Origin of the sequence: Streptomyces sp. DI166 (assembly GCF_900091315.1) — a bacterium.
Classification (GTDB): Bacteria; Actinomycetota; Actinomycetes; order Streptomycetales; family Streptomycetaceae; genus Streptomyces; species Streptomyces fuscus.
The window spans coordinates 1-57,671 of the sequence record NZ_FLSP01000022.1 but is presented as its reverse complement, the minus strand read 5'-3'; the positions used below and the strand labels follow the sequence as shown (position 1 = coordinate 57,671).

Annotated in this window: 35 protein-coding genes; 18 read left to right on the top strand and 17 right to left on the bottom strand. The window is 72.0% G+C overall.

What is annotated here, in order from left to right:
- Nucleotides 1-25: 25 nt before the first annotated feature.
- Entirely contained in the window at nucleotides 26-646 is a 621-nt protein-coding gene (locus GA0115233_RS13705) for a dihydrofolate reductase family protein (RefSeq protein ID WP_093720463.1), read from the bottom strand.
- 360 nt (nucleotides 647-1,006) lie between these two features.
- On the opposite strand from GA0115233_RS13705, the gene GA0115233_RS13700 reads away from it, so the two are divergent.
- The 3 genes from GA0115233_RS13700 to GA0115233_RS13690 all read left to right on the top strand — a co-directional run bounded on the left by GA0115233_RS13700 (nucleotide 1,007) and on the right by GA0115233_RS13690 (nucleotide 3,788).
- Nucleotides 1,007-2,551 (top strand): pectate lyase family protein, encoded by a 1,545-nt coding sequence (locus tag GA0115233_RS13700; RefSeq protein WP_093720462.1) that lies wholly within the window; start codon nucleotides 1,007-1,009, stop codon nucleotides 2,549-2,551.
- 68 nt (nucleotides 2,552-2,619) lie between these two features.
- Complete coding sequence (locus GA0115233_RS13695) at nucleotides 2,620-3,144, top strand: SMI1/KNR4 family protein (protein WP_093720461.1); 525 nt, start codon at nucleotides 2,620-2,622, stop codon at nucleotides 3,142-3,144.
- Nucleotides 3,145-3,161: 17 nt separating this feature from the next.
- The gene (locus GA0115233_RS13690) at nucleotides 3,162-3,788 is read left to right on the top strand and encodes a hypothetical protein (protein WP_255310170.1); all 627 of its coding nucleotides are present in this window, start codon (nucleotides 3,162-3,164) and stop codon (nucleotides 3,786-3,788) included.
- Nucleotides 3,789-3,807: 19 nt separating this feature from the next.
- Here GA0115233_RS13690 and GA0115233_RS13685 read toward each other — a convergent pair whose 3' ends face one another.
- Nucleotides 3,808-5,676: an ATP-binding protein gene (locus tag GA0115233_RS13685; protein ID WP_093720460.1), complete on the bottom strand. Its 1,869-nt coding sequence runs from the start codon at nucleotides 5,674-5,676 to the stop codon at nucleotides 3,808-3,810.
- 169 nt (nucleotides 5,677-5,845) lie between these two features.
- Between GA0115233_RS13685 and GA0115233_RS13680 the strand changes: the two genes are divergently transcribed.
- The 7 genes from GA0115233_RS13680 to GA0115233_RS13650 all read left to right on the top strand — a co-directional run bounded on the left by GA0115233_RS13680 (nucleotide 5,846) and on the right by GA0115233_RS13650 (nucleotide 12,991).
- A complete protein-coding gene (locus GA0115233_RS13680; protein ID WP_093720459.1) occupies nucleotides 5,846-6,196 on the top strand; it encodes a zinc ribbon domain-containing protein YjdM in 351 nt (116 codons plus the stop codon).
- 167 nt (nucleotides 6,197-6,363) lie between these two features.
- Nucleotides 6,364-8,055 carry a SulP family inorganic anion transporter gene (locus tag GA0115233_RS13675; RefSeq protein WP_093720480.1) on the top strand — a complete coding sequence of 564 codons (1,692 nt, stop codon included), beginning with the start codon at nucleotides 6,364-6,366 and terminating at the stop codon, nucleotides 8,053-8,055.
- Between the two features lie 3 nt (nucleotides 8,056-8,058).
- Nucleotides 8,059-8,481, top strand: coding sequence for an ATP-binding protein (locus tag GA0115233_RS13670; protein WP_093720458.1), 423 nt, complete (start codon nucleotides 8,059-8,061; stop codon nucleotides 8,479-8,481).
- Nucleotides 8,482-8,604: 123 nt separating this feature from the next.
- Nucleotides 8,605-8,949: an ArsR/SmtB family transcription factor gene (locus GA0115233_RS13665; protein WP_093720457.1), complete on the top strand. Its 345-nt coding sequence runs from the start codon at nucleotides 8,605-8,607 to the stop codon at nucleotides 8,947-8,949.
- Between the two features lie 130 nt (nucleotides 8,950-9,079).
- Nucleotides 9,080-9,937, top strand: coding sequence for an ABC transporter ATP-binding protein (locus GA0115233_RS13660; RefSeq protein WP_093720456.1), 858 nt, complete (start codon nucleotides 9,080-9,082; stop codon nucleotides 9,935-9,937).
- On the top strand, nucleotides 9,934-10,920 hold the full coding sequence (locus GA0115233_RS13655) for an ABC transporter substrate-binding protein (RefSeq protein WP_093720455.1): 987 nt from the start codon (nucleotides 9,934-9,936) through the stop codon (nucleotides 10,918-10,920). The genes GA0115233_RS13660 and GA0115233_RS13655 overlap by 4 nt, the downstream gene beginning before the upstream one ends.
- Before the next feature lie 4 nt (nucleotides 10,921-10,924).
- The gene (locus GA0115233_RS13650; protein ID WP_093720454.1) at nucleotides 10,925-12,991 is read left to right on the top strand and encodes an iron ABC transporter permease; all 2,067 of its coding nucleotides are present in this window, start codon (nucleotides 10,925-10,927) and stop codon (nucleotides 12,989-12,991) included.
- A 48-nt stretch (nucleotides 12,992-13,039) separates the two neighbouring features.
- Here GA0115233_RS13650 and GA0115233_RS13645 read toward each other — a convergent pair whose 3' ends face one another.
- Together GA0115233_RS13645 and GA0115233_RS13640 are read right to left on the bottom strand one after the other, a co-directional pair.
- A complete protein-coding gene (locus tag GA0115233_RS13645; protein ID WP_093720453.1) occupies nucleotides 13,040-13,819 on the bottom strand; it encodes an ABC transporter permease in 780 nt (259 codons plus the stop codon).
- A 3-nt stretch (nucleotides 13,820-13,822) separates the two neighbouring features.
- On the bottom strand, nucleotides 13,823-15,148 hold the full coding sequence (locus GA0115233_RS13640; protein WP_093720452.1) for a lysine N(6)-hydroxylase/L-ornithine N(5)-oxygenase family protein: 1,326 nt from the start codon (nucleotides 15,146-15,148) through the stop codon (nucleotides 13,823-13,825).
- Nucleotides 15,149-15,270: 122 nt separating this feature from the next.
- Here GA0115233_RS13640 and GA0115233_RS13635 point away from each other — a divergent pair, with 122 nt between their 5' ends.
- Nucleotides 15,271-16,218, top strand: a complete 948-nt coding sequence (locus GA0115233_RS13635; protein ID WP_093720451.1) for a methionyl-tRNA formyltransferase — start codon at nucleotides 15,271-15,273, stop codon at nucleotides 16,216-16,218.
- A 42-nt stretch (nucleotides 16,219-16,260) separates the two neighbouring features.
- Here the strand turns inward: GA0115233_RS13635 and GA0115233_RS13630 are convergent, their stop codons facing one another.
- From GA0115233_RS13630 to GA0115233_RS13620, 3 genes are read right to left on the bottom strand one after another with little or no spacing between them, the layout of a single operon-like run.
- Nucleotides 16,261-17,109, bottom strand: a complete 849-nt coding sequence (locus tag GA0115233_RS13630; protein ID WP_093720450.1) for an ABC transporter ATP-binding protein — start codon at nucleotides 17,107-17,109, stop codon at nucleotides 16,261-16,263.
- Between the two features lie 4 nt (nucleotides 17,110-17,113).
- Entirely contained in the window at nucleotides 17,114-18,223 is a 1,110-nt protein-coding gene (locus GA0115233_RS13625; RefSeq protein ID WP_093720449.1) for a FecCD family ABC transporter permease, read from the bottom strand.
- A gap of 48 nt (nucleotides 18,224-18,271) precedes the next feature.
- Nucleotides 18,272-19,312, bottom strand: coding sequence for a FecCD family ABC transporter permease (locus tag GA0115233_RS13620; protein WP_093720448.1), 1,041 nt, complete (start codon nucleotides 19,310-19,312; stop codon nucleotides 18,272-18,274).
- 176 nt (nucleotides 19,313-19,488) lie between these two features.
- On the opposite strand from GA0115233_RS13620, the gene GA0115233_RS13615 reads away from it, so the two are divergent.
- Together GA0115233_RS13615 and GA0115233_RS13610 are read left to right on the top strand one after the other, a co-directional pair.
- Entirely contained in the window at nucleotides 19,489-38,232 is an 18,744-nt protein-coding gene (locus tag GA0115233_RS13615; protein WP_093720447.1) for a non-ribosomal peptide synthetase, read from the top strand.
- A 32-nt stretch (nucleotides 38,233-38,264) separates the two neighbouring features.
- A complete protein-coding gene (locus GA0115233_RS13610; RefSeq protein WP_093720446.1) occupies nucleotides 38,265-38,474 on the top strand; it encodes an MbtH family protein in 210 nt (69 codons plus the stop codon).
- 58 nt (nucleotides 38,475-38,532) lie between these two features.
- On the opposite strand, the gene GA0115233_RS13605 is transcribed toward GA0115233_RS13610, so the two are convergent.
- The 5 genes from GA0115233_RS13605 to GA0115233_RS13585 form a co-directional block, all read right to left on the bottom strand.
- A complete protein-coding gene (locus GA0115233_RS13605; RefSeq protein WP_093720445.1) occupies nucleotides 38,533-39,603 on the bottom strand; it encodes an iron-siderophore ABC transporter substrate-binding protein in 1,071 nt (356 codons plus the stop codon).
- Nucleotides 39,604-39,740: 137 nt separating this feature from the next.
- The gene (locus GA0115233_RS13600) at nucleotides 39,741-41,519 is read right to left on the bottom strand and encodes an ABC transporter ATP-binding protein (RefSeq protein ID WP_093720444.1); all 1,779 of its coding nucleotides are present in this window, start codon (nucleotides 41,517-41,519) and stop codon (nucleotides 39,741-39,743) included.
- A complete protein-coding gene (locus GA0115233_RS13595) occupies nucleotides 41,516-43,213 on the bottom strand; it encodes an ABC transporter ATP-binding protein (RefSeq protein ID WP_093720443.1) in 1,698 nt (565 codons plus the stop codon). Before GA0115233_RS13595 ends, GA0115233_RS13600 begins: the two co-directional genes overlap by 4 nt.
- A gap of 83 nt (nucleotides 43,214-43,296) precedes the next feature.
- The gene (locus GA0115233_RS13590) at nucleotides 43,297-43,914 is read right to left on the bottom strand and encodes a hypothetical protein (protein WP_141689507.1); all 618 of its coding nucleotides are present in this window, start codon (nucleotides 43,912-43,914) and stop codon (nucleotides 43,297-43,299) included.
- 78 nt (nucleotides 43,915-43,992) lie between these two features.
- Nucleotides 43,993-45,474: a tripartite tricarboxylate transporter permease gene (locus GA0115233_RS13585; RefSeq protein ID WP_093720441.1), complete on the bottom strand. Its 1,482-nt coding sequence runs from the start codon at nucleotides 45,472-45,474 to the stop codon at nucleotides 43,993-43,995.
- A 161-nt stretch (nucleotides 45,475-45,635) separates the two neighbouring features.
- On the opposite strand from GA0115233_RS13585, the gene GA0115233_RS13580 reads away from it, so the two are divergent.
- Complete coding sequence (locus GA0115233_RS13580; protein WP_093720440.1) at nucleotides 45,636-46,844, top strand: RNA-guided endonuclease InsQ/TnpB family protein; 1,209 nt, start codon at nucleotides 45,636-45,638, stop codon at nucleotides 46,842-46,844.
- 18 nt (nucleotides 46,845-46,862) lie between these two features.
- Here GA0115233_RS13580 and GA0115233_RS13575 read toward each other — a convergent pair whose 3' ends face one another.
- The 3 genes from GA0115233_RS13575 to GA0115233_RS13565 form a co-directional block, all read right to left on the bottom strand.
- Nucleotides 46,863-47,507, bottom strand: coding sequence for a tripartite tricarboxylate transporter TctB family protein (locus tag GA0115233_RS13575; RefSeq protein WP_255310168.1), 645 nt, complete (start codon nucleotides 47,505-47,507; stop codon nucleotides 46,863-46,865).
- Nucleotides 47,456-49,258, bottom strand: coding sequence for a group II intron reverse transcriptase/maturase (gene ltrA, locus GA0115233_RS13570; protein WP_255310167.1), 1,803 nt, complete (start codon nucleotides 49,256-49,258; stop codon nucleotides 47,456-47,458). Before ltrA ends, GA0115233_RS13575 begins: the two co-directional genes overlap by 52 nt.
- Nucleotides 49,259-49,920: 662 nt before the next feature.
- Nucleotides 49,921-50,910 carry a Bug family tripartite tricarboxylate transporter substrate binding protein gene (locus GA0115233_RS13565; protein WP_176711768.1) on the bottom strand — a complete coding sequence of 330 codons (990 nt, stop codon included), beginning with the start codon at nucleotides 50,908-50,910 and terminating at the stop codon, nucleotides 49,921-49,923.
- A gap of 227 nt (nucleotides 50,911-51,137) precedes the next feature.
- Between GA0115233_RS13565 and GA0115233_RS13560 the strand changes: the two genes are divergently transcribed.
- The 3 genes from GA0115233_RS13560 (at nucleotide 51,138) to GA0115233_RS13545 (ending at nucleotide 52,989) form a co-directional block, all read left to right on the top strand.
- Entirely contained in the window at nucleotides 51,138-51,860 is a 723-nt protein-coding gene (locus GA0115233_RS13560; RefSeq protein ID WP_093720437.1) for a response regulator, read from the top strand.
- Complete coding sequence (locus tag GA0115233_RS13555; protein ID WP_093720436.1) at nucleotides 51,857-52,339, top strand: hypothetical protein; 483 nt, start codon at nucleotides 51,857-51,859, stop codon at nucleotides 52,337-52,339. Before GA0115233_RS13560 ends, GA0115233_RS13555 begins: the two co-directional genes overlap by 4 nt.
- 377 nt (nucleotides 52,340-52,716) lie before the next feature.
- Nucleotides 52,717-52,989: a DUF6355 family natural product biosynthesis protein gene (locus tag GA0115233_RS13545; protein WP_176711765.1), complete on the top strand. Its 273-nt coding sequence runs from the start codon at nucleotides 52,717-52,719 to the stop codon at nucleotides 52,987-52,989.
- Nucleotides 52,990-53,052: 63 nt separating this feature from the next.
- Here GA0115233_RS13545 and GA0115233_RS13540 read toward each other — a convergent pair whose 3' ends face one another.
- Nucleotides 53,053-54,216, bottom strand: coding sequence for a hypothetical protein (locus GA0115233_RS13540; RefSeq protein WP_093720434.1), 1,164 nt, complete (start codon nucleotides 54,214-54,216; stop codon nucleotides 53,053-53,055).
- Between the two features lie 337 nt (nucleotides 54,217-54,553).
- Here GA0115233_RS13540 and GA0115233_RS13535 point away from each other — a divergent pair, with 337 nt between their 5' ends.
- Nucleotides 54,554-56,104 (top strand): MFS transporter, encoded by a 1,551-nt coding sequence (locus GA0115233_RS13535; RefSeq protein ID WP_176711764.1) that lies wholly within the window; start codon nucleotides 54,554-54,556, stop codon nucleotides 56,102-56,104.
- Nucleotides 56,105-56,378: 274 nt separating this feature from the next.
- On the opposite strand, the gene GA0115233_RS13530 is transcribed toward GA0115233_RS13535, so the two are convergent.
- A partial coding sequence (locus GA0115233_RS13530; RefSeq protein WP_093720432.1) for a hypothetical protein occupies nucleotides 56,379-57,671 on the bottom strand: 1,293 nt, incomplete at its 5' end.

Sequence of the window (57,671 nt, the reverse complement as noted above, 5' to 3'; positions counted from 1 at the left end):
CGTCGATGAACGAGGCGGGTCCCGTTCAGGAGTCGACACGATACGTCACGTGGGTGACCTGGGTCGCGGCGCGTGAGCTGACCTGGGTCAGCCGAAGGGGCGGTACGTCCTCGAAGAGGCGGGAACCCGCGCCGATGGTCAACGGCACGATGTGCAGACGGAGTTCCTCGATCAGGCCGGCCGCGAGGTACTGGTTGATCGTTGTCGCGCCGCCGTGGATCAGGACGTCGCCGTCGCCCGCCGCCGCCTTCGCCTGCTCCAGCGCGGAAGTGATTCCGTCGGTGACGAAGTGGAACGTCGTGCCGCCCTCCATCGGCTGGGGCTCGCGCGGGTGGTGGGTGAGGACGAACACCGGGACGTGGAAGGGGGGACTCTCGCCCCACCAGCCGTTCCAGGGGCGGTCCCACGGTCCGCGTACGGGGCCGAACATGTTGCGCCCCATGATGTAGGCCCCGGCGCCGCCCAACTGCTCGATCTCCGCCTGGTTCTCCTCGGACCGGTCGAACATCCAGCTGTGCAGCACGGCCCCGGAGCCGTCGCCTCCGTCGTCGCCGAAGGGGCGCTCCTCGCTCTGGTTGAGCCCGGCCGCGTACCCGTCCGCCGAGATCGTGATGTCGCTGATCACTCTGGTCGTTGGCGCCGTCATCGGTAACTACACTCCTCGTCCTCGTCCTGGTCCGTCCGGGCGCAGCGGCTCGGCGGGCGGCTTCCACGCAGGCGTCCCCCGACATACACAGCCTCGCACGCGAAGCTCCGCCCAGCCCTTCAACCTCGTAATCGTTCGAGAATGTGAACGAGATTCCGTCCATGGTCTTGTCAGTCGCTCGGCCCGCCCCTATCGTCTCCCGCCAGAAAGCGCTTTCCCGCTCGCCGGAGCCGCCCCGGGAATCCCCTTCCCGGCAGTCGGCCGGGTGCCCTCCGCGCGGATCACCGCGCCACGGAACCAGGCACCGTGCAACGCCCGCACCACGCATCGGACGTACCACGCACACGCCAGGAGACGACCATGAAAAGACCTCTCGCCCTACGCCTGTCCGCGGTCTCGGCCGCGCTCGCCCTCGGGGCTGCGGCGGGGATCGCCGCGCTGTCCATGCCCGCGGCATCCGCCGCGACCAGCGGAGCGACCGGCTACGCCACCCAGAACGGCGGCACCACCGGCGGCGCCGGCGGACAGACCGTCAAGGCCACCACCGGCACTCAGATCCACGCGGCGCTGTGCGGGCGGGCCAGCAGCAGTACGCCCGTCGTGATCCAGGTCGAGGGCACCATCAACCACGGCAACACCGCGAAGGTGTCGGGCGACAGCTGCAACACCGCCGCGGGCGTGATCGAGCTCAAGCAGATCAGCAACGTCACCATCGTCGGCGTCGGCGGCGGTGCCGTCTTCGATCAACTGGGCATCCACATCCGTGAATCCAGCAACATCATCATCCAGAACGTCACCGTGCGGAACGTGAAGAAGTCCGGCTCGCCCACCTCCAACGGCGGCGACGCCATCGGCATGGAGAGCGACGTCCGCAACGTCTGGGTCGACCACGTCACCCTGGAGGCGTCCGGCGGTGAGTCGGAGGGCTACGACGGTCTCTTCGACATGAAGGACAACACCCAGTACGTGACCCTGTCATACAGCATCCTGCGCAACTCCGGCCGCGGCGGACTGATCGGATCCAGCGAAAGCGACCTGTCCAACGGCTATGTGACGTTCCATCACAACCTGTACAGCAACATCGACTCCCGCGCGCCCCTGCTCCGCGGCGGCACGGCACACGCCTACAACAACCACTACAAGAGCCTGAACGAGTCCGGCATCAACTCCCGCGCCGGCGCCAAGGCCAAGGTGGACAACAACTACTTCGAGGACTCCAAGGACGTCCTCGGCACCTTCTACACCGACGAGCGCGGCTACTGGCAGGTCAGCGGCAACGTCTTCGACAACGTGACCTGGTCCTCCACCGGGTCGAAGAACTACCCCGCGGGTCCGAACCCGACCTCCAACACCACGGTCTCCATTCCGTACGCCTACACCCTCGACGCCGCCACCTGCGTGCCCGACGTCGTGAGCCGCACGGCGGGCGCCAACACCGGGCTGAAGGTGTCCGACGGCAACTGCACCCCGCAGACGCCGAGTCCGACCCCGACCACGCCCACTCCGACCCCCACCACCCCCACACCGACCGAGCCCAGCGGCACCAACCTCAGCATCGGCGCGGGCTCCGACGGCTCCAGTAAGGCCGACGGCACGAGCTACGGCAACGTCCGCGACGGAAACATGAGCACCTATTGGTCACCGAGCGGCTCCACCGGCTCCATCTCCATCAAGTGGGGCTCCGCCACCACGGTGAGCAGCGTCAACATCCGCGAGGCCGCCGGGTCCACCGGCGCCGTCGGCTCCTGGCGCCTGCTGAACGCCGACACCGGCGCCGTCCTCACCTCGGGCAGCGGCGCGGGAGCGATCTCCTTCGCGCAGACCTCCCTGAAGAAGATCACCTTCGAGATCACAAGCTCCAACGGCACCCCGAAGGTCGCCGAGTTCGAGACGTACGCCTCGTAAGTGCCCATAAGACACCACCCGCTGCTCCGCCGATCACCGGCGGAGCAGCGGGCCGTAGCCTTCCGGTCATGGCGAGCCTCGACGACATCACAGCCCTGCTGGGAGAACCCGGCTTCAACTGCTCCGACCCCGCTCCGTGGGAACGGCTGGAACACGAACTCAACGTCCGCTTTCCCGCCGACTTCCGAGAGATCCTCGACGCCTACGGCTCCGTCGTGATCAACAACCAGGTCTACCTGGACCACCCGGGACATCCGACCCGCGACCTCGGCGAGACGATCCGCGAGGCCATCCTGCTCTGGGACGAGGGCGACGGCGCGGACGAGATCGCACCCCACACGGTCGGGTCGCTGCCCGGGCAGCTGCTGCCGGTCGCGACCTGCTCCCAAGGAGAGACCGTGTTCCTGCGCGTGCCGGACAGCCCGTCCGCACCCTGGGCGGTGGGCGTGCACGAGTGGGACAGCTTCAGCTACACCCCTCACGACATGCCGTTCAGCGACTGGCTGCTGGCGTATCTCAGGAACGAGGACCCCACCATGTACGCGCACGACCCCGGTCCGGAGTGGCGGCCGTTCTTCGAAGCCACCGCCTGAGGTGGCATCTTGGCCCCGTGACGCATGTACATGGAGACGGACCGGGCAAAGAGGAACAGGCATGGCTCGCCACTCAGCGACCCTCGCGTATCCGTGACGTCCAGGCCGGGCGGCTGGCCTGGACCGAAGTCGATCTGCTCGACATCGAGAGCGGGTTCGGGAAGCCGCTGCGGGACGCACTGGAGGTCTTCGGGGTCCGGGTGAACTACCTGCCCGTCGGCCAGCCACGCCACCTGGTGGCGGCCCTGGGCAGCGGCAGGGCGGTCGCGCCGTACGTGATTCTCTCCTGTCACGGTGACGAGGGCCGCATCCTGATGGACGAACTCGCCGCGGAACTGGCCCGGTTCCAGCCCTTCAACGGTGCCCTCGGACCCGACCAGGTGCGCGCACACCTCCGCCTCCCGGACAGCACCGTGATCGTCAACGGCTGCGAGACGGGGAACCGCGCACTGGCCGACGCCTTCCTCGACGCCGGCGCCGACGCCTACATCGCCCCCGAGGGCGCCCCTTTCGGCTACGCCAGCGTGTTCGCGCCGATGTTCCTCTTCTACGAACTCACCCAACAGCGCTGTCTCGCCGAGGCGGTTGAGCGCTTGCGCGTGCACGACGACGAGTTGTCCATGTGGCAGCTCTATCAACGGTGATGCCTGGAGGGCACTCGGTTCAGCGGCGGCTCGTGCCGCTCGCGGTCTCGGTGGGTACCTCCGGTGTCGAGGCCCCGCGGGGTCGGGGAAGGGGCGGGAGGGGGCGGCGGTCCCGGGTGCCCGACTCGATGTCCGTGACCAGGGCGCGCAGTGCCTCGTGGCCGTGCGGCAGGGCGGGGGCGTGGTCGAGGGTGGCCAGCGTGCGGCGGGCGCGGCCGGCCGCACGGGTGTCGCGGCCCTGGTGGTGGTCGACGTAGGCCAGGGCGTAGCGGGCGAGAAGGGTGCCCCAGGCGTCATCGCGGATCTCCCGTCGGGACAGGGCGCGGCGGGCCGTGCGCCGGGCGGCGCCGGGGGCGAGGGCTGTCTGGGTCACGGCCCGGGTCGCCAGGGCGACGGCGGGGGAGGGGCCGTAGGCGGGGCGGGCGGGGAGGGTGCGCGCGGACTCGGCGAAGTGTTCGACGGCGCCGCGCGGGTCTCCTTCGTGCAGCGCGATCAGTCCCTGCACATGCGCGATCTGCCCGATCGTGGTGGTGTCGCCCGCCAGGACCGCCTGCGGCCAGGCCGGGCCCAGCAGGATGCGGGCGGCCTGCGGATCGCGGCGCGCGCTGAGCCAGGCCGCCAGCCAACGGCCGTGCCTGGAAGCCGGGTTGGCCTCCGGGCACAGGGGCAGCAGCCGCAGCAGGTAGTCGAGTCCCTGCTCGCCGCGGCCGTAGACCACCCACCAGAACCACAGGCCGAGGACCGTCTGCAGGGCCGTGACCCCCTGGTCGGGGCGGTGCACGGCCTGGTTCAGCACGGCGGTCAGCTCCTCCTGCTCCTCCTGGACCAGCGCCACCGCCTGGTCCTGGCGGCCGGAGGCCCACAAGTGCTGGGCTGTTGCGGCGAGTTGCCGCGCATGAGTGGCCCGGCGCTCCAGCGCGGTCTCGCACTCGCCGGCCGCCCGGAGCCGTTCGGCGCCGAAGTCCCGTGCGGCGCGGGTCATCCGGTAGCGGGGAGGGCGCGGTCCGCCGGGGTCGCGGACCGGTTCGAGGACGTTGATGGCCGCCAACCCGGCGAGCAGCGAGGGTACTCGGTGGGGCTCCACGCCCCCGCCGCCGCACAGGAAGGCGGCGGTGGACTCGTCGAACGCCCCGGCGAGGACGCTGGCCCTGCCCCACACGATCCGCGCCTCGCGCTCGCACAGCGCGTAGGAGGCGCCCACGGTGGCCCGCAGGGAACGGTGACGGCGCAGCGCGGGGCCCTCGCCGTGCAGCCAGCACTGGTGGACCTCCAGGACCGCGGCGAGGTCGCCCACTCGCTGGAACGCGAGTTGTTCCGCGGCCAGTTCGAGGGCGAGCGGGACCCCTTCGAGGGAGCGGCAGATCCGTTCCACCGCCCGCAGGTCGGAGCCCTCGGCGCGGAAGCCGTCCGACGCGGCGCGGGCGCGGCGCAGGAAGAGGTCCACCGCCGGGGGAACGTCCGGACCGGTGGCGGCGAGCGGCGACAGGCGCAGGACCCGTTCCTCGCCGAGGCCCAGGGCCTGCCGTGCGGTCACCAGCACCCGCAGTCCGGGCGCGGCGTCCAGCAGCCGCCGCACCCGGCCCACGGTCGCCCGGTGGACCGGGTCCACGTCGTCGAGCAGGAGCACACCCGTCGACGGCACCTCGGTGAGTGCCCTGGAGCAGTCGCCCTGCCCGTGCACATGGACCAGCGGCCACCGTGCGCCCACCGCCGTCGCCAGCCGGCTCTTGCCGACGCCCGCCCTACCGGTCACGGTCACCAGACGGTGCGCCGTCAGCAGCCGCGCCAGCTCGGCGGACTCCCGCGAGCGGCCCACCAGCTCACCGGCGTCGCCGGTACCGCACACACCGGGCCTCGCCGGGTCGCCGCCGCAACTCCACACGTTCATGAGGCCCCCCGGGGCGGCGACCCGGCGGTGCAGAACCGTCTCTCCTGTGGCGTCACGGCAACTTAAACGGGAGAACCGCGCCCAGGTGGCGATGCGGCCGACGGGAGTACACAACGCGGCTATCTTTCGCACGTACATACGACCCCGCGGTTGCGGTTACTCTGGGTTGATGATCGAGAATCTTCCGCCCTGTCCCCAGTGCTCCTGCGAGTACACCTACGAGATGAACGCCCTGGTCGTGTGCCCCGAGTGCGGCCACGAATGGGTGCCCGCCGAGGGCGAGGCCGACACTCCGGGTGAGCGCGTGGTCAAGGACTCCGTGGGCAATGTGCTGCAGGACGGCGACTCCGTGGTCGTCGTCAAGGCGCTCAAGGTCAAGGGCAGCCCCTCCGGCATCAAGGCCGGTACCAAGGTGCGCAACATCCGCCTCGTCGACGGCGTCGACGGACACGACATCGACTGCAAGATCGACGGCTTCGGCGCCATGCAGCTGAAGTCCAGCGTGGTCAAGAAGGCCTGATCCGTCCGACCGTCCGGTGGTCGGGGCGGCTGTGTGCTGCGGAATTGCAAAATTTCGCAATTGGTTAGATGCTGTGTTGGCTGTGCTCGCAGGTAGCCGCGGGCACAGCTTTTCGCGTACGCCCCGATGGCGGGGCCACCACAGCAGGGAACCGAGGGGTCGTGTCCGTGCCGCAGCGGATCAACACAATCTGGGCCCGGATCGCGGCACTCTTGCCCGGTCGCGAGGACCTGGCGTACGTGCGCCGGGATCCGCGCCGCGATCTGCTGGCCGGTCTGACCGTCGCGATCGTGGCGCTGCCGCTCGCGCTGGGCTTCGGAGTCTCCTCCGGACTCGGCGCGGAGGCGGGGCTGGCGACCGCGGTCGTCGCCGGAGCGCTCGCCGCCGTCTTCGGCGGGTCGAATCTGCAGGTTTCGGGCCCGACCGGCGCCATGACGGTCGTCCTGGTGCCGATCGTCGCCGAGCACGGGCCCTCCGGCGTCCTCACGGTCGGCCTGATGGCCGGCGTGATGCTCGTCGCACTCGCCGTTCTCCGCGCCGGACGCTGGATGCGGTACGTCCCCGCTCCCGTGGTCGAGGGCTTCACACTCGGCATCGCCTGCGTGATCGGCCTCCAGCAGCTCCCGAACGCCCTGGGCGTGCCCACCCCCGAGGGCGAGCGGGTCCTGCAGGTCAGCTGGGAGGCGTTCGAGGAGTTCGTCCAGCACCCGAACTGGACCGCGCTGGGGCTCTCCCTCGGCGTCGCGGCGCTCATGCTGGCCGGAGCGCGCTGGCGGCCGACCGTGCCGTTCTCCATCATCGCCGTCATCGTCGCCACGGTCGTCGCCCAGGTGGCCGACCTCGGCGACGCCGAGCCGATCGGCGACCTGCCCGCCGGGCTGCCCGCGCCCTCGCTGGGCTTCCTCGACCTCGGCTCGCTCGGCACCCTGCTCGCCCCGGCCGTGGCGGTCGCCGCGCTGGCCGCGCTGGAGTCGCTGCTGTCCGCGTCCGTCGCCGACGGCATGACCGTGGGCCAGGCCCACGACCCGGACCGGGAACTGTTCGGGCAGGGACTGGCCAACATCGCCTCCCCGCTGTTCGGCGGCGTGCCCGCGACCGGCGCCATAGCCCGTACCGCCGTCAACGTGCGCACCGGTGCCGGGTCCCGGCTCGCCGCCCTCACCCACGCCGCCGTCCTCGCGGTGATCGTCTTCGCCGCCGCGCCCCTGGTCGAGCGCATCCCGCTGGCGGCGCTGGCCGGTGTGCTGCTGGCGACCGCGGTCCGCATGGTCGAGGTCGGCTCCCTGCGGGCGATGGCCAGGGCCACCCGCTCCGACGCGCTCATCCTCGTCCTGACCGCCGTCGCCACCCTGGCCCTGGACCTCGTCTACGCGGTCGTCATCGGCCTGGCCGTGGCCGGCGCCCTCGCCCTGCGCGCCGTGGCCAAGCAGGCCCGCCTGGACCAGGTCGAGCTGGACCGCGGCGACCACAGCGCCGAGGAGCACGCCCTGCTCGCGGAGCACATCGTGGCGTACCGCTTCGACGGCCCGCTGTTCTTCGCCGGGGCGCACCGCTTCCTGCTGGAGCTGACCGAGGTCGCCGACGTCCGGGTGGTGATCCTGCGTATGTCCCGGGTGTCCACCATGGACGCCACCGGCGCCCTCGTCCTGAAGGACGCGGTGGAAAAGCTCCGGCGGCGCGGCATCCTCGTCCTGGCCTCCGGCATCCGGCCGGGCCAGCGGCAGGTCCTCGACTCCGTGGGCGCGCTGGACCTGCTGACGCACGGGGAGGCCGAGTACGCCGCCACGCCCGACGCGATCCGAGCGGCCCGCGCGCACCTGGAGTCGACCGGCGTGCTGCCCGCCCGCTCGGAGGCGTGATCCGTGACCACCGGGCTGGAAACCCTGCCGTGGCGGCACGTGCTCACCCTGCCCACCGAGCCGTCCGCCGTACGGATCGCCCGCCAGACCGCCGAGCTGGTGCTGATCGAGTGGGGGATCGGCGTACGCCACCCCACGGCGGACCCCGCGCTGCTGATCCTCAGCGAACTGGTGACCAACAGCGTCCGGCACGCCGCCGAGCTCTCCCCGACGCTGACGGTCGTCTACGCGGCCGGCCCGGACTGTCTGGTCCTCGCCGTCCACGACCGTCACCCGTACCGGCCCTCGCTGTGCGGACCCCTCCCCGAGGACGGCCGGGGTCTTGGTACCGTCCGGGAACTCGTCCGCACCCTGGGTGGAACCGCGGTGGTCCGCGCGGACCCGGACGGCCGCGGCAAGAGCGTGTGGATCACGCTGCCGCTGTGAGTCCGGCGACAGAACGGCCGACGAGGCGCCCTGGCTCCCCGGCTGACCTCAGGAATTGCTAAAGTTGGCAACTCCTGAGGTCACATCGCCGGTGCCACAGGCGAGGATCGGAGAGGTGGCACGGTGAGTACGCCGCTGTATCAACTGAAGGCCGAGTTCTTCAAGACGCTCGGCCATCCGGCCCGCATCCGGGTGCTGGAGTTGCTCAGCGAGCGCGAGCACGCCGTGTCCGAGATGCTGCCCCAGGTGGGCATCGAGCCCGCGCACCTGTCCCAGCAGCTGGCCGTGCTGCGCCGGGCGAACCTCGTGGTGACCCGCAAGGAGGGCTCCACGGTGTACTACTCCCTGACCAGCCCCCACGTCGCCGAACTGCTCCGCGTCGCCCGGTCCATCCTCTCCGGCGTCCTCGCGGGCCAGGCGGAACTCCTCGCCGACCTCCAGGCGGCCCAGGGCGAGCCGAAGCGGTAGCCGCAGGCGCCGTGTTCTTCGGGTTGTCCCGACGGGCGCGGAACCGTCGATTTCTGGCTGATCCCCGTCTTGTGATCGCGTTCGGTGCCCCCTTGTGGAATGTTAATTAGGTTAGGCTAACCTGTGCTGCGTGCGATCAGGTGAAGAGATCCCCGCGGCCTCCCATGTCCGCGGTCATGAACTGTCGGCCACCGGCGTCACCGTGGCCTACGACGGCACGGACGTCGTCCACGACGCCTCGGTGACCCTGCGGCCCGGTCAGGTGACCGTGCTCGTGGGGCCCAACGGCAGCGGCAAGTCGACGCTCCTGCGCACCATCGCGCGACTGCAGCGGCCCAGGACCGCCACGCTGGAGATCGACGACGCGGACGCCCTCGCGCTGAGTCCGCGTGAGTTCTCGCGCCTGGTGGCCCTGCTGACACAGGGTCGGCCCACACCCACCGGGCTGACCGTGCGCGACGTCGTCGAGTTCGGGCGCTACCCCTACCGGGGCCGCTGGGGCAGGGCGGACCCGGACGGACCGGCCGCCGTCGACCGCGCGCTCGCCCTCACCGGCGTCGCCGAACTCGCCGACCGGGGCGCCGAACACCTCTCCGGCGGCCAGCTCCAGCGCGTCTGGCTCGCGAGCTGCCTCGCCCAGGAGACCGGCGTCCTGCTCCTCGACGAACCCACCACCTACCTCGACCTGCGCTACCAGATCGAACTCCTCGATTTGGTACGCGACCTGGCGGACGACCACGGCATCGCGGTCGGCGCCGTCCTGCACGACCTGGACCAGGCGGCGGCCCTCGCCGACCGCATCGTGCTGCTGCACGAGGGCCGCATCGTCGCGGACGGCCTCCCCGAGGACGTACTCACCGCCCAGCGGCTGACCGACACCTACGGCATCCGCATCGAAGTCGACACCGACCCCCTCACGGGCCGGCTGCGCACCCGCGCGATCGGCCGGCACCACACGCGAAGCGAAAGGCTCAGCACACCCTCATGAGACGTCTCCTGACCACCGCGGCCACCGCCACCGCCGCGGCCCTCGCCCTGACCGCCTGCGGTACCACCGAGCCCGCCGCCGACAAGGACGACGCGAAGAAGACCACCGAGGCCATCATCCTCACCGACGCCTCCGGCAAGAAGGTCGAACTCGACGGGCCCGCCAAGAAGGTCGTCGGCACCGAGTGGCACGAGGTCGAACTGCTGGTGTCGCTGGGCGTCGACCCCGTCGGTGTCGCCGACGTCAAGGGCTACACCACCTGGGACCAGGCCGTCCCGCTGAAGAACGAGCCGAAGGACATCGGCACCCGCGGCGAGCCCAGCATGGACACCATCGCCGCCCTCAAGCCGGACCTCATCGTCGCCAGCACCGACCTGCCGCCCGCCGCCGTCAAGCAGCTGCGCGAGGTCGCCCCGGTCGTCGAGGTGCGCTCCGCCGACGCGGCCGACCCCATCGGGCAGATGAACGAGAACATCGACCTGCTCGCCCAGGCCACCGGCACCACCGCGCAGGCCGAGAAGCTGAAGAAGGGCTTCGAGACGAAGCTCGCCGAGGGCAAGAAGGCCCTCGCCGACGCCGGTCTCGACGGCGCCAAGTACGCCTTCGCCGACGGCTACGACATCTCCAACCAGGTCTCCATCCGCCCCTACACCAGCGGTTCGCTCATCGGCGCCGTCAACGAGCAGCTCGGCCTGAAGAACGACTGGAAGGTCAAGGGCGACGAGAGCTACGGCCTCGGCACCACCGACGTCGAGGGCCTGACCGAGCTCAGCGACGACGTGCACTTCGCCTACATCGGCAACGACGGCGACAAGAGCAGCACCCCCTTCACCGACGCCCTCGCCAAGGACAAGGTGTGGACGTCGCTGCCGTTCGTGAAGAAGGGCAACGTCCACCGACTGCCCGACGGCATCTGGATGTTCGGCGGTCCCGAGTCGATGAACCAGTACATCGACTCCGTCGTCGCCGCGCTGACGAAGTAGCGCCATGGCCGTCACCGCGACACCCTCCGTCACCCGTCCCCCGGTCACCACGTCCCGGACGGGCGCGGCCGCGGTGACGGCCGCACTGGTCCTCCTGGTCGCCGCCCTCGCGGTCGTCGACATCACCCAGGGCACCGCGGCCGTCGGCGCGGCCGAGGTGTGGAAGGCGTTCACCGGGCAGGCCGACCCCGCCGACGCCTCCGTCGTCATCGCCTCCCGGCTGCCGAGGATGACCGCCGGAATCCTGGTCGGCGCCATGCTCGGCATCGCGGGCGCCGCCCTCCAGGCGGTCAGCCGCAACGTCCTCGCGTCCCCCGACACCCTCGCCGTCAACGCCGGTTCGTACCTGGCCCTCGGCCTGGTCGCGGTCACCGGCGTCTCCCTGCCGCTGTTCGCCTCCTCCGCAGTCGCGCTCGTCGGCGCCCTCGCCGCCGCGACCGTCGTGCTCGGCCTGTCCGGGCTCGGCGCCGGAACCGTGCGCCTGGTGCTCGCGGGCACCGCGCTGATGCTGGGCCTGAACGCCGTCACCGAGGGACTGCTCCTGCTGTTCCCCGAGGAGACCCACGGGCTCTACCAGTGGAACCAGGGCAGCATCGGCCAGAACGGCTTCGACGGCGTGGTCCGCATGGCGCCCCTCGGTGTCATCGGGCTGGCCGGACTGCTGCTGGTCGCCCGCCGGGTCGACGCGCTGGCCCTCGGCGACGACGCGGCGCGCGGGCTCGGTGTCCCGGTGCGCGCCACCCGCGTCACGGCCGTCGTGCTGGCGGCCCTGCTGTCCGCGGCGTCCGTCACGCTGGCCGGGCCCATCGGCTTCGTCGGCCTGTGCGCGCCCGCCCTCGTACGGTTCCTCGCGCGCCGGGTACGGGCCTTCCACCGCACCCGGTCGAGCATCCCCCTCACCGGACTCACCGGCGCGGCCCTCGTCCTCGGCTCGGACGTGCTGCTCCGCGCCCTGGTCCCGGCGGACCAGGCGGTCGCCGTGCCCACGGGCGTCGTCACCAGCCTCGTCGGCGCCGTCTTCCTCGTCGTCATGGCGGTACGGCTCAAGGACAGCGCCGCCTCGGCCGCCCCCGACCGGCTGCGCATCCGCAGCCGCGCGGTGTTCCTCACCGTCACCGCGGTCCTGGTGGCCGCACTGATCGGCGTGGTCGTCGCCGCCGTACTCCTCGGCGACGCCAAGCTGTTGCTCGGGGACCTCGTCAACTGGGCGCAGGGCAGGTCCGGTAGGACCGTCTCCTTCGTCCTCGACACCCGGGTGCCCCGGGTCCTGGCCGCGCTGCTCGCCGGGGCCGCGCTCGCCCTGTCCGGCACGCTCATCCAGGCGGTCACCCGCAACCCGCTCGCCGAACCCGCCGTGCTCGGCGTCTCCGGCGGGGCCGCGCTGGGCGCCGTACTCCTGGTGACCACCACGCCGCTCGCCGGATCGTGGAGCCTCGCGGGCGCGGCCTTCGCGGGGGCCGCGGTCAGCTCCGTCGTCGTCTTCGGGCTCGCCGCGCGGGGCGGTTTCCAGCAGAACCGGTTGGTGCTGGTCGGCATCGGCGTCGCCACCGCAGCGACGGCGCTGATCAGTCTCCTGATCGTCCTCACGGACCCGTTCAACGCGGTCAAGGCCCTTACCTGGCTGTCCGGTTCGACGTACGGGCGGACCATGCCGGACGTCGTGCCGCTGGCGGTCGTCGTGGTGGTCGGCGTGGTCGTGGCGACGGCCCGGCGTGCGGAACTCGACCTCGTCTCCCTCGACGAGGACACCCCGCGCCTGCTCGGGCTGGACCTGGCCCGGGCGCGGCTCGGTTTCCTGGTCCTCGGCGTGGTCCTCAGCGCCACCGCCGTGGCCGCCGCGGGCACCATCGGCTTCGTCGGCCTGGTCGCCCCGCATGCGGCCCGGGCCCTGGTGGGCCGCCCGCACACCCGTGTCGTTCCGGTGGCCATGCTGCTCGGCGCGTCCCTGGTCTGCACGGCGGACCTGCTCGGGCGGACGGTCATCGCCCCCGCGCAGTTGGGCGCCGGGATGGTGACGGCGGTGATCGGGACGCCGTACTTCCTTTATCTGCTGGTGCGCAGCAGGCGGTAGGGATCGCAGGGGGCCTTGGCCGGTCGGCGCGGGCTGCCCGTCGCGTCGTCAGGTGTCGGTGCGGTGCAGTATGCGACGGGCCACCAGTTCCAGGGTGAGGGCCACCGACACCGCCTCCACCGCCAGCAGGGCGATCAGGACGAAGACCTGGACCGTGCCCGCCTGGACGGGGGAGGCACCGGCCAGCAGCATGCCCACGAAGGCGCCGGGGAGGGTGACCAGACCGACCGTGCGGGTCTGGTCCAGGGCCGGGAGGAGGGCGTCCGAGGCGGCGCCGCGGGCCACTTCGAGATGGGCGTCGCGGGGCGGGAGACCCAGGGACAGCGCTGCCTCGACCTCGCCGTAGCGGCCCGCGACCTCGTCCAGGGCGCGCCGCCCGGCCAGGACCGTCGCGGTCAGCGCGCCGCCGATGAGGATGCCGCTCACCGGGACGACGGCGATACCGGGCACGGTCAGCAGACCGGTCAGCACCAGGGCGGTGATGACCGGCGCCACCGGGACCGCGATCGGCAGCGCCGCCCACCACCAGGTTCCGTTGCCGGTGATCCGCCGTCCCGCCGTGCGGGTGGCGACGGCGAACATCAGCAGCAGGAACCCGATCAGGCCCGCGGTGCGGTGCACGGCCCAGCCGATCACCAGGGACACCGCGGCCAGTTGCAGGGCCGCGCGCACGCCTGCCGTCACGACCTCGCGGGCACGTCCGTACGACTCGTCCGGCGCGAGCCGGAACAGGGCGGTCACCGCGGTGGCCGCGAGCAGCAGGACGACGAGGGCGACGGCGAGCGTGGCGTTGACGGGCAGCAGGGTGTCGGCCGCCAGGGGGAGCACGGGCTACCGCGCTGCGGTGCTCGCGTTGCGGCTCAGGAGCGAGGCGCTGATCTCCCCGGCCCGTACGGCGGTTGTGGACAGCAGGGTCGAGGTGAGGCCGTGGGTGTGTTCCGTGCCGCCCTGGAGGTAGATGTCCGCCCGGACGTGGGCCGCGGTCTCCACGCGGTGGTCGCGGCCGATCCTCAGCTGGTCCTCCTCGTCGCGCAGACAGAGTTTGGCGATCTCTCCGAGGTTGTCGCCGATACCCCTGGGCTGGTAGCCGGTCGCGTAGACGACCAGGTCGCAGTCCAGTACCTCGTGTTCACCGGTCGGCAGGAATTCGACGGTCACCTTCACACCGTCCGCGTGCTCGGCGACCTCGCGCAGCCGGGAGACGTTCATCATCCGCAGCCGCTGCCTGCCCTGCACCTTCTCCTGGTACATCGTGCGCGACAGGGACTCGATCAGGTCGATGTCCACCACGGAGTAGTTGGTCCCGCGGTGGTAGTCGTGCAGCGAGCGCTTCACCTGCGGCGGGGCCTCGAAGAACAGGTCCACGGCCTCGGGGTCGAAGATGCGGTTGGCGAACGGGCTGTCATCGGCCGGTGTGTAGCCGTACTTGGCGAACACCGAGCAGATCTCGGCCTCGGGGAAGGTCCGGTGCAGATAGTCGACCGCCTCGGCGGCGCTCTGCCCGGCGCCGAGGACCACGGCGCGGCGGACGGGCTTGCCGGAACGTACGCGTTGCTCCACCCGGGTCAGCAACTCGCTGTTGTGCCAGGCCTGTTCGGACAGGACCGCGCCGGGCGGCAGATGGGGTTCGAGACCCGTCGCCACGCACAGCGTGCGGGTCCGGCGCACCGTCAGCCGCTCCGGGGCGGCCGGATCGCGGCTGGCGACGTCGAACCAGCGGACCTCGCCGTCCTCCGTGACCGGCTTCACGGAGACCACGTCGGCCCCGTACTCCACGAGGTGGTCCACCCGGGCCGCCGCCCACTCGAAGTAGTCGTGGAACTCGATACGCAGGGGGAACAGCGTCTTCTGATTGAGGAAGTCCACCAGCCGGCCGCGCTCGCGCAGATAGCACAGGAAGCTGAAGTCGCTGGTGGGGTCACGCATCGTCACCAGGTCCTTGAGAAAGGACACTTGCATGGTGGCATCGTCGATCAGCATGCCGCGATGCCAGCCGAACCGCGGCTGCCGCTCCAGGAACTGGACGCGGAATCCGTCTCCTTGGTGAGGGCCGGCGCCCTGCTCGTGCAGCGCGATCGCGAGGGCGAGGTGTGAGGGGCCGAAGCCGATACCCAGAACGTCGTGGATGGAGTCCGGTTCACTGTGCAGCGTGGTCACCGCGTCATCGCCTCCTGTAGGGGGGAGTTCACAGCGCCCTCAAATGAGGTCGACAGTCTCCCCCGAGCACCCACATGCTAGATAAGGTAAGCCTTACCTAGCAATGGCTGAGGAGGGCATACATGCGGGTCGTCATGTTCGGCTACCAGACCTGGGGACACCGGACGCTACAGGCTCTGCTGGACTCCGAGCACGAAGTGGTCCTGGTCGTCACCCATCCCAAGAGCGACCACGTCTACGAGAGGATCTGGTCCGACTCCGTCGCCGACCTCGCCGAACAGCACGGCGTACCTGTGCTGTTGCGCAACCGGCCCGGCGACGACGAACTGCTCCGGGCGCTCAAGGACGCGGCGCCGGACATCATCGTCGCGAACAACTGGCGCACCTGGCTGCCCGCCGAGATCTTCGACCTGCCGCCGCACGGCACGCTGAACATCCACGACTCGCTGCTGCCTTCCTACGCCGGCTTCTCACCGCTGATCTGGGCGCTCATCAACGGCGAGAAGCAGGTCGGGGTCACCGCCCACCGCATGGACGCCGACCTCGACATGGGCGACATCCTGCTCCAGCGCGCGGTGCCGGTCGGACCCACCGACACGGCAACGGACCTGTTCCACCGCACCGTTGACCTGATCGGGCCGGTGGTCCGCGAATCGCTGGACCTGATCGCCTCCGGGCGGACCGTGTGGATCCCGCAGGACCGCACCCGGTCCAGCTTCTTCCACAAGCGGTCCCTGGAGGACAGCCGGATCGACTGGAGCTGGCCCGCCGAGGACCTGGAACGGCTGGTGCGGGCCCAGTCCGACCCCTATCCGAACGCCTTCACGCATTACCGGGGCGAGCGGATACGGATCATCAAGTCCGCCGTCTCCCAAGGCCGTTACGGCGGCACCCCGGGCCGGATCTTCATCCGCGAGGGCGACGGCGTGGTCATCGTGGCCGGGGCCGGGGCACGTTCGGGGAAGCTGCCCGGACTGGTGGTGCAGCGCGTACGGACCGAGGACGGCTCGGAGTACGACGCCACGGACTACTTCCGCACGATGGGGGGTTACCTGACGGCGCGGCCGTAGCGGACACTCGCGGGACCGGCCCGGGCGCCGGTCCCGCCTGCCTCAGCCGGCCACCGGCGCCGCGTCCTCGATCCCCTCGTGGTGCCGTCCCATCGGGATCACCATCGGCGTTCCGCTGACCGGATCGGTGCTCACCACGCACCGCAGCCCGAAGACCTCCTCCACCGTTTCCGCCGTCACCACGTCGGCCGGCGCACCCTCCGCGACGATACGGCCCGCCTTCATCGCGACGATGTGATCGGCGTACCGGCAGGCCTGGTTGAGATCGTGCAGCACCATCACCACCGTGCGCCCCTGATGACGGTTGAGGTCGGTGACGAGGTCCAGGACGTCGATCTGGTGGGCCAGGTCGAGGTACGTCGTCGGCTCGTCCAGGAGCATCACCGGCGTGCCCTGCGCGACCGCCATCGCGATCCACGCCCGCTGCCGCTGCCCGCCGGACAGTTCGTCCACCGCGCGGTGCGCGAGATCGGTCATACCGGTGGCGCGCAGCGCCTCGTGCACGGCCTCCTCGTCGGCCGAGGACCACTGCCGCCACCAGGTCTGGTGCGGTGAACGGCCGCGCCCCACCAGGTCGATGACGGTCAGGCCCTCGGGCGCGACCGGGGTCTGCGGCAGGATGCCGAGGCGCTGGGCGAGGGTGCGGGTCGGGATGGCGTGGATGGACCGGCCGTCCAGGTGCACCGCGCCGGACCTGGGGTGCAGCAGCCGGGCGAGCGCGCGCAGCAGGGTGGACTTGCCGCAGGCGTTGGCGCCGACGATCACGGTGACCCGGCCGGTCGGCACCACCAGGTCGAGGTCCTCAACGACCACGCGGTCGTCGTACGCCAGCCGCAGGCGCTCGGCGCGCAGTTCGGGGCCGGTGGTGAGTGCGGTCTCGGTCTTCGACACGGTGTCAGCCTCCTGAACCGGCGCGGTTGGCGCGGACGAGCAGCCAGAGCAGAACGGGCGCGCCGAGCACACCCGTGACGATCCCGACCGGAAGCTCCGTGTCGGGGATCAGCTTGCGGGCGGCGAGATCGGACCCCAGCACCATCACGGCGCCGGTCAGGCCCGCGCCGACCGGGGGCGGGAAGGCCGTACCGGCCAGGCGCTGGGCGACCTGGGGCGCGGCGAGGGCGACGAACGCCACCGGGCCCGCGGTCGCGGCACCGAAGGCCACCAGGCCCACGGCGGTGAGGAGTACGGCGACACGGACCGTCTGCACCCGGGTGCCGAGGCCCCGGGCCACGTCGTCGCCCAGTTCCAGCGTCCGCATCAGCCGCCCGAGCAGCAGGGCCGGGGGCAGCAGCAGGACCAGCGCCCAGACGAGCGGGGTGAGCTGCTCCCAGGTACGGCCGTTGAGGTTGCCCACCAGCCAGCCCAGCGCGGCCTGCGCCTGGAAGCGCTGGCCCCGGGCCATCAGGTAGTCGGTGGCGCTGGTGCAGATCCAGGCGACGCCCACGCCGACCAGGACGATGCGGTAGCCGCTGGTGCCGCGCTTCCAGGCCAGGACGTACACGAGCAGCGCCGCCGTCAGCGCGCCCAGCAGACCGAGCGCCTGCGTGCTCAGCCCGCCGTCCCAGCCCAGCACGACCCCGGCCACCACGGCGGTACCGGCGCCCTGGGTGATGCCCATCATGTCGGGGCTGGCGAGCGGATTGCGGGTCATCGTCTGGAGCAGCGCGCCTGAGACACCGAAGGCGATGCCCACGAGGGCACCCGCGAGGGCGCGGGGCAGCCGCAGCTCGTGCACGATCAGCTCGGTGGCCGGGTCCGAGGCCCCCACCAGCGCCTTCATCACGTCCGTCAGCGGCAGGGCGATGTCGCCGACGGAGGTCTCCACGGCGAACAGCAGGAACGCGGCGGCGGCGAGCGCCAGGCAGACGGCCACGAGCCGCGGCCGTACCAGCCCGGACACCGGCGGCACCGTCAGCCGGAACGGCACCCGCCCCCCGGTGCGCCGGGGCATCGCCCGCCCCACGGCGTCCTTGCGCCCCGGACCGGACGCGAGATCAGTCGTCATGGGTCACAGCTCCGGAGGGTGTGGGGCGGGCGCGGTGGATCGTCATGCTCACAGGTCCGCGAGTCGGCGGCGGCGTACCAGCGCGATGAAGAACGGGCCGCCCAGGAAGGCGACCAGGATGCCCGCCTGGATCTCCGTGGGCTTGGCCAGGAGCCGGCCGGCGATGTCCGCGGCGAGGAGGAGGCAGGGGGCCAGGACGGCCGACAGCGGCAGCAGCCAGCGGTGGTCGGGGCCGATACCGGCGTACTGGGCCAGGACGCGGGCGATGTGCGGGACGACCAGGCCGACGAAGACGACCGGCCCGATCACGGCCACGGCGCCCCCCGTGAGCAGGGTGACGGCGACCACGCCCTGGACGCGGACCAGGCCGACCTTGAGTCCGAGCGAGCGGGCCACGTCGTCGCCGAGCGCGAGCCGGTTGAGGGCCGGGGCGCAGGCCAGCGCGAGGAGGGCGCCGACGCCGAGGAACGGCAGGACGCGTACCAGGACTTCCTGGTCCTGGTTGGCGAGGGAGCCCGCCGACCAGAAGCGGTAGCGGTTCAGGGCGTCCGGGTCGGTCAGCGCGACGGCACTGGTCAGCGAGAACAGCAGCGAGGTCACCGCGACCCCGGCCAGCGCCAGCTTCACCGGTGTGGTGCCCGAACGGCCCAGCCCGCCCAGCAGATAGACCAGCACGCTCGCGACCATGGCCCCGGCGAACGCGAACCAGATGTAGCCGTAGACCGAGGCGATCCCGAGGACCCCGACCGACAGCACCACCGCGAACGCCGCGCCCGCGCTCACCCCGAGGATGCCCGGGTCGGCCAGCGGATTGCGGGTGAGCGCCTGCATCAGCGCGCCCGACAGGCCGAGCGCGGCGCCGGTGGCGAGGCCGAGGGCGGTCCGGGGCAGCCGTACGGACCAGATGACGTTGTCCACGCGGCGGTTGGGCGGGTCGCCGAGGAGGGTGTGCCAGACCTGGTCAAGGGGCACGCCGAGCGCGCCGTAGGCCATCGACAGGCCGCACAGGGCCAGCAGCGCCGCGCCGGAGAGCGCGAGCAGGAGTACCGCGCGGGGGCCTTTCGCCGCCCGGACCGCCGAGGTCCCCACGTCAACTTCCTTCGGTCAGCCTTGCCTAACAAACAGGACCATAGGGGGAGTTGGGCCCCGGTCCCATCCCCTTGTCGAAATATGTGTGCACGCTTTGAATTAGGTAACCCTTACCTTACTATGGCGCCGATCCCCGGCCCAGGCCGGGAACGACCCGCTGGGGAGGGCGCGCTGCTGTGTGCGGTTCCGAAGAAGTCCTGGCCTACTGGCAGCGGATGCTGACACCGCTTCCGTTGGAGACATCACTTCCCGTCGACCGACCTCATCCGACCGAACCGGACCACGCGCGCGAGGTCCGCACCCGGTCCGGCCTCCCGCAGGCCACGGACGCCGAACTGCTCGCCGCCTTCGTGGCGTTGCTGCACCGCTACGGCCAGGCCACCGACATCACCGTCGGCCACGACGGACTGCCGGTGCGGGTCCGCATCGACCACGAACCCTCCTTCCAGGGGCTGTTGCGGCAGATCGAACAGACATGGGCCGACGCCGAGATCCACCGGCTGCCCATCGACATGCTGGTCGAGGAACTGCACCCCCGGCCCGCCCGCGGCGGCGGCCTCTTCTTCAACACGGTCCTCGCCACCCCCACCCGCCCCGCCGGTGAACTGCCCGGCCCCGTCGACCTGTTGCTGGAGGTCAGCGCGGGCGAGGCACGGGCGGCGTACGACCCCCGTATCCTCGACGCCGCCACCGTCGACCGCCTGCTCGGCCACTACCGCACCCTGCTGGCCGACGCGCTCGCCCGCCCCGGAACAGCCCTGGACCGGCTGGAACTGATGGGGGAGAGCGAGTACACCCAGGTCGTCCACGACTGGAACGCCACCGGGCACTCCGTGCCCCTCGCGACCTGGCCCGCGATGTTCGCCGAGCAGGTCCGCACCCGCCCGGACGCCGTCGCCCTGGTCTTCGAGGACGAGCAGCTCACCTACGCCGAGCTGGACGAGCGCGCCAACCGCCTCGCCCACGCCCTGCTCGCCCGTGGCGCGGGCCCCGAGCGCATCGTGGCCCTGGCCCTGCCCCGCTCGATCGACCTGATCGTCACCGAGGTCGCCGTCCTGAAGTCCGGCTCCGCCTACCTGCCCATCGACCACGACTACCCGGCCGACCGCATCGCCTACATGCTCGGCGACGCCACCCCGGTCTGCATGGTCACGACGGAGGAGACCGCCCGCGACCTCCCCGAGCAGGAAGGCATGACCGTCCTGGCGCTCGACGCGCCCGGCACGGCCGCCGAGTTGACCGCGCGTCCGGCCCACGACCCGGACGCCCCGATCACCGTCGACAACGCCGCCTACGTCATCTACACCTCCGGCTCCACCGGACGGCCCAAGGGTGTCGTGCTCGCCCACAGCGGTGTCGCCAAGCTGGTCGCCACGCAGAGCGAGCGCTTCGGCATCGGCCCGCACAGCCGGGTCCTCCAGTTCGCCTCGCCCAGCTTCGACGTCGCCTTCTGGGACCTGTGCCTCGGCCTGCTCTCCGGCGGCCGACTGGTCGTCGTACCGGCCGAACTGCGCGTCCCGGCCGCCCCGCTCGCCGACTACGCCCACGCGCACGGCATCACCTTCATGATCCTGCCGCCCGCCCTGCTCGCGGCGATGCCGGACGACGTCCACCTACCGCCCACCGCGACCCTGCTGGCGGGAACGGAACGCGTCTCGCCGGAACTCGTCGGCCGCTATGCCCGCGGCCGGATGATGTTCAACGCCTACGGCCCCACCGAGGCCACCACCAACTCCACGCTCGGCCTGTGCGACCCGGACATCCCGGCCGGCTCCATCGTGCCCATCGGCGTACCCGACCCCGGCACCCGCGCCTACGTCCTCGACGCCTACCTGCGCCCCGTCCCCGCCGGACTCACCGGCGAGCTGTACCTCGGCGGCGCCGGTCTCGCCCGCGGCTACCTCGGCCGCCCCGACCTGACCGCCGAACGGTTCGTCGCCGACCCCTTCGGCGCCCCCGGCGAACGCCTGTACCGCACCGGCGACCTGGTGCGCTGGCGCGCCGACGGACGCCTGGAGTTCCTGGGCCGCGCCGACGCCCAGATCAAGATCCGCGGCTTCCGTATCGAACCTGGCGAGATCGAGTCCGTACTGCGCGGCCACACGGCGGTCGACCAGGTCACCGTCGTCGCCCGCGAGGACCGCCCCGGCGACCGCCGCCTCGTCGGCTATGTCGTCCCCTCCCTCGACGGCTCCGCCGAACACGTCGAGGAGTGGAAGGAGGTCCACGAACTCCTCTACAGCGCCGCCGGTTCGGAGGGCGCCCAGGAGAACTTCGCGGGCTGGAACAGCATGTACGACGGGCTCCCGATCCCCGTCGAGGAGATGCGCGAGTGGCGGGAGAACACCGTCCGCCGCGTTCGCGAACTCGGACCGGCCAGGCGCGTACTGGAGATCGGCGTCGGCAGCGGACTGATCCTCTCCCGCATCGCCCCCGACTGCGAGGAGTACTGGGGCACCGACCTCTCCTCCGAGGCCGTCGCCGCCCTGCGCGCGCAGGTGGACCTCCCCGGAGTCCACCTGCGCGCCCAGCCCGCCCACGACACCACCGGGCTGCCCGAGGGTCACTTCGACACCGTCGTCATCAACTCCGTCGCCCAGTACTTCCCCGGCGCCGACTACCTCACCGAAGTCCTGCGCGCCGCCTCCCGGTTGCTCGCCACCGGCGGGCGGATCTTCGTCGGCGACGTCCGCAATCTGCGGCTGCTGCGCACCCTGCGCGCCGCCGTCGAGACGCGGCGCGCCACGACCGACGACAAGAGCGCCCTGCGTGCCGCCGTCGAACAGTCCGTGCGCTGGGAGGGCGAACTCCTCCTGGACCCCGACTACTTCGCCGCCCTCGACGGCTTCGACACCGAGATCCGGATCAAGCGGGGCGCGCACCACAACGAGCTGAGCCGCTACCGCTACGACGTCGTCCTGCGTCCGGGCCCGCGCGCGGCCGTCCCCGACGAGCGCGAGGTCCCCTGGGCGGGCGCGGACCACCTGGAGGCCCTGCTCGCCGAGCGCCCCGAGCGCCTGCGTGTCACCGGCATCCCCAACGCCCGCCTCGCCGACGACCTCGCCGACCTGCGCGCCCTGGAGGGCAGCAGCCGCGAGGCGGCCCCGGGCGCCGACCCCGAGGACCTGCACGCCCTGGCCGAACGCCACGGCTACCGCGCCGCGCTCACCTGGAACGGCACCGCCGACGACGGCGCCCTCGACGCGGTCCTCGCCCTCACCGACCCGGCACCCGGCCTCTACCGCGGCACCGGCGCCTACCCGCACGCCAACAGCCCCGCCCCCTTCCGCGACGTGCACGCCCTGATGCGCACCCTGCGCGCCCACGCCGCCGAGTATCTGCCCGACTACATGGTCCCGTCGGCCCTCGTGCCCCTGCACGCGCTGCCGGTCACCCCGAGCGGCAAGATCGACGCCCGCGCCCTGCCCGCCCCCGACTACGGCGCGATGAGCTCCGGACGCGCGCCCGAGACGCCGCGCGAGAAGCTGCTGTGCTCGCTCTTCGCCGAGGTGCTCGGACTGGACGAGGTCACCGCGGAGGACGACTTCCTCGCCCTCGGCGGCGACAGCATCACCGCCATCCAACTCCTCATCCGTGCCCGCGAGTCGGGACTGAGACTGACCACCCGTGACGTCTTCCGGCACCGCACCGCCGAGTCCCTGGCCCGCGCGGCCGTGGAGCGGGTCACGGAACACGGCGAGCCGGCACCGTTGGTGGAGGTCGACCCCGGCGAACTGCCCGAGATCCAGGGCGCCAACCCCCTAGACATCGAGGAACTGCTCCCGCTCACCCCGCTCCAGCAGGGTTTCTTCTTCCACTCCCTCACCAGCGGCAGCGGCGGCGACGTCTACGTCGTCCAGCAGGTCCTCGACCTCGCCGGAGCGGTCGACGGTCCCACCCTGCGCCGCGCCGCCCAGCGCCTGCTGGACCGGCACGCACCCCTGCGCGCCGCCTTCCGCCAGCGCCCCGACGGCACGCCGGTGCAGATCATCACCCGGCACGCCGAACTGCCCTGGCGCGAGGTCGACCTGTCCGCGCAGGACGTCGAGATCCGCGAGACGCTCGGCGAGGCCGTCGTCGCCGACGAGCGCGCGGCCGGTTTCGACCTGGCCGCACCGCCCCTGCTGCGCTGCGCCCTGGTCCGGCTCGGGGAACACCGCAGCCGACTCGTCCTGACCTTCCACCACGCGGTCGCCGACGGCTGGTCCCTGCCGGTCCTGCACCGCGAACTGATGGCCTGCTACGGCACCGACGACCCCGCGCTCCCCGAGGTCGCCCCCTACCGCGACTTCCTGCGCCGCCTCGCCGGACAGGACCGCGAGGCCGCCCGCGAGGCCTGGCGCACCGCGCTCGCCGGACTCGACGAGCCGACCCGCCTGGTCGACACCCCGGCCACCGGGGAACCGGTCCAGCCCGCGCACGTCCGCGTGGAACTGCCCGAACGCACCACCGCACGCCTGGCGGACCGCGCCCGCGAGCACGGCGTCACCCTCGGCACCGTCGTCCAGACCGCCTGGGGCCTCCTCCTCGGCAGGCTCACCGGCCGCGACGACGTGCTCTTCGGCACCACCGTCTCCGGCCGGGACAGCGAGGTCGAGGGCATCGCCTCAATGGTCGGCCTGTTCATCAACACCCTGCCCACGCGGCTGCGTTGGGCCCCGGGCGAGACCCTCGGCACCCTGCTGACCCGCCTCCAGGAGGAACAGGCCCGCCTGCTGGACCACCAGCACCTCGGACTCGCCGAGATCCAGCGGCTCGCCGGGCACGCCGGAGAGGGCGAACTCTTCGACACCCTGGTCGTGTTCGAGAACTACCCCGCCGAACCGGACCTGCGGGACCCCTCGGGCACGGTCCGCGTCACCGGCGATGCCTTCCACGACGCCGTGCACTATCCGCTCGCCCTGGTCGTCAAGCCCGGCGAACGGCTCGACCTGCGGCTCAAGCACCACACCGAGCGGCTGGACGGCGACACCGTACGCGCCCTCGGCGACCGACTGGCACGTCTGCTGGAGGAGTTCGCCACCGACACCCGTCAGCGGGTCGCGGCCCTCGACCTGCTCACCCTGGACGAGGCCCTGCGCGCCCACCCGGCCGGAGAGGAGCGCGAGGTCCCGGCGAGCACCCTCGCCGAGGCAATCGCCGCCCAGACCGCCCGCACTCCGGACGCCACGGCCGTCGTCTTCGCCGGGGAACACCTCACCTACGCCGAACTCGACGCCCGAGCCGAAGCATTGGCGGCACGCCTGCGCGCTCGCGGCGCCGGTCCCGGCGGGTTCGTCGCGGTCGCCGTGCCCCGGTCCGCCGCACTGATGGTGGCGCTGCTCGGCGTACTGAAGTCGGGCGCCGCCTACCTCCCGGTCGATCCGGACTACCCGGCGGACCGCATCGCCCACATGCTCGCCGACTCCGGGACGAGCACGGTGATCACACTCGCCGGGATCGCGGACCGGCTGCGGCTCGCGGCCGACGCCGTACTCCTCCTCGACGAGGAGCACACCGACGAGCCCCCGGCCGCTCCCGCACGCCCCGCCCACCCCGACGATCCCGCCTACCTCATCTACACCTCCGGCTCCACCGGCCTGCCCAAGGGCGTGATCGTCACCCACCGCGCCATCGTCAACCGGCTCGCCTGGATGCAGGGCGCCTACAGTCTGACGGCCGAGGACCGGGTCCTGCAGAAGACCCCGTCCAGCTTCGACGTCTCCGTGTGGGAGTTCTTCTGGCCGCTCCTCGAAGGCGCCGCCGTCGTGCTCGCCAAGCCCGACGGACACCGGGACCCGGCCTACCTCTCCGCCCTGGTGCGCGAGGAGGGCGTGACGACGATGCACTTCGTGCCGTCGATGCTGGAGGCGTTCCTCCAGTCCGACGAGGTCACCGACGACTCCTCCTGGGCCGCTTCCCTGCGCCGCGTGTTCAGCAGCGGCGAGGCCCTGCCCACGGCCGCCGCGCACCGCTGGCGCGAGCTGACCGGCGTGCCCCTGCACAACCTGTACGGCCCCACCGAGGCCGCCGTCGACGTCACCCACCACCCCGTCGAGGGCACCGACCAGGGCGTCACCGTGCCCATCGGCCGCCCCGTCTGGAACACCGGCCTGCGCGTGCTCGACACCTGCCTGCGCCCCGTGCCCGACGGCGTCCCCGGCGAGCTGTACCTCACCGGCGTCCAGCTCGCCCGCGGCTACCACGCCCGCCCCGGCCTGACCGCCGAACGCTTCACCGCCGACCCCTACGGCCCGCCCGGCACCCGCATGTACCGCACCGGCGACCTCGTCCGGCGCCGCCCCGACGGCGTGATCGAGTACCTGGGCCGCACCGACCGCCAGGTCAAGCTGCGCGGCAACCGCATCGAACTCGGCGAGATCGAGGCCGCCCTGACCCGCCTGCCCGCCGTCGCGCAGGCCGCGGTGACGGTACGGGACAACACCCTCGTCGCCTACGTCGTACTGACCGAGGAGTCCGGCGCCGACGACCTGCGCGCCGCGCTGGAGGGCACCCTGCCCGCGCCCATGGTGCCGACCTCCTACGTCGTCCTCGACGCCCTGCCGCTCACCCCCAGCGGCAAGCTCGACCGCAACGCCCTGCCCGCCCCGCAGACCGTGCGCGTCGAGTCCCGCGCCCCGCGCAACCCCCGCGAGCAACTGCTCACGGAGATCTTCGCCGCCGTCCTGAAGCTGCCCGACGCCGGAGTCGAGGACGACTTCTTCCTGCTCGGCGGCGACAGCATCAGCTCCATCGCCGTGGCCAGCCGCGCCCGCCGAGCAGGGCTGGCGATCGGCCCGCGCGAGGTCTTCGAGCACCGCACCCCGGCCGCCCTCGCCGAGGCCGCGGCGGTCCTGGAGGACGCGGGCACCGCCCAGGAGGCCTCCGCCTTCACGCTCACCGACGAGGAGCGCGCCCGCGTCGAGCTGCTCGCCCCCGGACGCGTCGAGGACATCTGGCCCCTGGCCCCGCTCCAGGAGGGCCTGTTCTTCCACTCCACCTACGACGACAGCGCGCTGGACGTGTACACCGTCCACGAGTCCTTCGACTTCGCCGAACGCGTCGACGCCGACCGGCTGCGCGCCGCCACCCGCGCCCTGCTCGACCGCAACCCCTCCCTGCGCGCCGGGTTCACCAGCGAAGGGCTGCGCCAGCCGGTGCAGTTCATCGTCCGGGACGCCGACATCCCGCTCACCGAGGTGGACCTGTCCGGGCTGTCGGCTGCCGGACAGGACCGGCGCATGGGCGAGTTGCTGGATCAGGAGCGTGCCCGCCGCTTCGACCTGAGCCGCCCGCTGCTCTTCCGGATGCTGCTGATCCGGCTCGGCGAGGAGCGCGGCGACCGGCTGATCGTGGGCCGCCATCTGATCCTGTGGGACGGCTGGTCGGCCTGGCTCTTCCTGGACCAGCTGTTCGCCCTGTACGAGAGCGGCGGCGACCCCGCCGGACTCGCCCGGCCCGGCTCGTACCGCGACTACCTGACCTGGCTGGAGCGACAGGACGACTCCGCGGCCCGGCGCGCCTGGCGTGCCGCGCTGGCCGGGTTCGAGGAGCCCACGCTGCTGGCCCCGGCGGTCGACGACCGGGGCCTGGAGCCGGTCATCCCGCGTCAGTTGGACGCCGTGCTGGACCCGGACACCGCCGGGCGGTTGCGGGAGACCGCCCGGCGGCACGGACTGACCCTCAACACCGTCCTCAACGCCGCCTGGGGCCTGGTGCTCGCGAGCGTGAGCGGCCGTACCGACGTCGCCTTCGGCACCACGGTCGCCGGACGGCCCAGCGAGGTGCCGGACGTCGAGAACGTCATCGGCATGTTCCTCAACACGGTGCCCGCCCGCATCGCCTTCGACCCGCGCGAGCCGGCGCTGGACCTGCTGCGCCGCATCCAGGGCGAACGGTTGGAGGTCATGCCGTACGAGTACCTGGGCCTAGGCGTGCTCCAGGCCGAGACCGGGCACCGGCGGCTGTTCGACACCCTCTTCGTGCTGCGCAACGCCGACACCGACGAACGCCTCGCCGAACTGCGGGACCGGCACGGGGCGACCGCCGTCGCCAACGTGGACGCCACCCACTACCCGGCCAACCTCGTCGTCACCCCCGGCGAACGCGTCCGCGTCACCCTGGCCTACCGGCCGGATCTGCTGGCGGACGACTTCGCGCAGCGCCTGATCGACCGGTTCGTGCTGCTCGTCTCGGGCCTCGTGACGGACCCGTCCGCCCCCGTCGGCGCGCTGTCCGCGCTGCTGCCCGACGAGGCCGCCGCGCTGGCCCGCGAGGAGGAGACGCAGCGGCAGCCCGTGCCGCACGAGACGGTCGCCGACATGCTCGCCGCCCAGGCCGCCCGCACCCCGGACGCCACCGCCCTCGTCTTCGGCGAGCAGACCGTCACCTACGCCGAACTCGACGCCCGCTGCGACCGCTTGGCCCGGCTGCTGATCACGCACGGCGCGGGGCCCGAGAAGGTCGTCGCGCTCGGCCTGCAGCGCTCCATCGACACTGTTGTGGCCCTGTTCGCGGTGCTGCGCACGGGCGCCGCGTACCTGCCGCTGGAGCTGGACCACCCGGCCGAGCGGCTGTCGCTGATGCTCGCCGACGCCCGCCCGCTGCTCCTGCTGTCCACGCGGGCCGTCTCGGCGACCCTGACCGGCGACATGCCGCGCCTGCTGCTGGACGCCCCGGAGACGCAGTCCGAACTCGCCGCCCTGCCCGCTGAACCCGTACGCGTGTCCTTCAGCCTGGACCACCCCGCGTACGTGATCTACACCTCCGGCTCCACCGGCCGCCCCAAGGGCGTGGTCACGCCGTACATCGGCCTGACCAACATGCAGCTCAACCACCAGAAGGAGATCTTCGCCCCGGCCATCGCCTCGGCGGGCGGACGCCGGCTGCGCATCGCGCACACCGTGTCCTTCGCCTTCGACATGTCCTGGGAGGAGCTGCTCTGGCTCGTCGAGGGCCACGAAGTGCACATCTGCGACGAGGAGTTGCGCAGGGACGCCACCGCGCTGGTGGCGTACTGCGAACAGCACCGCGTCGACGTGGTCAACGTGACCCCCACCTACGCCCATCTCCTCATCGAGGAGGGACTGTTGGAGGGACACCGGCCGCCGCTGGTGCTGCTGGGCGGCGAGGCGGTCACCGAGACCGTGTGGAACACCCTCCGGGACACCGAGGGCACCTACGGCTACAACCTGTACGGGCCCACCGAGTACACCATCAACACCCTCGGCGGCGGCACCCACGACAGCGCCACGCCGACCGTCGGCAAGCCCATCCGCGCCACCCGCGCCCGCATCCTCGACCCCTGGCTGCGGCCCGTCCCGGACGGTGTGGCGGGCGAGCTGTACATCGCCGGTGTGGGCCTGGCCCGCGGCTACCTGGACCGGCCCGGCCTGACCGCCGAGCGGTTCGTCGCCGACCCTTACGGGCAGCCCGGCGAGCGCATGTACCGCACCGGCGACCTCGTACGGCGCCGCCCCGACGGCAACCTCGACTTCCTCGGCCGCACCGACGACCAGGTGAAGATCCGCGGCCACCGCGTCGAACTCGGCGAGATCGAGACCGCGTTGGCGCAGCACCCCGAGGTCTCCCAGGCCGCCGTCATCGCCCGCGACGACACCTCCGCGCCCGGGACCCAGCGGCTCGTGGGGTACGTCGTCCCGGCCGAACCCGACAGCGAGGCGCGCCGGGAGGCCGAGGCTGAGCAGATCGGGGAGTGGCAGGAGATCTACTCCGCCGAGTACACCGAGATCGGCACCGCCGTCTTCACCGAGGACTTCGCGGGCTGGGACAGCTCCTACGACGGCACGCCCATCCCGCTGGAGCACATGCGGGAGTGGCGCGAGGCCACCGTCGATCGGATCAGGGAACTGCGGCCCGCCCGCGTCCTGGAGATCGGCGTAGGCTCCGGCCTGCTGCTGTCCCGGCTCGCCCCGGACGCCGAGGAGTACTGGGCGACCGACTTCGCGGCACCCGTGATCCGCAAGCTCGGCGAGGACATCGAGGCCGACCCCGAGCTGGCCCGGAAGGTGCATCTGCGTTGCCAGCCTGCCGAGGTGACGGACGGGCTGCCCGCCGGCCGCTTCGACACGATCGTCATCAACTCCGTCATCCAGTACTTCCCCAGCCTGGACCACCTGCGCAAGGTGATCCGGGGCGCGATGGGCCTGCTCGCCCCCGGCGGCGCCCTGTTCCTGGGTGACGTGCGCGACTTGCGGCAGGCCCGCGTCTTCCAGACCGGCATCCAGGTCGCGCGCGGCGCCGAGCCGCTGCGGCAGGCCGTGGACCGAGGTCTGGCGCTGGAGAAGGAACTCCTCGTCGACCCCGACTGGTTCACCACCCTCGGCGTGGGCGTCGACCTGCGCACCAAGCGGGGACACCACCACAACGAGCTGACGCGCTACCGCTACGACGTCGTCCTGTACGCCGACACCGCCGACGCCCTCCGGCTGGACGAGGTTCCCGAGGCGGAGTGGGGCGCCGATCTGACCGGACTCCTGAGCGGCGGCGAGCCCTTCCGGGTCCGGCGCATCCCCGACGCCCGCACGGCCGCCGACCTCGCCGCGATGCGCGCCATGGACGCCGAGCCCGCCCCGCCGACGGGCGAGGAGCCCGAGGGCGTACGGCAGTCGGGGGAGTCCCACGGCTTCCGGGTACTGACCACCTGGTCCGACGAACCGGGCCTCTTCGACGCCGTCTTCGTTCCCGCCGCCCACTCCGGCCACACCCTCGGCCTGTACCGCCCGCGCGCCGGGCGCGGCACCGAGCCGTACGCCAACACCCCGACCGCCACCCGCGGCCAGGGCGCGCTGATTCGCCGTATCCGTGAGGAGCTGGGACAGCGGCTGCCGGGCTACATGGTCCCGGCCGCGTTCGTGGTGCTGCCGCGGCTGCCGATGAACGACAACGGCAAGCTCGACGTGCGCGCCCTGCCGGACGCCGAGCCCGCCGTCGCCCTGTCCGCCGGGCGCGGCCCGCGCACCCCCGTCGAGGAGGTGCTGTGCCGGCTCTTCGCCGAGGTACTGGGGCTGCCCCGGAGCGGAGCGGAGGACAACTTCTTCGACCTGGGCGGACACTCACTGCTCGCCACCCGCCTGATCAGCCGCGCCCGCACCGAACTCGGCGCCGAGCTGGCCATCCGGGACCTGTTCGAGGCCCCGACCCCCGAGCGGCTGGCCCTGCGAGCGGAGGCCGGACGGCCCGCGCGTCCGGTGCTGGAGCCGGTGCCCCCGGCCGACCGCCCGGCCCGTATCCCGCTGTCGGCCGCCCAGCGGCGGCTGTGGCTCGTCGAGCGGATCACCGGCGACGGGGTCGCCTACAACTTCCCGCTCGTGGTCCGGGTGCGCGGCGCCCTCGACCTCGACGCCCTGCGCCGGGCGCTCGGCGATGTGACGGACCGTCACGAGTCGTTGCGCACCCGGTTCCTGGTGGAGGACGGCGAGCCGTACCAGTGGATCGCGGCCGTGGGTGAGGCCGAGCCCGAGTTCCGGGTCGTCGACTGCGCGGAGGAGGAGCTGCCCGCACGTATCGAGGCGGCCCAGCGGCGGCCGTTCGATCTGAGTGCCGAGCTCCCCGTGCGGGCGGAGGTGTTGCGCCTCGGCGCCGAGGACGCGGTGGTGGCGCTCGTCCTGCACCACATCACCACCGACGAGTGGTCCGACCGGCCCTTCCTGGCCGACCTCGACCACGCCTACGCGGCCCGTTCCGCCGGGCGCGCCCCCGAGTGGCCGCCGCTGCCCGCGCAGTACGCCGACTACACCCTGTGGCAGGAGTCCCTGCTCGCCGAGGTCGGCGAGCGGCAGCTCGACTTCTGGACGCGGACCCTGCGCGACCTGCCCGAGGAGATCCCGCTGCCGCTGGACCGCCCGGGTGCCGCGCGGACCACCGGCCGGGGCGCCGTGGTCCGCAAGGAGCTGCCGGACGCCACCGGCGACGCCCTCAGGGACCTGGCGGGCTCCCGGCAGGCCAGTATGTTCATGCTGTTCCAGGCGGCCACGGCGGCGCTGCTGCACCGGCTCGGCGCGGGCGACGACATCCCGCTCGGCGCGCCGATCGCCGGCCGCACCGACAGCGCCGTCGACGACCTGGTCGGCTTCTTCGTCAACACGCTGGTGCTGCGCACCGACCTGTCCGGCGACCCGTCCTTCGCCGAACTCCTCGACCGGGTGAAGGAGTCGGCGCTCGCCGCCTTCGAGCACCAGGACGTGCCGTTCGACCGGGTCGTGGACGCGGTCAACCCGGTCCGTGTCGCCGACCGCAACCCCCTGTTCCAGGTCATGCTCGGCTACCACCACCGGCCCGACGGCGACCCCGACCTGTTCGGGCTGCCCACCGAGTGGTTCGACATGGACACCGGCATGGCCAAGTTCGACCTGGACTTCACCTTCGTCGACCACGGCGCCGGACGCGACATGGCGCTGCTCCTGGAGTACGCCACCGACCTCGCCGACGAGGACACGGCGACCGCTCTGGTGGACCGCCTGCTCGGCCTGCTGGAGCAGATCGCCCAGGACCCGGACCGGCCGGTCGGCGCTCTGCGCGTCCTGACCGACGAGGAGGAGCGGGCCGCCGCGACCGAGTGGAACGCCACCGCACGGCCGCTGCAGACTCGCACCGTCCCGGAGATCCTGGACGACACCGTGCGGGCCCGCCCGGACGCCACCGCCCTGGTCGCGGGGGAGACCCGGCTGACCTTCCGGGAACTGGCCGAGCAGGTGGACGCCGTGGCACGGCTGGCGCTGCGCCACGGTGCCGGACCCGAGACCGTGATCGGCCTCGCCCTGCCCCGCCGTCTCATGGTCCCGGCCGTCCTGGGCGTCCTGCGCTCCGGCGCCGCCTACCTGCCCCTGGACCCCGAATACCCGGCCGAGCGGCTGGAGTTCATGCTCCAGGACGCCTCGGCGCGCTGCGTGCTCACCACCTCCGCCCTGGCGGCGAAGCTGCCGGACGGCTGCGCACGCGTCCTGCTCGACGACGCGGAGCCGGTGGGCGACGACACCGCCCCGCTGCCGCCGTACCCGGACCCGTGCCACGCGGCGTACGTCATCTTCACCTCCGGCTCCACCGGCACCCCCAAGGGCGTCATCGGCACCCACCGGGGCCTGAGCAACCTCTACGGCGCACACCGCGACAACCTGATCGGACCGGCCGAGCGGGCCGCCGGACGCACCGGCCTCAAGGCCGTGCACGCGGCGTCGTTCAGCTTCGACGGCTCCTGGGACCCGCTGCTGTGGCTGCCCGCCGGACACGAACTGCACGTGACCGACGAGGCCACCATGGCCGACCCGGCCGCGCTCCTCGCCTACGTGAACCGGGAGCGCGTCGACTACCTCGACCTCACCCCGACCTACCTGCGCGAGCTGATCCACCACGGCTTCCTGGAGTCCGGCGGCCATGTCCCCGGCGTGCTCAGCGTGGGCGGCGAGGCCACCCCGGCGGCGCTGTGGGAGCGGCTGTGCGCGCTGCCCGGCGTCCAGGTCCACGACCTGTACGGCCCCACCGAGTGCGCGGTCGACGCCTACGGCTGGCACGCCGACGCCTCCCGTCGCTGGGCGGCCCCGCTCGACAACATCCGCGCCCACGTCCTCGACCGCGCCCTGCGCCCGGTCCCGGTGGGCGTCACGGGCGAGCTGTACCTCGCGGGCGAGGGCCTGGCCCGTGGCTACCTCAACCGCCCCGGCCTCACCGCGGAACGCTTCACCGCCGACCCCTTCGGGGCGCCCGGCAGCCGTATGTACCGCACGGGCGACCTGGTCCGGCGCCGCCGCGACGGCTCGCTGGAGTTCCTGGGGCGGGCCGACAGCCAGGTCAAGCTGCGCGGCTTCCGCATCGAGCTCGGCGAGATCGAGGCCCTGCTCGCCGGTCACCCGGACGTGGCGACGGCGGCGGTCGTCGTCCGCGAGGACACCCCGGGCGTGCGCAGGCTCGTCGCCTACGTCCTGCCCGCCGCGGACCGCGCCCCCGATCCGGCCGACCTGCGCGCCCGTGCGGCCTCCGCACTGCCCTCGCACATGGTCCCGGCCGCCTACGTCACGGTGCCCGCCCTGCCGCGCACCGTCAGCGGCAAGCTCGACGAGAAGGCGCTGCCCGCGCCCGACTTCGCCGCGCTCACCTCGGGCCGCAGGCCCCGCAACCCCCGCGAGGACGTGCTGTGCGAGGCGTTCGCCGCGGTCCTGGACGTGCCCGAGGTCGGCATCGACGACGACTTCTTCGCGCTCGGCGGCCACTCCCTGCTCGCCATGCGGCTGACCGCGCGCATCCGCGCCGCCCTCGGCACCGAGGTGTCCCTGCGCACGGTGTTCGACGCGCCCACCGCGGCCCGTCTCGCCGAGCGCCTGGCCGCACAGAACACGGCGCACGGCGCGGCCCGGCCGGCCCTGACCGTCGGCCCCCGCCCCGCGCGACTCCCCCTGTCCTCGGCCCAGCAGCGCCTGTGGGTGCTGTACCGGGTCGAGGGACCCAGCGCGACGTACAACATCCCCTCGGCCTGGCGGCTGACCGGGGCGCTGGACGTCGAGGCGCTGCGGGCCGCCGTGCACGATCTCGTCGTACGGCACGAGACGCTGCGCACGGTCTTCCCCGAGCAGGACGGCCGCGCCCACCAGTTCGTCCTCGCCCCGGACCAGGTGCGCGTCCCCTTCGAGGTGGAGGACACCGACGAGCAGCACCTCGCCGCGCGGCTCGCGCAGGCCGGGGCGTACGGCTTCGAGCTGGACCGTGAACCCCCGCTGCGCGTCCATGTGTTCCGCACGGGCGAGCAGGAGTGGACGCTGCTGGTCCTGCTGCACCACATCGCCGGTGACGAATGGTCGGACGCGCCCCTCCACCGGGACCTCGCCCTCGCCTACGCCTGCCGCGCGCAGGGGCGGGAGCCCGACTGGGCGCCGCTGCCGCTCCAGTACGCCGACTACACGCTCTGGCAGCGGAAACTGCTGGAGCAGGTCAGTGAGCGGCAGATCGCCTACTGGCGGCAGGCCCTCGACGGCCTCCCCGAGGAGCTGGCGCTGCCCTTCGACCGGCCCCGCCCGCTGGAGGCCAGCTACCGGGGCGGCTCGGCCGACCTGTCGCTCGACGCCGAACTGGCGGCGGACCTGCACCGGTTGGCGCGCGACCACGGGGTCAGCGTGTTCATGGTGCTCCAGGCCGCGGTGGCGACCCTGCTCACCCGGCTCGGCGCCGGGAACGACATCCCGATCGGCAGCCCGATCTCCGGGCGCACCGACGCGGCCCTGGAGGACCTGGTCGGCTTCTTCCTCAACACCCTGGTGCTGCGCACCGACACCTCCGGCGACCCCACCTTCCGCGAACTCCTCGCCCGGGTACGGGAGTCCGATCTTGCGGCCTTCGACCACCAGGACGTGCCGTTCGAACGGCTGGTGGAAGTCCTCAACCCGGCCCGCTCCCTGGCCCGGCACCCGCTGTTCCAGGTGATGGTGGTCTACCTCGCGGCCGGGGACGAGAGCGCGGGCCTGCCCGGGCTCGACGGGCGCCGGGACGAGGTCGCCCAGACCACCGCCAAGTTCGACCTGTCCTTCGACTTCGTCGAGCGCGCCGACGGCACCGGAGTCGACGGCGTGCTGGAGTACAGCGCGGACCTGTTCGACCACGCCACCGCCCAGTCCTTCGCCGACCGGCTCCGCCGCGTTCTGCGCGCCGTGGCCGCCGACCCGGACCTCACCGTGGGCCGGGTGGACATCCTCGCCGAGGAGGAGCGCAAGCGCCTGGCGGACGGCTGGCACAGCCGCCCCGTGCTCGCGCCGCCGACGACCGTGCCCGCCCTCTTCGAGGCGCGCGTGCGCGAGTTCCCGGACCTGCCCGCGGTGGCCTCCGACGGGACGGAGCTCACCTTCGCCGAACTCGACGCGGAGGCCAACCGCCTTTCCGGAGTCCTCCGTGAACTGGGCGCGGGCCCGGAGGCGTTGGTCGCCCTCGCCCTGCCCCGCACCGCTCGCTTCCTGGTGGCCGTACTCGCCGTCCACAAGGCGGGCGCCGCGTACCTGCCGCTCGACCCGGACGCACCGCGGGAGCGCACCGCCGACGTCCTTGCCGACGCCCGTCCCGTGGTCACGCTCACCAGCGGCGGCTACGCGGAGAACCTGCCCCCGGACGCCGCGCGGCTGGTCCTGGACGAGCCCGGCACGCAGGCGCGGCTCGCCGCCCAGGACCCCTCCGACCTCGACGGCACCCGGCTGCTGACGCCCCGTCACCCGGCCTACGTCATCTACACCTCCGGCTCCACCGGCCGCCCCAAGGGCGTCGTGGTCACCCACGAGACCCTCGGCAACCTCTTCCACAGCCATCGCGAGACGCTGTACCGGCCCGCGATCGAGGCCACCGGACGGCGGCACCTGCGCGCCGGGCACGCCTGGTCGTTCTTCTTCGACGCCTCGTGGCAGCCGCAGCTGTGGTTGCTGGACGGGCACTGCGTGCACATCGTCTCCGACGAGGTCAGGCGCGACCCCGAACTCCTCGCCGACGCCGTGCGCCGACACCGCCTCGACTTCCTGGAGGTCACCCCGTCCCTGTTCGCCCAGATGGCCGACAGCGGTCTGCTGGAGGGCGACGACTGCCCCCTCGCCGTCGTCGGCGTCGGCGGCGAGGCCGTACCGGTCGCCCAGTGGCGGCAGTTGGCCGGGCTGCGCGACACCGAGGCGTTCAACCTCTACGGGCCCACCGAGTCCACCGTGGATGCCCTGGTGGCGCGCGTCGGTGACAGCGACCGACCGCTCGTGGGCCGGCCGGTGGCCGGGACCCGGGCGTACGTCCTGGACGAGCGGCTGCAACCGGTGCCGCCGGGGGTCACGGGCGAGCTGTATCTCGCGGGCGGCGGTCTCGCCCGCGGCTACCTCGGCGCCCCGGCACTGACCGCCGAGCGGTTCGTCGCCGACCCGTTCGGCGCGCCCGGCTCGCGTCTGTACCGTACGGGCGACCTGGCCCGCTGGACGTCCGACGGCCGGATCGACTTCCTCGGCCGGGCCGACGACCAGGTGAAGATCCGCGGCTTCCGTATCGAACCCGCCGAGATCGAGTCGGCGCTCACCGCCCACCCCGCCGTCGCACAGGCACTGGTGACGGTATGCCAGGAAGGTGCGCGCAAGCTGCTGGTGGCCTACGTCGTCGCCGAGGGCGCCGACCCCGCCGCACTGCGCGCCCATGTCGCCGAACGGCTCCCGGACCACATGGTCCCGGCCGTCGTCGTCCCGCTCGACCGGTTCCCGCAGCTCGCCAACGGCAAGCTGGACCGCTCCGCCCTGCCCGCCCCCGACTTCTCCGCCCTGTCCTCCGGACGCGCCCCCGCCACCCCGATGGAGGAGACGCTCTGCGCGATCGTCGCCGAGGTGCTCGGGCTGGAACAGGTCGGCGCGGACGACGACTTCTTCGCCCTGGGCGGCGACAGCATCGTCGCCATGCAACTCGTCAGCCGGGCCCGGGCGGCGGGCGTGCGCATCACCCCGCGCCTGGTCTTCCGGCACCGCACGGCCGCCGCCCTGGGCGCGGTCGCCGAGACGGAGACGGCCGGCGCCGTCCGCCGCGAGGACGACGGCACCGGAACCGTGCCGCTCACCCCCGTCATGCACTGGCTGCGCGAACTGGGCGGCCCCATCGCGACGTACCACCAGGCCGCCCTGGTCCGCACCCCGGCCGACCTCGACCTGCCCGGACTGACAGCCGTGCTCCAGGCCCTGGCCGACCGCCACGACCTGCTCCGGGCCACGCTGGCGCGCACCTCGCCCGAGGACTGGTCCCTGCACGTGCCGCCGGTCGGGGCGGTCGACGCCGCCGACTGGCTGGAGCGGGTGGACGTGAGCGGTCTCGACGCCGAGGCCCTCGGCGCCGCCGTGCGCGAACACGCCCACGCGGCAAGGGCGTTGCTCGACCCGGACGCGGGCGTCATGGTGCGGGCGGTCTGGTTCGACGCCGGGGAGGCGCCGGGGCGGCTGCTGCTGATGGCGCACCACCTGGTGGTGGACGGTGTGTCCTGGCGCGTGCTGCTGCCCGACCTGGCCGCCGCCTGGGAGGACGTCCGCGCCGGACGCCCCGCCCGGCTCGCCCCGGTGGAGACCTCCTTCGCCCGCTGGGCCCGTACGCTCACCGAACGGGCCCAGGAACCGGCCGTGGAGGCGCAACTGCCGCTGTGGACCGGCGTACTGGACGGCGGATCCGAGCCCTTCCCGCCGACCCGCCCCCTCGACCCGGACCGCGACACCACCGGCACCCAGCGCGAGGTCGTCCTGCGCCTGCCCGCCGAGCGGACGGGACCGCTGCTGTCCGCCGTCCCGGCCGCGTTCGGCGCCCAGGTCAACGACGTCCTGCTCGCCGGACTCGCCCTCGCCGTCGCCGACTGGCGGCGCCGCAACGGCGGCAGCGACACCTCGGTCCTGGTCGACCTGGAGAGCCACGGCCGGGCCGAGGAGATCGCCGGGGACGACACCGATCTCTCCCGTACGGTCGGCTGGTTCACCAGCGTCCACCCGGTACGCCTCGACGCCGGGACGGCCGACCCCGCCGGCGCCTTCGCGGGCGGACCGGCCGCCGAGGACGCCGTGCGCCGGGTGCGCGAGCACCTGTCGTCGCTGCCCGTCAACGGCGTCGGGTACGGCATGCTCCGCCACCTCAACCCGCGTACCCGCGAGGAGTTGGCGGCCCGTGAGCCCGCCCGGATCGAGTTCAACTACCTGGGCCGCTTCGGCATCCCGGAGGACACGGACTGGTCCTACGCGCCCGAGGAGGACGCGGCCGACATCGGTCCCGGGGCCGACATGCGGGAGGGCCACGCGCTGAGCATCAACGTGGTGACCGAGGACCGCGCGGACGGGCCGGTGCTGGCGGCACACTGGTCCTATCTGGAAGGGCTGTTGACGGATGCGACGGTGCGGGATCTCGCCGAGACCTGGTTCCGGGCGCTGGAAGGACTCGTCGCACGGGCGCGGCGCACGACCTGAACCGACCGAAGGACCGTGAGGAGAGGAAACACATGAGCAATCCGTTCGAGGACCCCGAGGGCGTCTACCTGGTGCTCGTCAACGACGAGAACCAGCACAGCCTGTGGCCCGACTTCGCCGACGTCCCGGCGGGCTGGCGGGTCGTCCACGGTCCGGCGGCACGGCAGGAGTGCCTGGAGTACGTCGAGGAGAACTGGACCGACATGCGGCCGCGCAGCCTGGCGGAGGCCATGGACGGCTGAGCGACGGCACGAAGAGAGGGGGCGGCCGACGGGCCGCCCCCTCCTTCGCTTGCCGGTGTCAGGCCGCCGGCTGCTCCACCTTCGTGTCCGGCTTGCCGTCGACCGCCGCCGCGAGCTGCGGCACCAGGCGCTCCACGACGTACGGCAGGCTCAGCACGGTGCCCATGGACACCGCGTTGCCGTAGTCGCTGGTCTCGTTGACGTACACCTCGCGGCCCTCGCCGACCACCTTCAGGTCCTTGTAGGAGGCGTCCTTGTGCAGCTTGGCGGCGTCCTTCTCGACGTCACCGACCAGCCAGACGATCGCGTCCTGGTCCAGCAGATCGGTGCGCTCCTTGCTGATGTTCGCGCCGAACTGGTCGCCGATCGCCTTGTCGAGGTCCTTGGGCAGCTCGAAGCCGAGGTCGGTGAGCAGGTGCGAGCGCGAGTCCTGGCTGCCGAAGACGAACATGCCCTCGTACGGCGTCGCCACCACGCCCGTCTTCCCCGCGAACTCGGGGTGCTCCTTCACCGCCGCCGCGATGGCGTCCTCGGTCTTCTTCACCGCGGCCTCGGCCTCCGCCTCCTTGCCGAGGGCCTTGCCGATGGTCTCGGTCTGCTCCTGCCACGGCACGCCGTAGTCGTTGTACTCCTTGGGCTGGGCGACCACGGGCGCGAACTTCGACAGCGACTCGTACTGCTCCTTGGTGAGCCCCCCGTACACGGCCAGGATCAGGTCCGGCTTCAGCGCCGCGATCTTCTCCACCTGCGGGCCGGTACCCGTGTCCTTCAGCACCGTCGGCGCGTCCGCGCCGTTGAGCCGGTCCTCGGCCCAGGGACCGACGGCGCCCTTGTAGCCGCCGACCCACTCGGTCGTGCCGACCGGGACCTTGCCGAGGGCGAGCACCGGGTCCTGGTCGGTGAGGCCGACGGTGACGATCCGCTTCGGCTCGGACTTGATCGTCGTGGTGCCGTACTTGTGGTCGATGCTGACCGGGAAGGCGGCGCCGCCCGACCCGGTGGCCTTGGCGTCGGCGTCCGAGGAGCCCGCGTCGGAGTCGTCGCTGCCGCAGGCCGTGGCAGCGGTGAGGAGCAGCAGGGACGAGGCCAGCGCGGCGGCGAGCCGGGGAGTTCTGCGGGAGCGGAACATGGTGGTCCTTCTGTTCGGTTTCCTGTGGTGCCGGGCGGTGCGGGGGTTGGGGAGTCGCGGGGTCAGAGGCGGGTGTCGCGGGGGTCAGGGGCGGGTTTCGCGGGTGTCGCAGGGGTCAGGGGCGGGTGTCGCAGGGGTCAGGGGCGCGTGTCGCGGGTGTCGCGGGTGTCCGACCAGGCCGCCCACAGAGCGGCGTAGCGGCCGCCCGCGGCGCGCAGTTCGTCGTGGGTGCCGGTCTCGACGATCCGTCCGGCGTCCATGACGACGATCCGGTCGGCGGTCGCCGCCTGGCTGAGGCGATGGGCCACGATCAGCGCGGTGCGCCCGTCGGTGGCCCGCGCGACCGCCTTCTCCAGCGCCCGCGCCCCGGCGCTGCCCGCCTCGGCCGTGGCCTCGTCGAGGATCACCAGCGGGGGGTCGGCGAGGATCAGCCGGGCCAGCGCCAGCGCCTGGGTGCGGTCGCCGGTGAGCCGGTGGCCGCCGTCACCGACGACCGTGTCGAGCCCGTCGGGCAGTGCCTCGGCCCAGGCCAGCGCGTCGACCCGGTCGAGCGCGGCGCGCAGTTCGTCGTCGGTGGCGTCGGGTTTGGCCAGCCGCAGGTCGTCGACGAGCGGACCGGCGAACACATGCGTCTCCTGGGTGATCAGGGCGACCGTACGGCTGGCCGCCGGGCCGCCCAGCTCGGTCGGCGGCACCCCGTCGACCAGGACGGTGCCCTCGGCCGGCGGCTGGATACCGGCGACGAGGCGGGCCAGGGTCGTCTTCCCGGCGCCGCTGGCGCCGACCAGCGCGACCCGTTCGCCGTGCCGGATCGTCAGGTCGATGTCGTGCAGGACGGGATGACCGGGGCGGTACGCGTGGTGCAGGCCCCGCACGACGACGTCGACCCGGCCGGTCTCCGCCCGCCGCTGCGGGCGGTCGGCCACCGGTTCGTCGGTGACGCCCACCAGCCGCGCCAGGCCCGCCATGGCGGACTGGGCGTCGTCGAGGAGGACGAGGGCGGCGTTGACGGGGGTGAACAGACTGTGGAAGTACAGGGCGGCGGCGGTCGCCGTGCCCACGGACGCCGAGCCCTGCCGCACCAGCCAGTACCCGGTGAACAGTACGGCCGCCAGCCCCAGGTACTCGGCGATGTGCAGTCGGCTGTAGAACCCGAGCACGAGCCGCACGCCCTTCATGGTCAGCGCGACCACGGACCACGACCGCTCGGTGACCCGCTCGGTGTGCTGCCGCTCCAGCCGGAACGCCCGTACGGTGGCGGCGCCCGCGACGGTGTCGAGGAGCTGTTGCTGCTGGGCGCCCGCGGCCACCCGCTGCTCGGCGTAGAGCGGGACCGCGCGGGCCACGTACCAGCGGGCGGTGGCCACCTGCACGGGCACCGCCAGCAGTGCGGCGAGCAGGAACCGCCAGTCGAGCAGGGCCATCGCGCCGAGCGTGAGGAAGATGGTCAGCAGTGAACGCGCCAGCTCCGGAAGGGCGTTGCGGACGGCCTCGGCGATGAGTGAGACGTCGGCGGTGACCCGGGCGGTCAGGTCCCCGGCACCGGCCCGCTCGACGCGCTCCAGCGGCAGCCCGAGGGCCCGTTCCACGAACCGCTCGCGCAGCCGGGCGAGGGTGGTCTCGCCGAGCCGGGAGACGAGGGACAGGCCGAAGCCGGTGGTGACGCCCTGGGCGACGGCGACCGCCACCAGGAGCGCCGCCGTGGTGGTGATGGCGTCGACCGAGGCCCGTTCGGCGGCCTGGTCCACGATCCGGCCGAGGAGCGGCTGGGTGAGCAGGCCGACGGCGGTCGCCCCCACCATGACCACGAAGGCGGTGACGGCCAACGACCTCTGCGGGCGCAGCAGTTCGGCGGCGGCCGCACGGGTGCGCGCGGGGGTCGCGACGGGCAGCAGCTCTGCGGCGGAATCGCTCATGCCAGGACCGCCCCGCGGTAGGTGCCGTGCTGATGGACCAGCCGCTCGTGGGCGTCGGCGGCGACGACCGTGCCCCGGTCGAGGAGGACGACCCGGTCGGTGACGGCGAGCAGCGCGGGGCTGTTGGTCACCAGGAGGGTGGTCCGCCCCGCCCGCAGCTCCTTCAGTCCGGCCGCCATGCGTGCCTCCGTGACGGCGTCGACCGCGGTGGTGGGTTCGTGCAGGACGAGGACGGCGGCGTCGGCGGCCAATGCGCGGGCCAGGGCGACCCGTTGGCGCTGACCGCCGGACAACGAGCGGCCCCGCGCGGTCACTTCGGTGTCCGCTCCCTTGGGCAGGGTGCCGACGACCTCGTCGGTACCTGAGGCGGTGACTGCGGCCTCGACGGGGGCGTCCGGTCCGGCCGCAGCGGTGATGTTCTCCAGGAGGCTGCCCTCGAACAGGTCGGCGTCGTGCTCGGCCACGAGGACCGCGGCCCGCAGTTCGGCGAGGCGCAGGGTGGTCAGGTCGGTGCCGTCCAGCTCCACGCTGCCCTCGGCGGGATCGGCGCGACGGGCCAGGCAGCGCAGCAGGGCGGTGGCGTCGGCCGGGTCCACGGTGACGACGCCGACCGTCTCGCCGGGGGCGACCTCCAGGTCCACGGCGCGCAGCGAGTCGTACGACACCCCGCGCAGCCGCAGCCGGCCCTCGACGCGGTCCAGGGCGGATCCGTCGGCGGGCGCCCGCACGGCGTGCCCGGCGCCCAGGACCTCCGCGATCCGGGCGGCCGAGGCGCGGCCCTGTGCCAGCTCGGCGTAGACCCAGGAGAACTCGGAGAGCGGGCCGATCAGGAAGAGGGCCAGCGCCACGGCGGAGACCAGCTCACCGAGCCCGATGTCGCCGCGCGCGGCGAGCCGTCCGCCGACCAGGGCGACCAGCGCCAGGAACGACCCGGTGAGCATGGTCACCACGCCGTTCTGCCAGGCCTCGGCGCGGGCCGCGCGCAGGGTGGCGGTGAGCGAGTCCTGGCTGATCCGGCGGTAGCGGGCGACGGCCGCCGGTTCGGCGCCGATGCCCTTGAGGACGCGCAGCCCGGCCACCAGGTCGGCGGCCACGCCCGACGCCCTCGCGGCGCGCTCCTGTTCGGTCTCGCTGCGCCGCTCCAGCGGCTTGCTCAGCAGGTGCACCAGCCACAGCAGCAGGGGAGTGCCCAGCAGGACGAGCAGGCCGAGCGGGACCGACATGCGCAGCAGGACGATCGCGCCGACCGCGAGGCCGGTCGCGGCGGCGATCCCGACGATGAGCGCCATGGCGACCGCGCCGACCCGTTTGGCGTCCTCGGTCGCGGTGTTGGCCAGCTCGCCGGGCAACCGGCCCTCGCAGGCGCCCCCTTCGGGCGCGAGCACGCGCTCCACCAAGGCGGTCCGCAGGTGGTGCGCGGCGGTCACGGAGGCGCGCTCACCGGCCCGGGCACCGAAGCGGAAACTGTAGGAGAGGCCGACGTACACGACGGCGAGCACCGCGAGCCACATCAGCAGTCCGCCGACGTCGCCGTCCACGACGCCTTCGTCGATGGCGAGTCCGATGACGACGGGCACCAGGGCCTCGCCGGTCTGGTGGCCCATGCCCAGCAACGCGCCGAGCGCGACATCGCGGCGCTGTCCGCGCACCGCTCCACGCAGGACGTGGCGTCCTGGCAGGTCCGCTTTACTCACTCGCCCTCCGGACCGGATTCACAGCGCCCTGACAGCAGTTGCGCACGAACTTAGGTAAGGCTAACTACAACTCCCCGCGTCGGCTACCCCTTTGGGGAAGCCTCGTCCGTACGGGTGCCGCTGTCCGTCGGCGCGTCGTCGATCCGGATGAGCCGGTAGCCGTTGGTATAGGCCGAAGTGCCGCGCCGGTCCGCCCGTTTGGGCCGGGCGCGACGGGCCGCGACGATGAGCGCGTCCACCCGTGGATGCTCCTGGCGCAGCCGGTTGAGGGTGCGCACGGAGACGCCCACGGCCGCGGCGGCGGGCGGGATACGGGTGCCGGTGCGGATCTGCTTGAGCAGGACGCGCAGGGTCACGGGCGTCAAGGGCGGCGACCGCCCGTCGTCGGCGCCCAGCGCGCAGGACCGGGCGAGCGCGTGCGCGGCGGCCATGGCCCCGGCGAACGCGGGTTGCCGTTCCTGCCAGGTGCGCAGCAGGCGTTCGGGAACCCCGGCCGCGGCGGCGCACCCGGCGGGGCCGAGACCGAGGGTCGCGGCCCGTATCGCCTCGGCCATGCGGAGCAGCGTCTCCTCGCGGAGGTTGGGACTGCCGCCCAGCGCCGCGAGGAGTTCGCCGTCCACCTGTGCTTGCGCGTCGAGCCGCGCCATCACGCCCTCGGCCCAGGCCGCCCATTCGCGGTCGGGGCCAGTCGCATCACTCACTGGACCCCCCAATTAGGTTAGGCTTACCTAATCATATGTGGGGCCTGTGTGGCCACCCCAGAGGGCAGACCGCGCCGCTCAGCTCCTGGCGCGTACCTTCCGCAGCAGCGGCCACGCCAGCAGCAGGGCCACCACCGCGTAAACGGTCACCGAGAACGGCGTGTTGACCAGCCCCGAGACACTGCCGTCACTGATCTGCAGGGCCCGGCGCAACTGCTGCTCGGCGTTGGGCCCGAGGATCACCCCGATGACGGCGGGCAGGACGGGAAGTCCGTAGCGCCGCATGCCGAAGCCGATCAGGCCGATGATCAGCAGGATCACCAGGTCGATCACCTCACCGCCGACCGCGTAGGCGCCGACCGCCGCGAAGAACAGGATCCCCGCGTACAGATACGGCCGCGGAATCCGCAGCAGCTTCGCCCACACCGGCGCCAGCGGCAGGTTGAGCGCGAGCAGCAGCACCATGCCGACGAACAGGGACGCGATCAGACCCCACACCAGGTCGGGTTCGCGCTCGAACAGCAGCGGGCCCGGCTGGATGCCGTACTGCTGGAAGGCGGCGAGCATGACCGCCGCGACCGCCGTGGTCGGCAGGCCCAGCGTGAGCATGGAGACCAGAGTGCCCGCCGCCGACGCGGACGCCGCCGACTCCGGGCCCGCCACGCCCTCGATGGCGCCCTTGCCCCACTCGTCCTGGTGCTTGGACAGACGCTTCTCGGTGACGTAGGACAGGAAGGTCGGGATCTCCGCGCCGCCCGCCGGGATCGCGCCGAACGGGAAACCGATGAACGGCCCGCGCGCCCAGGACTTCCAGGTGCGCCGCACATCCTCCCTGCCCAGCCACGGCCGCCCGACCGGGATCGCCTCGCCGGGCTGGCGCCGCAGATGCGCCGCCACCCACAGCGCCTCGCCGATCGCGAACAGACCCACCGCCACGATCACCACGTCGATGCCGTCGGCGAGTTGCAGCGAACCGAACGTCAGCCGCTGCTGCCCCGTCATCTGGTCCAGGCCCACCAGACCGAGCGTGAGCCCGATCAGCAGCGAGGCCAGCCCCCTGATCCGGGAGGAACCCAGCACCGAGGTCACCGCGATGAACGCCAGCACCATGATGGCGAAGTAGTCCGGCGCCCCGATGTCCACCGCCAGCTCCGCCACCGTGGGAGCCAGCGCCACCAGCAGGATCGTGCCGACCATCCCGCCCGCGAAGTGCCCGATGGCCGCCGCCGCGAGCGCCTGCGCGCCCCGCCCCGACTTCGCCATGGGATTGCCCTCCATGGCCGCCACCACCGCGGCGCTCTCACCCGGGGTGTTGAGCAGGATCGAGGTCGTCGAACCGCCGAACATCGCGCCGTAGTAGATACCCGCGAACATGATGAACGCGCCGATCGGATCGAGCCCGTACGTCACCGGCAGCAGCAGCGCCACCGCCATCGCCGGACCGATCCCGGGCAGCACGCCGATCGCGGTGCCCAGCAGCACCCCGAGCGCCGCCCACAGCAGATTCAGCGGGGTCAGGGCCGTACCGAAGCCGTCCATGAGGGAGGTGAAGGCATTCATCGGGCCCTTCCTTCGTGGATAGCCCCGGCTTCAGCCGGGGGAGGAAACGAAGCTCCTGCGGAGCAGAGCAGGGAAAGCCGGTTCGCCGCCAGGGCGGACCGGCGTCCTCCGACCACCGGCCAACAGCCGCCTCTCACACGGAAGCTGATACAATGTGAGGAATGACGCAGCAGGTCAAGCGGGCTTTCAAGTACCGCTTCTACCCCACCAACGAGCAGGCAGCGGAGCTGTCGCGCACGTTCGGCTGCGTCCGCCTCGTCTACAACAAGGCGCTGGAGGAACGCACTCGCGCCTGGTACGGCGAGCAGCGCCGGATCTCCTACGTGCAGTCCTCGGCCGCGCTGACGGAGTGGAAGAAGACCGAAGATCTCGCCTTCCTGACAGAGGTGTCCTCCGTCCCGCTCCAGCAGGCGCTGCGCCACCTTCAGGCGGCGTTCGGGAACTTCTTCGCCAAGCGCGCGAAGTACCCCCGGTTCAAGTCGCGGAAGAAGTCCCGCGCGTCGGCCGAGTACACCCGCTCCGGCTTCAAGTTCCGGGACGGAAAGCTGACGCTGGCGAAGATGACGGAGCCGTTGGACATCCGCTGGTCGCGTCCGCTCCCGGAGGGTGCGGTGCCGACGACGGTGACCGTGTCCCGCGACGCGGCCGGCCGCTGGTTCGTCTCCCTGCTCTGCGAGGACACCATTACCCCCGCGCCTGCCACCACGGCGGCGGTCGGCATCGATGCCGGGATCACCTCCCTGGTGACGCTGTCCACCGGGGAGAAGATCGCCAACCCGAAGCACGAGCGGCGCGACCGCGCCCGCCTCGCCCGCGCGCAGCGGGAGCTGTCGCGGAAGGCGAAGGGCTCGGCGAACCGCGAGAAGGCCCGACGCAGGGTCGCCAGGGTCCATGCCCGGATCGCCGACCGGCGCCGCGACTTCCTGCACAAGCTGTCCACTCGGCTCGTCCGTGAGAACCAAACGGTCGTGATCGAGGACCTGACCGTCCGCAACCTGCTGAAGAACGGCAAGCTCGCGCGCGCCATCTCGGACGCGGCCTGGACGGACCTGCGCATGATGCTGGAGTACAAGTGCGCCTGGTACGGGCGCGAACTCGTCGTGATTGACCGCTGGTTCCCCAGCTCGAAGCTGTGCGGGGCCTGTGGCACGGTCGCGGCGAGGATGCCGCTGAACGTCCGTGAGTGGACGTGCGACTGCGGCGTGGTGCATGACCGCGATGTGAACGCGGCTCGCAACATCCTGGCCGCCGGGCTGGCGGCGTCTGCCTGTGGAGACGGTGTAAGACCTCAACGGGAGTCCTCCCGGACGGGGCGGTCGTCGGTGAAGCAGGAAACCCAGCGGGCGACCGCTGGAATCCCCCGCCTTTAGGCCGGGGAGGAAGTCAAGTCACAGCGCTCCCATCAGCGGACCGCCGGGCAGCGGCACTCCGAGCAGGTTGTTGAACAGGACGTAGGTGAGCAGCGAGAGCACCGCCGCGATCAGCGGGTCCCGGTCGACGCGGCGGCTGCCCAGCGCGAAGGCCGCGCCCCAGAACAGCAGCGCGCCCGCGGCCGGGAAGCCGAGCGGCTCGATCAGTACGGCCGCACCCAGGAACACCCCGGTGAGCAGGGCTACCGTGCGCCAGTCGGCGGGCTCGGACAGGTCGATGTCCTCACCCGTCTCCGCCTGTCCGCGCCCGCCGCGCAGCACGTCCACGGCGAGCAGCGCGGCGACCACCAGCAGGCCGATGCCGACCACCACCGGCACGGTCTTCGGCCCGACCGGACCGCGCTGCGCGATGTCCACGTCCATGGTCAGCGCGTCGGTGAGCACCAGCACGCCGAGCGCCAACAGCAGCACGCACACACCGAGTTCGGAGTGCTCGCGCAGCCACGACCGGCGAACGTCCGCCGCCGTCAGGGGAGTTTGTGTCTCCGTCGTCAGTCGGGTAGCCGGGGTGCGTTGCCGCCCCCCGGCCCCCTCAGAACCGGACGTGCGGGTTATCCCCGCATCCGGCTCAAGCGAACCCTGCTGGCTACTGTGGAAGGACATGCTTCTGCGGCCTTTCTGTGGTCACCAGCGTGATGCTGGCGGTGACATTCAGCGTGTACGAGACGAAGATTCGTCGACTCGTCTGATCCGCCGTCCCGCCGATAGACGAAGTGATGCTTATGCAGGGGCTTCATCGAGGCCGAGAACCATGCCGCCCACTCTCGTGGACTGTCTGGTTCGTATTCGGCCCCGGAGATCAGCGGCTGCTTACACAGCGGACAGATCCCCTTCTGACGGGCAGCCAGCGTGACCGACATTCGGTCAGCAGTCGACGGCATAGCGCCGCGCCGGCGGTTCGCCCAATATCGCGCCAATTGCGGATCGTCGGGGGAGTTACCTCCCTTGACCATGGCATGGCGGTCGATTTTGACCCAGTTGAACTTGTAGAGATAGAGACCGGTGTCCCGGTCACCGAACACCCACCTGTCCTGCCTGGTCGAGTTGAACTGACCGAAGTACCTGTCGACAACCCAGGACTTGGCCTTCTTCGGGTGCGTGTGCTTTCCCCACTTGTATGTGAGTAGCCACACATAGTCGTCCAGAGACTGGAAGGTCTTCTTGGACACCACCGTCCGGTAGTAGGTCGCCCATCCCTTAATGATTGGGTTGAGCTTCTTTATCACGGCCCCCGAGTTGCTCCCTCGCATTGCGAGCATCTCGGTGCGCAGGCGGCCCCGGACCCTCTTGACGGCATCTTTGCTAGGTTTGATCAGCAGCTTCCCGTTATATCGGCGGATGTTGAAGCCGAGGAAGTCGAACCCTTCATCGAGGTGGACCACCGAAGTCTTCCCCTCGTTGAACGAGACACCCCGCGGCTGCATCCACCGCACAAGGTCTTCCTTCACACGGTGCGCCTCTTCTTCGCTGAGACAAAACACTGCGAAGTCGTCCGCGTACCTGATCAGGACTGGGGCACCTGGTTTTGTTCTCCCGTTTTTCACGGTCAAGTGCCCTGCTGCCGACTCCATCCCATGCAAAGCAATGTTCAGCAGTAGTGGACTAATCACACCGCCCTGTGGAGCACCCTCCACGGTCGGCGCGAATCGGCCGCGATCCAGCACGCCCGCCCTCAGCCAACTCCGGACTGCATCCCTGGCAGGGAAGAGACCGAGGCTGTCCATCAGGTGGTCGTGAGAGATACGGTCGAATGCCGCTGTCAGGTCAGCATCGAGCACCCACAGCCGCCGCGCATTCTGCTTGGACGCGACGTTGAATATCTGCGCGATGGCGTCGTGACAGCCCCGGCCGGGTCGGAAGCCGTAGCTCCGATGCTCGAACCGGGCTTCCCACTCAGGTTCCAGCGCATTCTTCACGCGGGCCTGTCGGATTCGGTCGCGGACGACCGGAATCCCTAGCGGGCGCTGCTTCCCGTTGGCCTTGGGTATATACACGCGCCGTACGGGTTGGGCGTGACCGGTTCCTATCTCCGCAGAGATCTGCGCGGCTACCATTCCCCGCCCGCGCGGCGTGAGGATGGTTTCCCGGTCGACGCCAGCCGTTCGGCGGCCTTGACTCTGCTGTGTCACCCTCTTGACGCTCACGAGCGTATTCGAGTGCGACCTCAACATGAGCTTCTGCAAGTTGCGGACCCGCTTGAGGTCCCCTTCCTTGGCTGCCGTGAAGATCCGCTGCCTCAGTCGCCGTACTGACGCTTCCACCTTGGCCCACTCAGTGCTGTGCCAAGTCTCCGCGTAGTCCTCGGGTCCGTTCACCGGCGCGGGAGACACCGCTTCTACTTCTTTCGTTGTCACCTTGCCTCCGGTGTCTAACTTGCCCTTTGGTTCTGGCTTCTTTGCTCTGGTGCTTCACAGGTCCACCTGATCCGCGTGGGCTCCCTTTCGGGCCGGGCACTTGTCCCGTATCCGACGAGTTATTTCGAGCGGCTGAGGAGATCCACTCTGTTTCCTCCGGACTTTCGTCCTGTCGGCATTCGCTTCTCGGATCATCCTGTCCCGCTGGGGAGTTGGTCCTTCGTTACCTCCGGCTTACCGAGACATCTCCCGGACCCCAACGGGGTTTCCACGTTCCACTTTGTCAAGATGCGACTGGGTTGGGCTCCCTCTTAACCCCGGGACCTGCGGTGTCCTCCCCTCCATGAACCTAACCAGGAGGGTCACATGGCGCTTTTCTTCGCCAGGTCCTACTAACCGCCGCTCACTTCGCCATCGGCGCGGTTTGGAGCTAACGGGGCTTCATCAAGGGTTCATTTTCATTAGCCCGTCCAGTCTTCCCCTTCGCCTGTTGCTGCCCGATGGCGCGGGCCGCTCTTGGGCTTAACCAGTTCGGCTTCACACCCCGCCGTTACCAGCGACGCATGCGAACCTGGGGACAGGCCATGGACACTGGCCCGGGACCTCCTACACGTAACTTCCTTCCTCTCGCAGGCTGTCCACTTGAACAAAGCAACTTCGTGTCACACCAGTCCCAGCTCCTTCAGCACCGACACCACGCGCCTGTCCTGGGCGGCCAGGAAGTCGCCGAACTTCTCGCCGGTGAGGAAGGCGTCCTCCCAGCCGTTGCGCTCCAGCGACTTCCGCCACTCGGGCGAGTCGTGCAGCGCCTCGACGAAACGGGTGAGCTTGTCGCGCTCGGCGTCGGTGAGCCCGGGAGGCGCCACGATCCCGCGCCAGTTGGTGAAGTTCACGTCGTACCCGGACTCCTTCAGCGTCGGCGCGTCCCCGAGTTCGCCGACCCGCTCCGGACCGGTCACCGCCAGCACCCGCAGCTCGCCCGCCTTGATCTGGTCGAGGTACTCGCCGACCCCGGACACCCCGAAGGCCACCTTGTTGCCGAGGATCGAGGCCAGCAGCTCACCGCCGCCGTCGAAGGGGATGTAGTTGACGTCCTTCGGCGCGATCCCGGCCGCCCGCGCCATCAGCATCGGCGCCAGATGGTCGGGCCCGCCGGGCGAGGACCCGCCACCGACCGGCAGCTTGCCCGGGTCCTTCCGCCACGCCTCGATCAACTCGTCGATCGACTTGTACGGCGACTCCTCGGCGACCACCACCACGTCCTGCTCCTCGGTGAGCCGCGCGATGGGCGTGGTGTCGGCCAGGGTCTTCGGCGCGTGGTTGGAGCGCGCCGCGCCCACCACGCCGAGCCCCATCGACATCGCCAGCTTGCCGTTGCCGTGCTCGCTGACCAGCCGGGTCAGACCCACGGTGCCGCCCGCTCCGGGCAGGTTGAACACCTCGATGTTGTGGGCGAGCCCGGCGTCCTCGGCGTCCTTCGCGGCCGTACGGGCCGTGATGTCGTAACCGCCGCCGGGTGTGTTGGGAACCATGAGCCGCAGCCCCGGGATCTGCGTGCCGGTCTCGGCGCCGCTGCCGGTGGCCAGCAGCGGCGGTCCCACGAGGACCAGCACCGCGGCCCCGAACAGGGCGAGGGGAGTGCGCAGGCGCACGAATGCCACCACCTGTCGGTAGGAAAGTCGGTAGGGAGGGGTGAGGTGGGCCACATCGTGCAGCGCGCCCGCAGGCCTGTCTCGCTTGCGGAACCAACGGAGGTTTTGGTCTTTGTGTCAGCGCCGGACACCGGTACGCCAGGCGGTTGCGGCACGACCCTGGCTTTCCCGCCGACCGTCTGCGAAGGTCACGGCGGTGGGGGGACCCCGGCGGCGGAAGGAGCGACATGACCGACGAACAGCACGAGATAGGCGTCCTCGTGGTGGACGACGACTTCATGGTCGCCCGGATCCACCGCGCCTACGTCGAACGCGTCCCGCCCTTCAAGGTCGTCGGCACCGCCAGCACCGGCGAACAGGCCCTTGCCGCGGTCGACGAACTCCGCCCCGACGTGGTCCTGCTCGACCTCTATCTCCCCGACATCTTCGGCCTCGACGTCATCCCCCGGCTGCGCACCGCGGGCCACGACTGCGACGTCATGGTCATCAGCGCCGCCCGCGAGGCGGAGGCCGTGCGCGGAGCGGTCCGGCACGGCGTCGTCGACTACCTCCTCAAACCCTTCGACTTCCAGGACCTGCGCCTGCGCCTGGAGCGCTACGCCGACCAGCGGGGCAAGCTGCGCGGCGCGGTCGTGCGCAGCCAGGCCGACGTGGACCGCGTCCTGGCCGGGGCCACGGCGCCCGCGACCCTCTCCGGCGCGCTCCCCAAGGGCATGAGCGTGGAGACCGCCGAACTCGTCGAACGCACCCTGCGCGACTGCCCCGACACCCTCTCCGCCACCGAGTGCGCCCGCCTCACCGGCATCTCCCGGGTAAGCGCCCGCCGCTACCTGGAGCACTTCCACACCATCGGCCAGGCCGAGGTAACCCTCCGCTACGGCACGACGGGCCGCCCGGAGCGGCGGTACAGCAGCGTGCGGCAAGCGGTGCCGGCGGAGCCGCTCATATGACAGGGCAGGGCGCGCTCGGGCGCGGCGTACGGGTCGGGCTGCTGATGGCCGGCGTCCCGGCCATCCCCTGGGCGGCGCTCGCGCTGGGGATCGCCGCGGTGGAGTTCCTCAGGGGAGGGGACCACGACTTCGCCGCACGTGACCTGCGGTACGCCGGGCTGCTGACCGGCCAAACCCTGGTCGCCGGGGTGCTGATGGGCTCGATCCTCTGCGGCGGGCTGGTCCTGGCGTCCCGCGCCGTCACCCGCGCCTGGGGCCTCTCCCTCGTCGGAGCGCTGCTCGGCGCACTGGTCTTTCCGGCGGTGTTCGTGGTGGTCGCCGTCGGCACGGACGCGGCGTACGCGCCACTCGTCCTCACCTTCCTCGCATGGCCGGTCATGACGCTGGTGGCCGCCGCCCACAGCGCCGACATCGTGGGCCTGACCCGAAGGCACGCCTGGCTCACGGCCCGCCTCGGCACACGGGCGCCGGTCGCCTGACGCAGGCGTCCGCAGCCGCGACGAGGTCTGATCCGCGAACTGCTGGAGCGAATCGCCGGTACGTCGTTCCCGGCGGCGCTCTCCGACATGAACGCCCTGCTGATCCCCACAGGGCGCCGTGCGCCGAGCGAGGCGGAACGGGCGGCGCTGAGTGAACTCGCGGGCAGGCTGCCGCTGTCGGCCCTGTGAGGTGACGCCCCGTCAACCGATCGGCCCAGCGGCAAATCGATACGCCGGGTGAAGGAGGGCACTGCGTGATCAACTCGCGGCGCGGGCCATGGTGATCCTGGGGCGGCAATGATCAACGGGCCGGTCGGTGTCCTCGCTCCGGTCCGGACCCTCGTCCCCTGGAGCACTTCTTGCGTTTCCGTCGCATCGTGACCGGCGCCCTCGGCGGTGCCGCCCTCGCCCTGACGTCCCTCGGCACGGTCACCACGGCCTCCGTCCCCGCCGCCGCAGACCCCTGCGGGTTCTACGAGACCCACGCGGACGCCTTCTACAACCACTGCACCTCGGACGGCTCCAGCGTCGTCATCAAGGTCCAGGTCGCCCTGGCGCCCGACTACGAGCGGTGTGTCGGCCCCGGCAGGTCCTGGCTGGGCTCCGCCTCCAAGATCCAGGGCGCCTACTACGTCGGCCGCACCTGCTGACCGGGGAGCACGCCTGACGGGGCGGACGGTCCGGGACTTGGACCGTCCGCCCCCGCCCGTTCGCTAGCAGATGTTCTGCCTGCTGTTGACCAGCGTGATGTTGCGGAATGTCGTGTTGTTCCCGCACGGATTCTCGGTGACGGCCGAGTTGGTGACCGTGAGGTTCTGGATGGTGATGTCGGAGTTGTTCGCGAACTCCGTGCGCGCGGCCAGCCGGATCTCCCCGCCGCCGGTCACACTGCCGCCCTGGGCGGCGATGTTCACGTTGTGGCAGTTCTCCACCAGGATCGCGTTGTTGCCGGTGTTGGAGATGGTCACCCGGTCGATCACCGCGCCACCGCTCTCGGAGACACAGAACACCCCGCGCCCGCCGCCCCGCGCGATCACTTCGCCGACCCGGATGTTGGTGGGGTACGAACTGCCCACCCGGCCATTGCGGTTGGCCATGCGGAAGGCCGCGTAACCGGTACCGGTGCCCGCGCCGTCGGCGTCGACCTTGGTGACGGTGGCGTTGATCGTCTCGTTCAGCAGCAGCCCGGACTCGCCCACATCGCGGGCGGTGACCGTCCCGACGGTCAGCCCGTCCACGCCGTACGTCTCCACGGCGTGGCTGCTCGCGCCCGACACGTACACGGAGTCGATACGGACGTTGCGCGTCCACTGGCTGGTGTCGCCGCGGTTGTCGATCCGGACGCCGAGGCCGCGGGAGAGCCGCATGTCGATCTGGCCGAGCACCACGTTCTGCACATTGCGCAGGAAGATCCCGTACAGCGGGGCGCCGGTGACATTGAGGTGCTGGACCTCGATGTCGCGGACGCCGCGGGCGTAGACGGGGGCCTGGTCACCGGAGCCCGATCCGGTGACGTTGATCGTGCCGCAGACGTCGAGGACGGTGTAGCTGGGCAGGGAGACCCGGGACCCGGCGCCCATCGAACCCGAGCCGCGGACCACGACCCGTTCCTTCGAAGTGCGGCCGGAGGTGAGGCTGTTGACCGCCGCCTGCATCGCGGCCCGCATGTCGGTGCCGGTGTGGACGACCGAACCGCCGCGGCGGACGGTCCAGGTGCTGCCGCTGAGCACGGCCTCGGCCTGGTAGCCCCCCTCGCCGCAGGCCGCCGAGGCCTGGGTCGAGGCGGCCGTCGCGGGCTGGGTGAGTAAGGAGGCGCCGGTCAGCAGGGCGGTGGCACAGGCGCCGGCGGCGATCGCACGGCTTCCGTTTCTTCTCATGTCGGCTCCTATGGGGGGTGGGTGGCTGCGCCGGGGCACGTCGAAGAGGCTCCGGTCGTGGGGCCGGAAGAGTGTTTGAATTGATTCAGAACCTGCCCTCGCGACGTGACCCGGAGGGGGTGTCCCGTGTGATCACTGAGGTGCGGCCGAACTGCCGTAGCAAGCGTTTTCTGCGGCGGCTCGCGAGTGTGCCAACGCCTCCGGCGCGCGTCAAGAGGGCCGTTGATCGAGTGGTGGCGGCACAGGGGGCGGCGTACCGTCAAACGGTGGACCGACGGTGGACGCAGCCGTTCACCGACCCCTCGCGAGGGCACAGGCCCCGAGAGTGCGACCCGCCATGACCAGCAGCCCCCAGCCCACTACCCCACAGACCACCGCCGGGAAGAACGGCGGTGGCGGCAATGCGATGGCCCTGCTGGTCATCGCCTCCTGCCAGTTGATGGTGGTCCTGGACATCACCATCGTGAACATCGCGCTGCCGCACATCCAGCGCTCGCTCGACTTCTCCACCACGAGCCTGTCCTGGGTGGTCAACGCGTACACGTTGACGTTCGGCGGCCTGCTCCTGCTGGGCGGCCGGGCCGGTGACATCCTCGGCCGCAGACGGGTGTTCGTCTTCGGCGTCCTGCTCTTCGTGCTCGCCTCCCTGCTCGGCGGGTTCTCCCAGAACGAGGCGCAACTCCTGTCCGCCCGCGCCCTCCAGGGCGTCGGCGGCGCCATCGCCTCACCGACCTCCCTCGCCCTGATCAGCACGACCTTCCGCGAAGGCCCGGAACGCAACCGGGCGTTCGGTGTGTTCGCGGCCGTCTCCGCGGGCGGCGGCGCGATCGGACTGCTGGCCGGCGGCATGCTCGTGGAGTGGCTGAACTGGCGCTGGGTGTTCTTCGTCAACGTCCCCATCGGCCTGCTGATCGCCCTCGCCACCCCGCGCTGGATCAAGGAGTCCGAACGCCACCCCGGGCACTTCGACATCACCGGCGCGCTGATGTCGACCGCGGGCATGGTGCTGCTGGTCTACGGCTTCATCCGGGCCGCGCAGGACGGTTGGCGGGACCCACTGACCCTGGCGTCGTTCGGCGCGGCCGTGGTGATCCTCGTGCTGTTCGTCCTCGTGGAACGGCGGTCCGTCCAGCCCATCACCCCGCTGCACATGTTCGCCGACCGCAACCGCGCCGGGACCTACGGCATCATGCTGTGCCTGGCCGCCGCGATCTTCGGCATGTTCTTCTTCCTCACCCTCTTCGTGCAGAACGTGCTGGGCTTCAGCCCCTTGCAGGCCGGGCTCGCCTTCCTGCCGGTCAGCGCGGTCATCGCGATCGGCGCCGGGCTCGCGTCGCGGTTCCTGCCCGTCTACGGGCCCAAACCCTTCATGGTGGGCGGCGCCCTGCTCGCCGCGGCCGGTCTGAGCTGGCTGACCCTGACCGACGTGCACTCCACGTACGCCGGTAGCGTCCTGGGCCCGATGCTGGTCTTCAGCCTGGGCATGGGCATGGAGTTCGTGTCCCTGACCCTGATGGCCCTGTCCAACGTGCCCGTCCGGGAGACCGGCGCGGCGTCCGGCCTGCTCAACGCCACGCAGCAGGTCGGCGGTTCGCTCGGCCTGTCCATCCTGGTCACCATGTACGGCACGGCGAGCCGCAACGAGGCCGAGACACAGGTCGCGGACTTCCTGCAACAGGCCGACCCCGCCCAACGCCTGGAGTTCCGGCGCACGGGCGAACTGCCCCCGCCCTGGTCCCACGAGGTGCTCACCGCCGGGGTCTCCTCCGCCTTCGTCGTGGCGGCGATCTTCACCGGCGTGGCGGCCCTGATCGCCATCCTGGCGATCCAGGTGCGCCCTTCGGACCTGGAGCGACTGAAGGGCGGGACGCCACCGGGGGCGGTGTGAGCCGGGGCCGAGACCCGCGAGGGGTCGCGCGGTGGCTCCGCCTCGACGGGGCCACCGCGAGGTTCGCGGAGCCTGCCGGCTCCCGTCCGGCGGCCGCGCCTGACGGAGGATCGGCCACTGCCCGAAGACGCCGCCGGGCACACCGGATCGGCCTCGGCCCCCCGATCCACGGCGCCTCCGAGGGCGGCGGGACACCGGCGTACCCGGGCCGACGCGGCGTTCTCCGCCCACCCCGCCACCCGTACGCACCGCACGGCCACCCGGAGTACGCGGTTCACAGTCCCGGCTCGGCCCCCCAGGCCGCCGCGCACAGTGCCCGGTCCACCTCCGTCGTGTAGTGCGCCGCCGCCAGCCAGGTGCGGGCGAAGCAGTTGACGTCGGTGGGGATCAGGCGGCCGAAGGTGTCCCGGGTGCGGTCGGCCGCCGCCGCGTGGAGCTCGGTGAGGAGGTCGGCCGCGGTGGACAGGCCCGAGCGGCGCAGGCGCTGGCCGTCGGTGGCGCTGTCGCCGGGGAAGGCCAGGACCCGGCGCCCGCCGGAGGCCGCCTGGTGGACCCGGCGGCGCAGCAGGTGCAACGGGGCCTCGTCCCCGGCCGCATGCCCGGAGCCGGGGACGGCCGGGGCGGCCGTGGGCAGGTCCGCTCGCTGGAGGCGGTCCACGCCCAGGTCCAGGCGGGTGCCCCGCTCCGTCGGGTGCGTCGTGGCCAGCAGCAGCGCTCGGGCGTGCGGCGCGGGCGTGAGACGGGCCACGACCCGCAGGCGGGTGCCGGGGACCATGGAGAGCAGACGCAGGTTGTCGCGGTAGGGGAGTGCCGCGTCGTCGTGGGCCGCCGCGAACCGCACCGGGAGCCCGTCGCAGTCCGCCAGCAGACAGTCGCCCGCCGCCTCACGGACCGTGCCCGTCAGGGTGACGTCGAGGAAGAGCAGGTCGTGGCCCTCCTCGGACAGCGCCCGCACCGCCTGCTCGGCGACCGGCACGGCCCACAGCCGCTCCAGCGGATCGGCGTCCCAGTCCACGCCGGACGCGCGCACCGCCCGTACCGCCTTCCCCGCGCCCAGCCGCCCCGTCGGCGAGACCGTCGCCCCGGACACGGCGAGCCCCGCCCGGGACAGCTCCCGGTGCGACAGAGCCGTGTCGCCGATCCGCACGGTGCGATCGGCGGCGCCCACCGCCCGGCCCGCGCCGCCCGGCGCCACGTCGGAGACCGTGTACAGACGCCCCTCGGCGTCGGCGGTCCAGGTGACGGCACCCGCGTACCCCGTCGCGGTGAGGACCGGCTCCGAGAACAGCCCGTACAGCCGCAGCGAACCGTCCGGCGTGTACGGCTGCCGCACGGTGCCGCGCAGCGCGGTCAGTTCCGCCCCGGCCGCCCGCGGCAGGCGCTGCGCCGTGCCCAGTACCGACAGCAGCCCGGCGACCAGGTCGGTGAGCCGGTACGACGGGTCCGCGCCGCGCGCCGCGCGCAGCGCGGTGACCACGGCGACCGCGGAAGCGGCGGCCCGGGGCAGCCCGGCCAGCCNCGCCGAGTGCGCGGCACGCAGCAGCCCCGCCTGGAGCACGGCCCCGGC

What these genes read in the sequence shown, in the direction of transcription:
- GA0115233_RS13585 (WP_093720441.1), bottom strand. Translation starts at nt 45,474, where the DNA reads ATGAATGCCTTCACCTCCCTCATGGACGGCTTCGGTACGGCCCTGACC.
- GA0115233_RS13700 (WP_093720462.1), top strand. Translation starts at nt 1,007, where the DNA reads ATGAAAAGACCTCTCGCCCTACGCCTGTCCGCGGTCTCGGCCGCGCTC.
- GA0115233_RS13555 (WP_093720436.1), top strand. Translation starts at nt 51,857, where the DNA reads ATGACAGGGCAGGGCGCGCTCGGGCGCGGCGTACGGGTCGGGCTGCTG.
- GA0115233_RS13540 (WP_093720434.1), bottom strand. Translation starts at nt 54,216, where the DNA reads ATGAGAAGAAACGGAAGCCGTGCGATCGCCGCCGGCGCCTGTGCCACC.
- GA0115233_RS13610 (WP_093720446.1), top strand. Translation starts at nt 38,265, where the DNA reads ATGAGCAATCCGTTCGAGGACCCCGAGGGCGTCTACCTGGTGCTCGTC.
- GA0115233_RS13685 (WP_093720460.1), bottom strand. Translation starts at nt 5,676, where the DNA reads ATGAACGTGTGGAGTTGCGGCGGCGACCCGGCGAGGCCCGGTGTGTGC.
- GA0115233_RS13655 (WP_093720455.1), top strand. Translation starts at nt 9,934, where the DNA reads ATGAGACGTCTCCTGACCACCGCGGCCACCGCCACCGCCGCGGCCCTC.
- GA0115233_RS13600 (WP_093720444.1), bottom strand. Translation starts at nt 41,519, where the DNA reads ATGAGCGATTCCGCCGCAGAGCTGCTGCCCGTCGCGACCCCCGCGCGC.
- GA0115233_RS13650 (WP_093720454.1), top strand. Translation starts at nt 10,925, where the DNA reads ATGGCCGTCACCGCGACACCCTCCGTCACCCGTCCCCCGGTCACCACG.
- GA0115233_RS13635 (WP_093720451.1), top strand. Translation starts at nt 15,271, where the DNA reads ATGCGGGTCGTCATGTTCGGCTACCAGACCTGGGGACACCGGACGCTA.
- GA0115233_RS13705 (WP_093720463.1), bottom strand. Translation starts at nt 646, where the DNA reads ATGACGGCGCCAACGACCAGAGTGATCAGCGACATCACGATCTCGGCG.
- GA0115233_RS13575 (WP_255310168.1), bottom strand. Translation starts at nt 47,507, where the DNA reads ATGTCCTTCCACAGTAGCCAGCAGGGTTCGCTTGAGCCGGATGCGGGG.
- GA0115233_RS13580 (WP_093720440.1), top strand. Translation starts at nt 45,636, where the DNA reads ATGACGCAGCAGGTCAAGCGGGCTTTCAAGTACCGCTTCTACCCCACC.
- GA0115233_RS13625 (WP_093720449.1), bottom strand. Translation starts at nt 18,223, where the DNA reads ATGACGACTGATCTCGCGTCCGGTCCGGGGCGCAAGGACGCCGTGGGG.
- GA0115233_RS13695 (WP_093720461.1), top strand. Translation starts at nt 2,620, where the DNA reads ATGGCGAGCCTCGACGACATCACAGCCCTGCTGGGAGAACCCGGCTTC.
- GA0115233_RS13560 (WP_093720437.1), top strand. Translation starts at nt 51,138, where the DNA reads ATGACCGACGAACAGCACGAGATAGGCGTCCTCGTGGTGGACGACGAC.
- GA0115233_RS13680 (WP_093720459.1), top strand. Translation starts at nt 5,846, where the DNA reads ATGATCGAGAATCTTCCGCCCTGTCCCCAGTGCTCCTGCGAGTACACC.
- GA0115233_RS13605 (WP_093720445.1), bottom strand. Translation starts at nt 39,603, where the DNA reads ATGTTCCGCTCCCGCAGAACTCCCCGGCTCGCCGCCGCGCTGGCCTCG.
- GA0115233_RS13535 (WP_176711764.1), top strand. Translation starts at nt 54,554, where the DNA reads ATGACCAGCAGCCCCCAGCCCACTACCCCACAGACCACCGCCGGGAAG.